The organism is Parabacteroides sp. AF14-59, assembly GCF_003479515.1.
GTDB classification, from domain to species: domain Bacteria; phylum Bacteroidota; class Bacteroidia; order Bacteroidales; family Tannerellaceae; genus Parabacteroides; species Parabacteroides faecis.
The window spans coordinates 289,376-347,046 of record NZ_QUHH01000004.1 but is presented as its reverse complement, the minus strand read 5'-3'; the positions used below and the strand labels follow the sequence as shown (position 1 = coordinate 347,046).

The 57,671-nt window shown below is 44.8% G+C and carries 42 protein-coding genes (2 of these 42 running past the window's edge); 24 read left to right on the top strand and 18 right to left on the bottom strand.

The features are described 5' to 3' along the window. Nucleotides 1-2,712 carry the 3' portion of an efflux RND transporter permease subunit gene (locus DWW23_RS07235; RefSeq protein WP_122352599.1) on the top strand. 423 nt of this gene lie to the left of the window's left edge, so the window shows 2,712 of its 3,135 coding nt (coding positions 424-3,135); its start codon lies beyond the left edge, outside the window; its stop codon occupies nt 2,710-2,712. A gap of 290 nt (nt 2,713-3,002) precedes the next feature. Continuing rightward, nucleotides 3,003-4,469 carry a catalase gene (locus tag DWW23_RS07230; protein ID WP_122352598.1) on the top strand — a complete coding sequence of 489 codons (1,467 nt, stop codon included), beginning with the start codon at nt 3,003-3,005 and terminating at the stop codon, nt 4,467-4,469. Between the two features lie 92 nt (nt 4,470-4,561). Here DWW23_RS07230 and dnaJ read toward each other — a convergent pair whose 3' ends face one another. Then, on the bottom strand, nt 4,562-5,722 hold the full coding sequence (gene dnaJ / locus DWW23_RS07225) for a molecular chaperone DnaJ (RefSeq protein WP_122352597.1): 1,161 nt from the start codon (nt 5,720-5,722) through the stop codon (nt 4,562-4,564). A 36-nt stretch (nt 5,723-5,758) separates the two neighbouring features. Next, a complete protein-coding gene (locus DWW23_RS07220; protein ID WP_122352596.1) occupies nt 5,759-6,343 on the bottom strand; it encodes a nucleotide exchange factor GrpE in 585 nt (194 codons plus the stop codon). Nucleotides 6,344-6,564: 221 nt separating this feature from the next. Between DWW23_RS07220 and DWW23_RS07215 the strand changes: the two genes are divergently transcribed. The 3 genes from DWW23_RS07215 to corA are packed head-to-tail and all read left to right on the top strand — an operon-like array spanning nt 6,565 to nt 11,571. After that, nucleotides 6,565-7,989 carry a PDZ domain-containing protein gene (locus tag DWW23_RS07215; RefSeq protein WP_122352595.1) on the top strand — a complete coding sequence of 475 codons (1,425 nt, stop codon included), beginning with the start codon at nt 6,565-6,567 and terminating at the stop codon, nt 7,987-7,989. Nucleotides 7,990-8,003: 14 nt separating this feature from the next. Further along, complete coding sequence (locus DWW23_RS07210; protein ID WP_122352594.1) at nt 8,004-10,475, top strand: endonuclease MutS2; 2,472 nt, start codon at nt 8,004-8,006, stop codon at nt 10,473-10,475. 13 nt (nt 10,476-10,488) lie between these two features. Continuing rightward, a complete protein-coding gene (gene corA / locus DWW23_RS07205; protein ID WP_122352593.1) occupies nt 10,489-11,571 on the top strand; it encodes a magnesium/cobalt transporter CorA in 1,083 nt (360 codons plus the stop codon). Here the strand turns inward: corA and DWW23_RS07200 are convergent. After that, complete coding sequence (locus DWW23_RS07200; protein ID WP_122352592.1) at nt 11,568-12,167, bottom strand: recombinase family protein; 600 nt, start codon at nt 12,165-12,167, stop codon at nt 11,568-11,570. The two genes, corA and DWW23_RS07200, sit on opposite strands and share 4 nt — an antisense overlap. Before the next feature lie 285 nt (nt 12,168-12,452). On the opposite strand from DWW23_RS07200, the gene DWW23_RS07195 reads away from it, so the two are divergent. The 4 genes from DWW23_RS07195 (at nt 12,453) to DWW23_RS07180 (ending at nt 19,977) form a co-directional block, all read left to right on the top strand. Next, entirely contained in the window at nt 12,453-12,842 is a 390-nt protein-coding gene (locus DWW23_RS07195) for a hypothetical protein (RefSeq protein ID WP_122352591.1), read from the top strand. Between the two features lie 188 nt (nt 12,843-13,030). After that, a complete protein-coding gene (locus DWW23_RS07190) occupies nt 13,031-16,882 on the top strand; it encodes an efflux RND transporter permease subunit (RefSeq protein WP_122352590.1) in 3,852 nt (1,283 codons plus the stop codon). After that, complete coding sequence (locus tag DWW23_RS07185) at nt 16,872-18,338, top strand: TolC family protein (protein ID WP_187576552.1); 1,467 nt, start codon at nt 16,872-16,874, stop codon at nt 18,336-18,338. The genes DWW23_RS07190 and DWW23_RS07185 overlap by 11 nt, the downstream gene beginning before the upstream one ends. A 4-nt stretch (nt 18,339-18,342) precedes the next feature. Next, nucleotides 18,343-19,977: an efflux RND transporter periplasmic adaptor subunit gene (locus DWW23_RS07180; protein WP_122352589.1), complete on the top strand. Its 1,635-nt coding sequence runs from the start codon at nt 18,343-18,345 to the stop codon at nt 19,975-19,977. Nucleotides 19,978-20,057: 80 nt separating this feature from the next. Here the strand turns inward: DWW23_RS07180 and DWW23_RS07175 are convergent, their stop codons facing one another. After that, entirely contained in the window at nt 20,058-20,285 is a 228-nt protein-coding gene (locus DWW23_RS07175) for a winged helix-turn-helix domain-containing protein (RefSeq protein ID WP_122352588.1), read from the bottom strand. A 394-nt stretch (nt 20,286-20,679) separates the two neighbouring features. On the opposite strand from DWW23_RS07175, the gene DWW23_RS07170 reads away from it, so the two are divergent. Together DWW23_RS07170 and DWW23_RS07165 are read left to right on the top strand one after the other, a co-directional pair. After that, nucleotides 20,680-20,979 carry a GNAT family N-acetyltransferase gene (locus DWW23_RS07170; RefSeq protein ID WP_122352587.1) on the top strand — a complete coding sequence of 100 codons (300 nt, stop codon included), beginning with the start codon at nt 20,680-20,682 and terminating at the stop codon, nt 20,977-20,979. A 14-nt stretch (nt 20,980-20,993) separates the two neighbouring features. Next, nucleotides 20,994-21,215: a (4Fe-4S)-binding protein gene (locus DWW23_RS07165; RefSeq protein WP_075557227.1), complete on the top strand. Its 222-nt coding sequence runs from the start codon at nt 20,994-20,996 to the stop codon at nt 21,213-21,215. Nucleotides 21,216-21,287: 72 nt separating this feature from the next. Here the strand turns inward: DWW23_RS07165 and DWW23_RS07160 are convergent, their stop codons facing one another. Beyond that, on the bottom strand, nt 21,288-21,776 hold the full coding sequence (locus DWW23_RS07160; protein ID WP_122352586.1) for a hypothetical protein: 489 nt from the start codon (nt 21,774-21,776) through the stop codon (nt 21,288-21,290). 156 nt (nt 21,777-21,932) lie between these two features. After that, on the bottom strand, nt 21,933-22,568 hold the full coding sequence (locus DWW23_RS07155; RefSeq protein WP_122352585.1) for a hypothetical protein: 636 nt from the start codon (nt 22,566-22,568) through the stop codon (nt 21,933-21,935). 180 nt (nt 22,569-22,748) lie between these two features. Between DWW23_RS07155 and DWW23_RS07150 the strand changes: the two genes are divergently transcribed. After that, nucleotides 22,749-23,957 (top strand): DUF4861 domain-containing protein, encoded by a 1,209-nt coding sequence (locus tag DWW23_RS07150; protein WP_122352584.1) that lies wholly within the window; start codon nt 22,749-22,751, stop codon nt 23,955-23,957. Nucleotides 23,958-24,347: 390 nt separating this feature from the next. Here the strand turns inward: DWW23_RS07150 and DWW23_RS07145 are convergent, their stop codons facing one another. From DWW23_RS07145 to DWW23_RS07135, 3 genes are read right to left on the bottom strand one after another with little or no spacing between them, the layout of a single operon-like run. Continuing rightward, nucleotides 24,348-24,692 (bottom strand): MGMT family protein, encoded by a 345-nt coding sequence (locus tag DWW23_RS07145; protein WP_122352583.1) that lies wholly within the window; start codon nt 24,690-24,692, stop codon nt 24,348-24,350. 6 nt (nt 24,693-24,698) lie between these two features. Further along, nucleotides 24,699-25,559: a DUF6599 family protein gene (locus tag DWW23_RS07140; protein ID WP_122352582.1), complete on the bottom strand. Its 861-nt coding sequence runs from the start codon at nt 25,557-25,559 to the stop codon at nt 24,699-24,701. 12 nt (nt 25,560-25,571) lie between these two features. Further along, nucleotides 25,572-26,756, bottom strand: a complete 1,185-nt coding sequence (locus DWW23_RS07135; RefSeq protein ID WP_122352581.1) for an aldo/keto reductase — start codon at nt 26,754-26,756, stop codon at nt 25,572-25,574. Nucleotides 26,757-26,907: 151 nt separating this feature from the next. Here DWW23_RS07135 and DWW23_RS07130 point away from each other — a divergent pair, with 151 nt between their 5' ends. The 6 genes from DWW23_RS07130 to DWW23_RS07105 all read left to right on the top strand — a co-directional run bounded on the left by DWW23_RS07130 (nt 26,908) and on the right by DWW23_RS07105 (nt 32,612). Next, nucleotides 26,908-28,185, top strand: a complete 1,278-nt coding sequence (locus DWW23_RS07130) for a carboxypeptidase-like regulatory domain-containing protein (RefSeq protein ID WP_122352580.1) — start codon at nt 26,908-26,910, stop codon at nt 28,183-28,185. A gap of 53 nt (nt 28,186-28,238) precedes the next feature. Beyond that, on the top strand, nt 28,239-28,790 hold the full coding sequence (locus tag DWW23_RS07125) for an RNA polymerase sigma-70 factor (RefSeq protein ID WP_122352579.1): 552 nt from the start codon (nt 28,239-28,241) through the stop codon (nt 28,788-28,790). Then, nucleotides 28,787-29,656 carry a FecR family protein gene (locus DWW23_RS07120; protein WP_122352578.1) on the top strand — a complete coding sequence of 290 codons (870 nt, stop codon included), beginning with the start codon at nt 28,787-28,789 and terminating at the stop codon, nt 29,654-29,656. Before DWW23_RS07125 ends, DWW23_RS07120 begins: the two co-directional genes overlap by 4 nt. Before the next feature lie 74 nt (nt 29,657-29,730). Next, nucleotides 29,731-31,251, top strand: coding sequence for a carboxypeptidase-like regulatory domain-containing protein (locus DWW23_RS07115; protein ID WP_187576563.1), 1,521 nt, complete (start codon nt 29,731-29,733; stop codon nt 31,249-31,251). A 496-nt stretch (nt 31,252-31,747) separates the two neighbouring features. Beyond that, on the top strand, nt 31,748-32,080 hold the full coding sequence (queD, locus tag DWW23_RS07110; protein ID WP_122352576.1) for a 6-carboxytetrahydropterin synthase QueD: 333 nt from the start codon (nt 31,748-31,750) through the stop codon (nt 32,078-32,080). Beyond that, the gene (locus tag DWW23_RS07105) at nt 32,067-32,612 is read left to right on the top strand and encodes a 7-carboxy-7-deazaguanine synthase QueE (protein ID WP_122352575.1); all 546 of its coding nucleotides are present in this window, start codon (nt 32,067-32,069) and stop codon (nt 32,610-32,612) included. The genes queD and DWW23_RS07105 overlap by 14 nt, the downstream gene beginning before the upstream one ends. A gap of 98 nt (nt 32,613-32,710) precedes the next feature. On the opposite strand, the gene DWW23_RS07100 is transcribed toward DWW23_RS07105, so the two are convergent. The 6 genes from DWW23_RS07100 to DWW23_RS07075 all read right to left on the bottom strand — a co-directional run bounded on the left by DWW23_RS07100 (nt 32,711) and on the right by DWW23_RS07075 (nt 42,563). After that, nucleotides 32,711-33,856 (bottom strand): hypothetical protein, encoded by a 1,146-nt coding sequence (locus DWW23_RS07100; RefSeq protein WP_122352574.1) that lies wholly within the window; start codon nt 33,854-33,856, stop codon nt 32,711-32,713. A 5-nt stretch (nt 33,857-33,861) separates the two neighbouring features. Further along, nucleotides 33,862-34,689 carry a caspase family protein gene (locus tag DWW23_RS07095; protein WP_122352573.1) on the bottom strand — a complete coding sequence of 276 codons (828 nt, stop codon included), beginning with the start codon at nt 34,687-34,689 and terminating at the stop codon, nt 33,862-33,864. A gap of 236 nt (nt 34,690-34,925) precedes the next feature. Next, nucleotides 34,926-36,266 carry a dihydroorotase gene (locus DWW23_RS07090; RefSeq protein WP_122352572.1) on the bottom strand — a complete coding sequence of 447 codons (1,341 nt, stop codon included), beginning with the start codon at nt 36,264-36,266 and terminating at the stop codon, nt 34,926-34,928. Between the two features lie 65 nt (nt 36,267-36,331). Continuing rightward, complete coding sequence (locus tag DWW23_RS07085) at nt 36,332-39,490, bottom strand: glycosyl hydrolase (protein WP_122352571.1); 3,159 nt, start codon at nt 39,488-39,490, stop codon at nt 36,332-36,334. Between the two features lie 123 nt (nt 39,491-39,613). After that, entirely contained in the window at nt 39,614-41,821 is a 2,208-nt protein-coding gene (locus tag DWW23_RS07080; RefSeq protein ID WP_122352570.1) for a polysaccharide lyase family 8 super-sandwich domain-containing protein, read from the bottom strand. 4 nt (nt 41,822-41,825) lie between these two features. After that, entirely contained in the window at nt 41,826-42,563 is a 738-nt protein-coding gene (locus tag DWW23_RS07075; RefSeq protein ID WP_122352569.1) for a polyprenol monophosphomannose synthase, read from the bottom strand. A 230-nt stretch (nt 42,564-42,793) separates the two neighbouring features. Between DWW23_RS07075 and mfd the strand changes: the two genes are divergently transcribed. The 5 genes from mfd (at nt 42,794) to DWW23_RS07050 (ending at nt 54,826) form a co-directional block, all read left to right on the top strand. Beyond that, on the top strand, nt 42,794-46,141 hold the full coding sequence (mfd, locus tag DWW23_RS07070) for a transcription-repair coupling factor (RefSeq protein ID WP_122352568.1): 3,348 nt from the start codon (nt 42,794-42,796) through the stop codon (nt 46,139-46,141). Between the two features lie 12 nt (nt 46,142-46,153). Next, on the top strand, nt 46,154-48,055 hold the full coding sequence (locus DWW23_RS07065) for a long-chain fatty acid--CoA ligase (RefSeq protein WP_122352567.1): 1,902 nt from the start codon (nt 46,154-46,156) through the stop codon (nt 48,053-48,055). Between the two features lie 42 nt (nt 48,056-48,097). Beyond that, nucleotides 48,098-50,701: a glycoside hydrolase family 2 protein gene (locus DWW23_RS07060; protein WP_122352566.1), complete on the top strand. Its 2,604-nt coding sequence runs from the start codon at nt 48,098-48,100 to the stop codon at nt 50,699-50,701. Nucleotides 50,702-50,854: 153 nt separating this feature from the next. Then, entirely contained in the window at nt 50,855-53,446 is a 2,592-nt protein-coding gene (locus tag DWW23_RS07055; RefSeq protein WP_122352565.1) for a DUF5686 and carboxypeptidase-like regulatory domain-containing protein, read from the top strand. Between the two features lie 54 nt (nt 53,447-53,500). Further along, the gene (locus tag DWW23_RS07050) at nt 53,501-54,826 is read left to right on the top strand and encodes a Na+/H+ antiporter NhaC family protein (protein WP_122352564.1); all 1,326 of its coding nucleotides are present in this window, start codon (nt 53,501-53,503) and stop codon (nt 54,824-54,826) included. Nucleotides 54,827-54,851: 25 nt separating this feature from the next. Here DWW23_RS07050 and DWW23_RS07045 read toward each other — a convergent pair whose 3' ends face one another. From DWW23_RS07045 to DWW23_RS07035, 3 genes are all read right to left on the bottom strand, one after another. Then, nucleotides 54,852-55,217: a type II toxin-antitoxin system HigA family antitoxin gene (locus DWW23_RS07045; protein WP_122352621.1), complete on the bottom strand. Its 366-nt coding sequence runs from the start codon at nt 55,215-55,217 to the stop codon at nt 54,852-54,854. Between the two features lie 5 nt (nt 55,218-55,222). After that, on the bottom strand, nt 55,223-55,516 hold the full coding sequence (locus DWW23_RS07040; protein ID WP_122352563.1) for a type II toxin-antitoxin system HigB family toxin: 294 nt from the start codon (nt 55,514-55,516) through the stop codon (nt 55,223-55,225). Between the two features lie 361 nt (nt 55,517-55,877). Then, complete coding sequence (locus DWW23_RS07035) at nt 55,878-56,831, bottom strand: NAD-dependent epimerase/dehydratase family protein (RefSeq protein ID WP_122352562.1); 954 nt, start codon at nt 56,829-56,831, stop codon at nt 55,878-55,880. Nucleotides 56,832-57,083: 252 nt separating this feature from the next. On the opposite strand from DWW23_RS07035, the gene kbl reads away from it, so the two are divergent. Further along, nucleotides 57,084-57,671, top strand: partial view of a glycine C-acetyltransferase gene (gene kbl, locus DWW23_RS07030; protein WP_122352561.1) — the 5' portion only. 603 nt of this gene lie beyond the right edge of the window; only the first 588 of its 1,191 coding nucleotides appear in the window; it begins with the start codon at nt 57,084-57,086; its stop codon lies beyond the right edge, outside the window.

Sequence of the window (57,671 nt, the reverse complement as noted above, 5' to 3'; positions counted from 1 at the left end):
CTAACCTCTAAAGATCCCCTCTATGACGGGCTTTATCTGAGCAATTATGCCAGCCTGAATCTGACCGACCAGCTGGCCCGCCTGCCGGGAGTCGGTTCCGTGAATGTCATGGGAGCCGGTAGTTACAGTATGCGTATCTGGCTCGATCCCGAAGTCATGCGTATCCGTAACCTGACGCCCGATATGGTCTTTCAGGCCATATCTACGCAGAACAGGCAGGTATCCGCCGGTTATGTCGGGCAACCGATCGCGCAGGCAAACAATCCTTACCAATATACCCTTACTGTAAAAGGTCGCCTGACCACTCCGGAAGAGTTCGGAAATATCATCATACGGACTGAACAAGGCGGCAAAATACTCCGCCTGAAAGATATCGCCCGTACTGAGCTGGGCAGTTCCTCTTACAATGTGACCTCCCAGCTAAAAGGGCAACAGGCGGCAGCGATTGCCATCTACCAGTTACCGGGTTCCAACTCGTTGGAAGTATCCAAAGCCGTACGGGCGAAAATGGAAGAAATAGCCGCTACCCTGCCGCAAGGTGTTGAGTATAATGTAACACTCGACACGACGGAAGTCATAAACGCCTCCATCGACGAAGTATTAGTAACCTTCCTGGAGACAACTGCATTGGTCGTCCTGGTTATCTTCCTGTTCCTCCAAAACTTCCGGGCAGTAATCATTCCTTGCCTCACCATCCCTGTTTCATTGATAGGAACACTGGCTGTAATGGGGGCGCTGGGATTCTCGGTAAACACCTTGACATTGTTCGGGTTGATACTGGCTATTGCCATTGTGGTAGATGATGCGATCGTGGTCGTCGAGAACTCGTCGCGATATATGGACACGGGGAAATATACGGCACGCGAAGCGGTGACCAAAGCGATGGGCGAGATTGTCGGACCGATCGTCGGCGTCGTGCTGGTCTTATTGGCCGTATTCATCCCGACGACCTTTATTGGCGGTATCTCCGGGCAGCTTTACAAACAATTCGCCCTGACCATCGCAGCCGCAACCGTATTGAGCGGTATCAACTCGCTGACGTTGACGCCGGCTCTCTGTGCCTTGTTCCTGCAAGTCACCAAAGATCCGACCTTTTTCGTATTCAAAGCATTCAATAAAGTATATGACAAAACACAAAAGGTTTACGATGATGTGGTTGATCGCATGCTGAAACATCAGATCGTCACACTGGTCATCTTCCTGATCGTCTCAGCCGCAGCAACCATTCTGTTCATGCGCTGGCCATCGACTTTCATTCCGGAAGAAGATGACGGCTATTTCCTGGTTTCAACCCAGTTGCCTCCGGCAGCCAGTCTGCCCCGTACTCAGGAAGTAAGCCGGAAGATCAACAAGATACTCGACAGTTATCCGGAAGTCAAAACCTATATGGGCATCAGCGGTTTCTCCGTGATGGGAGGCGGCGAATTATCGAATGCCGGAACCTATTTTGTCGTACTGAAAAACTGGAATGAACGGAAAGGGAAAGGTCATACGGCACAAGATGTAGTCACCCGCTTCAACCGGGAAGCTTACGGTATCCAGGAAGCGCAGATATTTGCCCTGGTCCCTCCTGCCATCCCTGGCCTGGGTGCTTCCGGCGGCCTGCAACTGCAACTGGAAGACCGCAAGAACCTGGGACCGACCGAAATGCAGCATGCCATCGAAACATTGCTGGAAACCTATCATACCAAGCCTCAGCTCCTGAGTTTATCCAGTATGTATCAGGCCAATGTGCCACAATACCGACTGAACATAGACCGCGATAAAGTACAGCTGCTGGGATTACAATTGAGCGATGTCTTCTCGACATTAAGTTATTACATGGGAGCTGCCTATGTAAATGACTTTGTCGAGTTCGGACGCATCTACCAGGTGAAGATCGAAGCCAGCGGACAAGCTCAGAAAGTGATCGACGACGTTATGCGGTTAAGCCTGGAGAACAGCGCAGGTAAAATGGTTCCTTTCTCCGCCTTTACAGAAGCCATACAACAATTGGGACTGGACCAGATCAACCTGTATAATATGTATTCCTCCGCCTCCATCACCTGTATCGCTAATCCGAAATACAGTTCCGGAGAAGCCATACAGGCCATGGAAGAACTGATACAGGAACAACTGGGTGATAATTTCGGTTACGAATGGACCTCCGTCGCCTATCAGGAAACAAAAGCCGGATCGACTACGATCCTAATCTTCGGTATGGCATTACTGGTTGCCTTCCTCGTACTTTCGGCACAATACGAAAGCTGGACAAGCCCGCTGGCTGCCATTCTGGGATTGCCGATCGCATTGTTGGGTGCTATTCTGGGTTGCTTCATCATGGGTGTACCTGTCAGCGTCTATACTCAGATCGGTATTATCCTGCTGATAGCCCTCTCTGCAAAGAACGGTATCCTGATCGTCGAGTTTGCCCGCGACTACCGTGCCGCAGGTAATTCCATCCGCGAATCGGCTCTCGAAGCCGGACACGTCCGCCTGCGCCCGATCCTGATGACTTCGTTCGCTTTCGTGTTGGGCGTTATGCCGTTGCTGTTCGCTACCGGAGCCGGAGCCGCCAGCCGTGTCTCATTGGGTGCAGCCGTTGTATTCGGTATGGCGATCAATACGATCTTCGCTACCGCTTTCATCCCTAGCTTCTACGAATGGATGCAAACCATCCAGGAAAAGTGGCTGGATAAATCGTCGCCCGACAGCTCCGGGGGAAAGAAGTGAACCTTTCAGATCGTATTAGGGGACGCAGATGACGCAGAAAGCGCAGACTTTTTATTTTCTTTTAAACAATAATTTATCTGCGTTTACTCTGCGTTTTCTGCGTCATCTGCGTCCCCTAATACAAACTATTAATAAATAGCTCCTATATACCTATCAAAATTACCTATTTGATTTCTGTTTAATAACATTTTACTTTTGTTCAGTAATCGAAAACAAATCGCGTATAAGGTTGGTTACATTAATATTCAAGGTAAGATGTTTTCGACTTTATACAAATAAAAAATTTATTTATGGAGAACAAAAAGCTAACAGCTGCCAACGGTCGCCCCGTTGCAGACAATCAGAATTCACAGACAGTAGGTCCGCGTGGACAAATGTTATTACAAGACCCCTGGTTTTTAGAGAAACTGGCCCATTTCGACCGCGAAGTCATTCCTGAAAGACGTATGCATGCCAAAGGATCCGGAGCATTTGGTACTTTTACTGTGACACACGACATTACTAAATACACAAAGGCTGTGATCTTTAGTGAAGTCGGTAAAAAAACAGACTGTTTCGTTCGCTTCTCTACCGTTGCCGGTGAACGCGGAGCGGCAGATGCTGAACGCGATATTCGTGGTTTTGCCATGAAGTTTTATACAGAAGAAGGCAACTGGGATTTAGTCGGAAACAATACACCGGTATTTTTCCTGCGCGATCCGTTAAAATTCCCCGACCTTAACCACGCCGTCAAAAGAGATCCGAAAACAAACCTGCGCAGCGCAAACAATAACTGGGATTTCTGGACATTGCTTCCGGAAGCATTACATCAGGTTACCATTACCATGAGTTCCCGCGGTATCCCCTATTCTTATCGCCACATGCACGGTTTCGGTAGCCATACATATAGCTTTATCAATGCTAAGAACGAACGTATCTGGGTAAAGTTCCACCTGAGGACATTACAGGGGATCAAGAACCTGACTGACCAGGAAGCAGAAGCGATCATCGCAAAAGATCGCGAATCGCATCAGCGTGACCTGTTTGAAAGCATTGAAAAAGGAGATTTCCCTAAATGGAAATTCCAGATCCAGCTAATGACGGAAGAACAGGCAGAAAACTACCGTATCAATCCGTTCGACCTGACAAAGGTATGGCCGCACGGCGATTTCCCGCTGCACGACGTGGGTATCCTCGAACTGAACCGTAACCCGGAAAATTATTTCGCAGATGTGGAACAAGCAGCCTTCAACCCGATCAACACGATAGAAGGTATCGGTTTCTCTCCGGACAAAATGCTTCAGGGACGTCTGTTCTCTTACGGAGATGCACAACGTTATCGCCTGGGTGTGAACTCTGAACAAATACCGGTAAACAAACCTCGTTGTCCTTTCCATGCTTACCATCGCGACGGAGCCATGCGCGTAGACGGTAATTACGGTTCGGCAAAAGGATATGAACCGAACAGTTACGGCGAATGGCAGGATTCTCCCGAAAAGAAAGAACCGCCTTTGAAAGCCAACGGCGATATCTACAATTATAACGAACGTGAATACGATGACGATTATTACAGCCAGCCGGGTGCTCTGTTCCGCCTGATGCCAGCCGACGAACAACAGGTTCTGTTCGAAAATACTGCCCGTCAGATCGGTGGAGCCGAATTGTTCATCCAGCAACGTCACGTACGCAACTGTTACAAAGCCGATCCTGCCTATGGCAAAGGTGTTGCCGATGCACTGGGCATCAGCCTGGAAGATGCTTTGAAGGAAACAAGATAGTATAAGTACCCCCTTGATAAATTCTGTTCAAAAAAAGGAATGCCCCTTTACCTTCAGGTATCGTGGGCATTCTTCATTTTATATTAAAAGAATTAATCAAACATATGTCTGAATTTGCTGAAGATCTTTTCTTTCATCGTACGGTTCGGCTGGAAATTCGGCGAGTTTTCCAGACCGGTCAATGTTTCTTTTTCTGAAGCAGACAATGTCTCAGGAATATATACGCTTACATTGACAAGGAGGTCACCTGTTCCGTAACTGTTCACGGAAGGAAGTCCCTTGTTTCTGAGACGTAATACCTTACCCGGCTGTGTACCCGGTTCGATCTTCACCTTCGCTTTCCCATCGATGGTCGGTACTTCGACAGTTCCTCCCAAAGCGGCCTGGGGAACGCTTAACAACAAGTTATATAACAAGTCATTCTCATCGCGGATCAGTTCCGGATGCGGTTCCTCTTCGATCAGGATCAGAAGGTCACCATTCACACCACCATGACGGGCAGCATTACCCTTGCCGCTCATGGACAACTGCATGCCTTCTGCCACACCTGCCGGGATATTGATCGTAATGACTTCTTCGTCACGCATAACACCTTCACCGGTACACTGCGTACATTTTTTAGTGATGATCTTGCCTTCACCACCGCAGGTAGGACAGGTCGACTGTGTCTGCATCTGCCCCAGGATCGTATTGGCAATGCGGGTCACCACACCGCTTCCATGACAGGTTTCACAAGTTTTGGAGCTGTGATCGTCTTCCGCACCACTACCGTGACACTTGCTGCAGGGAACGTACTTTTTGACTTTTATCTTCTTTTCTACTCCGTTAGCGATCTCTTTCAGGTTCAGCTTTACCTTCACACGTAAATCCGAACCACGGTTCACACGACGGCCGCCACGTGAGCCTCCGCCAAAACCTCCGAAACCACCAAATCCGCCAAAGTGCCCACCAAAGATGTCTCCAAACTGAGAGAAAATATCTTCCATTGACATTCCGGCCCCACCAAAGCCACCTCCCTGAGAGGCGCCTCCTACTCCGGCGTGTCCGAACTGGTCATAACGCTGACGTTTCTGAGCATCACTCAATATGTCATACGCTTCGGCAGCTTCTTTGAATTTCTCTTCTGCTTCCGCATCACCAGGGTTCTTGTCCGGGTGGAACTGGATCGCTTTTTTCCGATATGCTTTCTTAATTTCTTCCACTGTGGCGGTTCTTTCCACCTCCAGCACTTCGTAATAATCTCTTTTAGCCATCTTTGTATTGTTGTTATTTGCCCTCTAGCATATTGCTTATTCTCCTACCACTACTTTAGCGTGACGAAGCACTCTATCATTTAAAGTATAACCGGTCTGTACACAATCCAGGATTTTTCCCTTCATGCCAGGTTCCGGAGCAGGAATCGTAGCTACAGCTTCAAACATTTCGGTGTCGAATGGTTGACCTACCGCTTCAATAACTTTCACTCCCTGCTGGGCCAGATAAGCCATAAATTTGGAATAGATAAGCTCTACACCTTCTTTCACAGCTTCCACGTCGTCCGATTTGCGGATGTTCTGCAATGCACGCTCAAAATCATCTACAACCGGAAGCAAGTTTTTCAAGGCGGCTTCACCACCATTCTTGATCAGGTCTGCCTTTTCACGCAAAGTACGTTTACGGTAATTATCGAATTCTGCCATCAAACGAAGATGAGAGTCGTTCAATTCGTCATACTTCTTTTTCAACTCTTCCAATTCTTCGGTCACAATGTCAGTCTGCACACATTCTTCTGCCGCATTTTCCTGTTCCTGCTGCAAATTTGTCGCTTCCTCGTTGTTCTGACATTCATTCTTTCCAGCCGTTTCTTTCTTTCCGTTAAAATTCATCTTGCTCATAACTATCTTATTTTTTTTATTATTACCTAATTGTCAGCATAATACGACAACCTTCCTCTACTAACATTCCACATGTAGAAAAAGTTATCCCTGCGATCATTCACCGGAATAATATCAAATATGCTGCCAACTATTCATACTCAACAAAAATATCTTTACCTTTGCCTGTATATTTAGGTATAAACAGGTATTATTAATACTATAATAGAATTACTGGCATTATGAAAAGAGTTGTTTTATCCATATTACTGTTATTTGCATTCTTAACCGGCTATGCACAGAACCGGAACGCGTCGATCTGTAGATTAGGGTTCACTTACGATATCAGTCAAAGTAATAACTGGGGAAAATATAAACCCGTTGTTACAGGAGTCATTCCTTATTCTTCGGCAGAACTTGCAGGAGTGAAACAGGGCGATATCCTGGAAGCGATAGACGGAGTGCAATCGACGGAAGTTTCCCCGCAGGAGATTGCAGAACTATTGAATCCTGCCGGTAAAAATGAAGTGATACTCACCATCTCCAATCTTGCCGTACCGACTAAGCAGGTAATGGTAAAAAAAGATTGCAAAAAGGTCAACTCGATTACGGAAGACCAACTGGCATCGGCTTTTGCAATGTACAGTCTGGAAACGACCAGCGAACGGAACTTTACCTGTCCTTTCAAAACCGTGGTAACACCGGATTCTGTCAACTTCGGCAAATTCAAGACATTTGCATTCGCAACAATCGATGAAAACAACCGTAAACTGGAAACTGCCATTAACGAATGTATCGAAAAAGAAATGACTAAAAAAGGTTTGGCCGTAGATATTGTCCAGCCGGACATCCTGATACAGACATTTTACTTCTTCGATAAGAATCCGAACTTTAAAGGAGCGAACAAAGTTATGATAGATAAGGAACCGACTTACCGTTATAATTTTACAGTGAGCAAAATGGACACTTTCCCGTTCCTGGGTAATTCGGCGGCAGAGGCGGAAGCAGAATACCTGTTGCAGTTCGGTTTCCGTATGATCGACCAGGCTTTTGTTCCGGGCCGTATCCTCTGGGAATGTGAAGCGAACGAGTTGCTGGAAGATTCCTACAAACTGGAAGAATATGCCCGTATACATGTGCCGCTGATGTTGATGCAATATCCGTACGTAAAATATGGCCGGAATGTATTATATAAGGTTAATCAGAGAACCTATAATTATACGGGTATCAGCTATGACATCGACCGTCTGGAACTGATTACGGATGTCGACCGCAATTCGCCGGCTTACGCATCCGGACTTCGTCCGCGCGATGTGATCGAAAAGATCAATAATAACAAGATGAATTATTCCGCAGAAGAATTTACAGCAGGCTATAAGAACTTCATTTCCAAAACGATGAAATATCGCGATCCTAAAACACAGTTTACGGATGCCAATGGTTTCAAACGCTGTATGTACTGGGATACATTCAACTACCCTAAGGTTGCCGATGCTTTACAAAGTTCCGGCAATGTAGGAGCTTTCTCCTACTTATATTATTATGCTCCTTATGTCAATCCGGCAGGTAACAATGCCTGTACGTTCGATATCAAACGGGGCAAGAACAAAATGGAAATCATCGTCCGCCCTACTATCCGCAGGGAGATTACGGTGGAGATAAAATAAGCATATAAATAAACGTGATATACCCACAAAACTTTGAACAAAAAACGGGGTTCGATAAAGTACGCCGTTTAATTTCCGATAAATGTTTAAGCCCGCTGGGACAAGAGCGGGTAGCAGAGATGGAATTCTCTGCCGATTATACAACCGTTATTGAACGTCTGGAACAAACAGATGAGTTTGTCCGTATCCTGCATGGAGATGTAGAATTTCCTGCCAGTTTCTTTTTCGATGTACGTTATTCACTGAAAAGGATACGTCCGGAAGGAACCTGGCTGGATGAAAAGGAACTGTTTGACCTGAAACGTTCCCTACAGACAATCAACGATATCGTCCGTTTCTTCCGTCCGACTGAAGAGGAAGAGATCGCTTATCCGGCTCTTACTGCATTGGCGGGTGACATACTTGTATTTCCCCAACTGATCGGAAAGATCGACTCCATTCTCGACAAGTTCGGGAAAGTAAAAGACAATGCCTCGCCCACCCTGGCACAGATCAGAAAAGAGATTACAGCAACGATGAGCGGTATTTCCCGCAGCCTGCAATCCATTCTGCGAAGTGCCCAATCGGAAGGTGTGGTCGATAAAGATGTGACTCCGACCATGCGTGACGGACGTCTGATGATACCTGTCGCTCCGGCTTTCAAAAGGAAGATCAAAGGGATCGTACATGACGAATCGGCAAGCGGTAAAACTGTTTTCATCGAACCGGAAGTCGTCGTGGAAGCCAATAACCGGGTACGGGAACTGGAAGGTGATGAACGTCGGGAGATCATGAAAATCCTGACAGAGTTTACCAATATAGTACGCCCGATGGTTCCGGATATCCTACAGTCGTATGAGTTTATGGCAGATATAGATTTTATCCGTGCCAAGGCTCTTTTTGCAGAACAGGTGAAAGGGATCAAACCGGTTGTCGAGAATATACAACAGGTAGACTGGGCACGTGCCGTTCATCCGCTACTTTACCTCTCTTTGCAAAAACAGGACAAGCAGGTTATCCCGCTCGATATCACATTGAGTGAGGAGAAGCGCATACTGATCATTTCCGGTCCGAATGCGGGTGGTAAATCCGTTTGTCTGAAGACGGTAGGTTTGCTGCAATATATGATGCAATGCGGTCTGCTGATCCCGTTGCACGAAAGTTCGCGTACCGGGATATTCTCCCGTATCTTTATCGATATCGGCGATGAACAGAGTATCGAGAATGACCTTAGTACATATAGTTCCCACCTGACTAATATGAAGTACTTCGTCAGGAACTGCGATGAAAAGACAATCATCCTGATCGATGAGTTCGGTAGCGGTACGGAACCCCAGATCGGCGGTGCGATAGCCGAAGCGCTACTCGACCGGTTCAACCGGAACCGTAGTTTCGGTGTGATCACGACCCACTATCAGAACCTGAAGCATTTTGCAGAAGATACGGAAGGCATTGTAAACGGTGCCATGTTATATGACCGCCACCTGATGCAACCGCTGTTCAAACTGTCGATCGGAAACCCGGGTAGTTCGTTTGCCGTCGAAATCGCACGGAAGATCGGGTTGCCGGAAGATGTGATCGCGGATGCTTCTGCGAAAGTCGGTTCCGATTATATCGATATGGACAAATACCTGCAGGATATCGTCCGCGACAAGCGTTACTGGGAAAGCAAACGCCAGAATATCCGCCAGCGTGAAAAGAAACTGGAAGATATCACATCCCGCTACGAAAAGGATCTGGAGGAGGTAAATAAGCAACGTAAAGAGATCATGCGCGAAGCAAAGGCTGAAGCACAGCGAATACTGGCCGAAGCAAATGCGAAGATCGAAAATACAGTTCGCGAGATCAAAGAGGCGCAGGCAGAAAAAGAACAAACCAAACTTGCCCGTAAAGCCTTGGAAGAGTTCAAAACATCTATCGAATCAACCGGCGAGGAAGATGACAAGATAGCTCGCAAAATGGCGAAACTGCAGGAACGGAAAGAGCGTAAAAAGCAAAAACAGAATGCTCCGCCCACCAAACAAGCGTTCAACCGTGACGTGATCGAAGTCGGCGACAATGTGCGTTTAAAAGGACAAGTTTCTGCCGGGACAGTTATGGAACTTCAAGGAAAACAAGCCGTTGTAGCATTCGGTATGATAAAAAGTACTGTAAAACTCGAACAACTGGAAAAAGTAAGCAAAGGCCAGATCAAGAAAGAAATTCAGAAAAGCACCTTTGTCAGTGTGGGTACGACCGATCATATGCACGAGAAAAAACTGAACTTTAAGCAAGAGATAGATGTTAGAGGTATGAGGGGCGATGAAGCACTGCAAGCTGTCACCTATTTCATTGACGATGCCATCCAGGTCGGAGCTGGGCGAGTCCGTATTCTGCACGGAACAGGTACGGGTATCCTACGGCAACTGATACGCGACTATCTGCATTCGGTTCCGGGAGTCGAGCATTACCACGATGAGCATGTCCAGTTTGGTGGTGCAGGTATCACTGTTGTAGAACTGGATTAAAACAATTGTAGCTATGAGACGAAAAGAGGGAACACATTTGCACAGGCGCAGACATATTTCAAACCGGCATTTGTCGGATAAATATTATTATGCCGGTGAACATGAAACTGTAACCGACATTCGTCTCACACAATACAATTCAGATGGAATCCACACGGCTGAAGTAAAAAAAGGAACTACTTCGTTTAATAAACTAGTCGACCCAAACAAAGTAAACTGGTTTCAAGTAAGCGGACTTACCGATTCGGAAACGATCACACGTATCGTAAACGATTTTGGACTCCATAATCTGGATGCCAAAGATATCCTGACACCTCAACATGTGGTAAAGATTGAAGAGTATGCGAATCACATGCTTATTATCCTGAATTCCAGTTATTATGATGCCAATATGGAGATACACTCCGAACACATCAGTATCCTGGTCACCGGTAATGTCGTTATTACTTTTACGGAAAGCAACAACCCGGTCTTCGCCAACACAATGAAAGCACTGGAATCGGATATGTTAAGCCTGCGGAAAAAAGGCAGCGGGCTCTTACTTGCTTTCCTGCTGAATACGATCATCGCCAACCTGGTCGAGACGGCTTCGAAGGTGGAGGAAATGTTGGAAGATATAGAGGAAACATTGCTCGATATCAAAAGCGACCAGGGGAATATGGGTTCGATGATCCAGCAACGCCGTCACGAATATATGCTTATCCGTAAAAACAGCCAACCCCTGAAAGAACAATTTCCCAAATTACTGCGTACCGAAAACGGGATAATCAGTCCCGACATGCTTCCGGTCTACACAGATTTGTCAGACCAGTTGCAATTCGTTATACAGACAACCGAAAGTTGCCGGGAAATCATATCTTCATTGGTGGATCTTTATATCTCCAACAATGACCTGCGCATGAACGCGATCATGAAACGGCTGACAGTCGTATCGACCCTATTCATTCCATTGACATTCCTGGTAGGCGTATGGGGAATGAACTTCAAACTTATGCCCGAACTGGACTGGGAATACGGATATGGTATTGCCTGGGGAGTGATGTTCCTTACCGGTATACTGACCTGGATATATATGAGAAAGAAAGATTGGTTTTAGAGTCCGTAATTCCTTTTAAACTGATAATAGGTATTTCTGGATACGTTGAAATGCTTGCAGATCATGACAACAGTATCTCCCCTCTCAAGCATATTCATCACTTCTTCTTTGTTGGCATCCAGCAAAGACTGCTTCGCATCGGTCCCTTTCGGCCGTCCCAGTTGCAGTCCCTCCTTATCTTTCTTATGATTCAATGCCTCTTTCGTCCGGACAGACATCAGATGATGCTCGATATCCGAAACCAGGTTACAGGTATCCGAGACGACTTCCGTATTCAGGCTGTTGTCCAGCAGATACCGGTCGTTGATACTATATACATGAATACCCCGGGCCATACATTTTCCCAAAAGCGTCATCACTTCGGAAAGGGTACGACCAAACCGGGCAATATCCGTGATAATCACCTTGTCATCCTTTTTCATTCTGTCTATCAACCGATACAAGGAAGGTTCACCTTCTTTCCTCTTTCCGTCTACTATATCAGTTATCCATTTACTGATCTCCAAACCATTTGCTGACGCATAACGAGTAATTTCATCTTTTTGTGTTTCAAGATGTTGCTTGTCAATAGTTACTCTCAAATAAGCTATTATCATAAAACTTCTGCTACTTACTATTTTGAATGTACAAAATATACTTTTAGTTCACGCGGTGAAGATACAATAAAGTAACGACAGCTCATATACTATTTTTCTTTTCATAGCATAAAAAAACGCTAAAAAGCAAGCTGTAGCAAGTTAAAAAACAAGCCCTTACATTTTATGCTAAACTTTCCCTTTTATTGAAAGAAAATGTTATCGAAAACAAGATGAAACATTCTTTAATAAGCGCTCCATACATTTTATAATTATATCCGGAGAAATAAACCTATCTTTGCAAATATGAAAAAGTATCTTTTAGTCATATTAACCATTCTCTATATCGGGGTTTCCAGCGGAATCATCCTGAATATCCATCATTGCATGGGTAAGATAGTGGAAGTTGAGCTATGGCAAAACGATACCTGTCCTTCATGCAAGGAAAAGAAACAAGCAGGCCATTGCTGCTCTACGGAGACACAACTGGTTAAAATGACGGTCGATCAGGATATCCATCAGGTACCGGCTATCGACTATACACCGGTCACCCTGTCCTTGCTTTTTAATATGAATGCTTTGCAGATTCTCTCCGAAGCAAGTGAATCAGGCATACCTTATCCTTATTATAATACCCCACCTGACGAATGCAGCGGTACGGAACGATGCATTCTTAACTGTTCTTTTCTGATTTAGTTGATATTGGCTTTAGGGCCAACCATATCTTTTGTTTAGAATCCATAAACAAAAAATTATTATAATCTGTTCCTTTTGTGTAACACAAGAGAAAATAGAAGGTGTATAGCCATTCTTTGTAAAACAAAGTATGCTGTAGACTCAGATTGTATGCATCAATTAATCCATCAGAATAAAAACAGTACTCTATGCTAAATAAAATAATCCGTTATTTCCTTGAGAACAGGGTAGTAACCATGCTATTATTAATACTGGTTGTTGTGTGGGGAATATCGACCTCTCCTTTCAACTGGCACGGGGGTATTATCCCGCGTAACCCCATCCCGGTGGATGCGATCCCGGATATCGGTGACAACCAACAAATTGTCGCCACCGAATGGATGGGACGATCACCTAAAGACATACAGGACCAGATCACTTATCCGCTAACAACCTCGCTACTGGGCATTCCGGGTGTGAAAAGTATCCGGAGTTCCTCCATGTTCGGTATGTCATTCATTTATATTATTTTCGATGATGATATCGAATTTTACTGGAGCCGTTCACGTATCCTGGAAAAATTAAATTCGTTGCCACCCGGAACATTGCCGGAAGGCGTACAACCAGCTCTGGGACCTGATGCAACGGCTTTAGGGCAAATATATTGGTACACACTGGAGGGCAGGAATCCGGAAACAGGCAAGCCTACCGGAGGATGGAATGCCGAAGAACTGCGTACGATCCAGGACTTCTATGTTAAATATAGTCTTTCGGCAGCCGAAGGCGTATCGGAAGTTGCTTCTGCCGGAGGCTTCGTAAAAGAATATCAGATCGAGCTCAACCCGGATGCCATGCGGGCATTCAATATATCGGTCATGGATATTATGAATGCCGTAAAGAAGAGCAATCTTGATATCGGTGCGGAAACAATGGAGATCAATAAGGTAGAATACCTGATCCGGGGATTGGGCTATATTAAAGATGTATCCGACCTGGAGAAAGCCGTTATCACTGTTCGCGACGGTGTCCCGGTACGTATATCGGATGTTGCTTTCGTAAATATCGGCCCGGGGACACGGCGGGGAGGATTGGACAAGGAAGGAATAGAAGCAGTCGGTGGCGTCGTCATCGCCCGTTACGGAGCCAATCCGCTGGAAGTGATCGACAATGTAAAAACAAAAATCAAAGAAATAGAAGCCGGACTTCCGCAGAAAACATTGGAAGACGGGACAGTCTCAAAGGTCAGTGTCGTGCCGTTCTACGATCGCACCGGACTGATAAAAGAGACGATCGGAACGCTGGAAACTTCACTCTCTCATGAAATACTGATCTGTATCATCGTGATTATCGTACTGGTGCTGAATCTGCGTGCTTCGGTCATTATTGCAAGCATGTTGCCGATAGCTGTACTGGCAACATTCATTATTATGAAATATACCGGAATAGAGGCGAATATTGTCGCATTGTCCGGCATCGCTATTGCGATCGGTGTTATGGTGGATGTCGGCGTCGTTTTCGTAGAGAGTATTATACGATATATGGAGATGCCCGAGAACAAAGGCATCCGAAGTGGTAAAGCGTTCGTAAACCTTATTTACAAAGCGGTAAGCGAAGTATCGGGAGCCATCACTACGGCAATGATTACAACGATTGTCAGCTTCCTGCCCGTTTTTGCCATGGAGGCACAGGAAGGGAAAATGTTCTCTCCCCTCGCCTACACGAAGACGTATGCATTGGCTTCTTCCTTTATCCTGGGGTTGATCTTATTGCCTACTCTTTCTTATTTGTTATTCTCTGTCCGAATAAATTCGAAAATAGTACGCAAAATCGCCAATTATCTGTTGGTCGCGGCAGGCATTGTGCTTATGATTATTTACGAAAGTATTCCGGCACTCGGACTAACGGCCGTAGGACTAAACAACCTGTTTGCATCCTACTGGAAAAATCCGAAGATGGCTACTTACATCAATATTGGTATCACATTACTGGTTGCCGTTTACTATTTGTCGGAAGAATGGCTGCCGATGGGACCGCAAGCCGGGCTATCCGCCAATATCCTATTTGTTGCGGCGTGTATCATCATCATTCTGTCCCTTCTCTGGATACTGGTTATCTATTACGAACGGATATTGAGATGGTGCCTTAACCATCGCTGGCAGTTCATGATCGTTCCGGCTGCAACGATCGTATTCGGCTTCATGATCTGGATGGGATTCAACCGAACATTCGGGCTGGTCGCTTCCGGATTCGAGACACTGAGATGGAAAGACTTCCGGCAAACAGCTTTCTGGGAAAAGGCTTCGGCTGAATTTCCCGGTATCGGTGAAGAATTTATGCCCAGCCTGAATGAAGGATCTTTCCTGCTGATGCCTACCAGTATGCCTCATACCGGAGTTGCCCAAAACCTGGATTATATTGAAGCACTGGATAAACGCCTGGCTGCCATTCCGGAAGTAGAGACCGCGATCGGGAAATGGGGACGTGTGAACTCGGCTCTCGACCCAGCACCGGCACAGATGTTTGAGAATACGATCAATTACCGTCCGGAATATATATTGAATGAAGACGGCGGACGGGAACGGTTTAAAGTGAACAGGCAGGGAGAATATCTTTTAAAAGACAGCAGTACCTACAATCCGGCCGATGGTTTCCGGCTGATTCCAAAAGATAGCCTGATTCCCGACCGGAAAGGAGATTACTTCCGCCAGTGGCGTCCGGAGATTAAAAACACAAACGATATCTGGCAACAGATCGTGAATGTCACTCATTTGCCGGGCCTGACCTCTGCTCCCAAACTACAGCCGATAGAAGCCCGTCTCGTGATGCTTTCGACTGGAATGCGTGCACCTATGGGATTAAAGATATACGGACCGGACCTGGAAACGATCGAACAAAGCGGAAAAGCCATCGAGCAGGCATTGAAAGAGGTACCTTCCGTAATCCCTTCTTCCGTCTTTTATGACAGGGCGGTCGGTGCTCCATACCTGGAGATCAAACTGAACAGGGATAATATGGCCCGTTATGGAGTGAATGTAGAAGACCTGCAGGAAATATTGAGCGCAGCTGTCGGCGGTATGGTTCTAACGACAACAGTAGAAGGCAGGGAGCGCTTCCCCGTCCGTCTCCGCTATGCACGCGAACTTCGGGATAACCCGGAAGCTTTATCCATGTTGTTGGTTCCTACCGCAACCGGTGCACAGATTCCCTTGAAGGAACTGGCCGATATCGATTACACCCGGGGAGCACAGATGATCCAAAGCGAAAACACCTTCCTGGTCGGTTATGTGATATTCGATAAGCTATCCGGCAAGGCGGAAGTGGATGTTGTAAAAGAAGCGACACGCATACTTGATCAAAAGATAAAAGACGGAGAACTGACCCTGGCAAAAGGCGTATCCTATAAGTTTGCCGGTAACTACGAACAGCAGGAACGCGCCACTCAACGGCTGGCAATCGTTGTTCCCCTGGCACTGCTTATCGTCCTGCTCGTCCTGTATTTCCAATTCAAGACAGTAACGGCTTCCCTGATCCACTTCTCCGGTGTATTCGTTGCCTTTGCGGGTGGTTTTATCCTGCTTTGGCTGTACGGACAAGATTGGTTCATGAACTTTTCCGTCGGAGGAGAAAATATGAGGGATCTTTTCCAGATGCATACTATCAACCTGAGTGTGGCAGTCTGGGTAGGATTTATCGCCCTGTTCGGAGTGGCGACAGATGACGGAGTATTGATGGGAACTTATATCCATCAGACATTCCTGCAACAGAATCCCACCACAAAAGAAGCGATTCGTGAAGCAGTCGTTACAGCCGGTCTCAAACGCGTACGCCCCGCTGCTATGACCACCGCAACAACGCTGATCGCCTTGTTACCGGTATTGACTTCTACAGGAAAAGGAGCAGATATCATGGTTCCGATGGCAATACCAACTTTCGGTGGTATGCTGATCCAGTCCATGACCATGTTCGTCGTCCCCGTCCTGCAATGTTGGTGGCGTGAAGGCGCTATAAAGAAAGGGCAAAAGAAACAGAATCTTCAAAACAATAGAAACGATGAGAAATAAAATCAAAATACAAATATATATAACAGGAATAACCTTGCTGTTCGGCTTTTTTCCTGCTTTCCCGCAACAGGCGGACAGTCTGTCGTGGTATCTGGAAACGGCAGCACGCAACAATCCGCTGATAAACTCCAATTTTGCTTTGTACAAAGCATCATTGGAAAAGATTCCGCAAGCCGGAGCATATGCCGATCCGGAACTGGATATCGGTCTTTTCGTCAAACCGATGGAGACTTTGAGTGGCAAGCAAATTGCCGACTTTACGCTTATGCAGATGTTTCCCTGGTTCGGAACACGTAAAGCCGCCCGCAACGAAGCAACCGAGATGTCGCGCATGGCTTACGAACAATTTCGCGAAGCCAGGAACAATCTGTTCTATGAAGTGAAAAGCCAGTGGTACCAGTTATGCAACCTCAACGAGCAATACAAAAATACGCAGGCAAACCTTCTGTTACTCGAACAACTGGAAAAACTGGCACTCAACCGCTACTCGGCTCCTTCCGCCAATGCTCCGACCCCGACAGCTGCACCCGTTTCCACCGTTGTCGCAGCACCTCCCGTTGCTACAGGAAACAGTATGGACAATATGGGAGGAATGGGTAACTCTTCCCAAACAGCAACACAGGGAATACCGGCAGGAAACTCTTCCATGCAAAGTATGGGAGCCGGTTCGATGGGAGCAAGTAATTCCTCCGGTAGCATGTCGGATGTATTGCGCATACAGATAGAAAAAGCAGAACTTCAGAATAATCTGGAAATCCTCGCTTCTAACAGAATAGCAGCCGAAGCACGTTTCAATGCCTTGTTGAACCGTAAACAAGATATGCGGATAGCCGTTCCCGATTCACTGGAACAACTGCATTTCCTAATCAATGACCAGGCAATGACCGACAGTATCATTACTGCCAATCCTATGCTTTCCATGCTTGAAGCGGAAGCGAATGCTTATCGTGCCAAAGCCGTCATGGATAAAAAGATGAGTTATCCGATGTTCGGTATCGGCCTGCAATATTCGCTTGTCGGGAAATCAAACAACAAGATGGTCATGGACGACATGAACGGGATGGATATGTTTATGCCGATGTTCAAGATCAGCATCCCTATTTTCCGTAAAAAATATCAGGCACAACAGAAAGAGAGCCAGCATTACCGCCGGGCAAGCGAACTGAAATATGAAAACACGTTGAACGAACTGCAATCCGAATACCAGACAGTCAAGCAACAACTGGCCGATGCCACACGTAAAATAGCGCTTTATAAGAAACAACAGGAACTGTCGCTCTCCACCTGGCAACTGATCGTACGGGAGTTTTCTGCCGGCACGACAAGCCTGACTGACGTGATACAGGTAGAACGCCAGCTATTGGATTACAGACTCAAGAAAAGTGAAGCCATTGCCGAATACAACACGATGGTAGCTGGATTGGAAAAATTAGTAGCAACTTCAATAAACGAATAAAGACATGAAAAAGATAAAAGAATGGTTTAAGACCAAAGAAATACGATATACATTATTTGCATTGGCAGGTTTATTCCTCGGCTGGTTGTTCTTCAGTCCATCTTCCACCCCGTCACCGGCAAACGACAAACAGCATAGTCATGACAGCATCGAAGGACATACACACAGCCATGACCTGCAACAGGATGAAAACGGGGTCTGGACCTGCTCTATGCATCCACAGATCAAACAGGACAAACCCGGTAAATGTCCGATATGCGGTATGGACCTGATTCCCTTACGTAAAAGCGGCAATAACCACGAGAACGTAGATCCTTCAGCAATCCAATTGTCGGAAGAAGCGATTGCTCTGGCGAATGTACAGACCTCCCGCCTCAGTAAGGAAAACCCGGTGAAGGAAGTCCGCTTATATGGTAAAATCGCTCCGGACGAGCGAAGCCTGCAATCGCAAACAGCCCACGTAGGAGGCCGTATTGAAAGTCTTGCTGTCGACTTTACCGGAGAAACAGTCCGCGCCGGACAAACTCTTGCGACCTTATACTCACCGGAATTGTTTACGGCACAGCAGGAACTGATAGAAGCTCTGAAAATGCAACAACCTGCTTTGATCAAAGCTGCCCGTGAGAAACTACGACTCTGGAAAATGACGGATGCGCAGATTACTGCTATCGAACAATCGGGAACAATCTCTCCCACCGTAGAGATCAAATCGAACACAAGCGGTATCGTGATGTCGAAACGTGTCAGCCAGGGAGATTACGTATCGCAGGGAGCCGTTTTATTCGATGTAGCCAACTTGTCAAAAGTATGGGCAATGTTCGATGCTTACGAAACCGACCTGCCGTTCCTCAGCAAAGGCGATCCGGTCACATTCACCATGCAGGCATTTCCCGGCAAAGCATTCAAAGGACGTATCGCTTTTATCGATCCGATCGTCAACCCGACCAGCCGTACCTCCCGTATACGTGTCGAAGTTGCAAATCCAGGTATGGAATTAAAACCGGAAATGTATGCGACAGCTATTGTAGATGCCCCTCTGAAAGGATATAAGGATCAGATCGTCGTTCCGCAAACAGCAGTTCTCTGGACCGGCAAACGATCTATCGTTTATGTGAAACAACCGGATACCACTACTCCGACATTCCTGATGCGGGAAGTAGAATTAGGCCCGTCATTAGGCAATGCCTATGTGATACTGAAAGGACTTGCAGACGGAGAAGAGATCGTGACAAACGGCGTTTTCTCTATCGATGCCAGTGCACAGCTGGAAGGAAAAACTTCGATGATGAACAATGACGGGAATGCGGCCCATCCGATGACGGGACATGCAGGACATCATATGCACGGAGAAACAGCAGCTCAAAGCACAACCCCAAGCGAACATGCTATGTTTGGAGTAAAAGGAGCCTGCGATATGTGTAAACAACGGATCGAAGAAGCAGCCAAAAGTGTCAAAGGAGTCACATCCGCCTCTTGGGATAAAGAAAACCAAATGGTCCATTTACAGTTCAATCCGGCACAAACTTCCGCCGATGCCATTGCCAAAGCAATAGCCGAAGCCGGACATGACAACGATAAATACAAAGCTGACGACAGCATCTACAACAAGCTCCCGGCTTGTTGCAAATACCGTCAATAGATCACTGAAGCGCAAACAAAAAGGGCTACAATTTATTTTGTATCCCTTTATCGTTGCGCTTCAAAAATATCCTCTTCTTTTCAATAATACGTCTCTGTCAGTGGAATATTTACTTCTACGGATAGCATTCCAGTACCATCACTACAAAAACGTACCTTATTTTCCCGGGCTAACCACCCCAATGCAAGAAAAATAACAGACTCTTTACAATGAGTCATCTCACCGATCTTTCTGATAGACATGTTACCTCTCTCTGCAAGCAAACGCCAAATCTGGCCGGCATTTGAACCAACGTCATTCTTATTCATAACACTCCATTTTTTGATATTTGACTTAAAACTAATCATAATAAGTCAAATAAGACTGTCCCATTTGGCTCTTATATTAGTTATTTATACCACTTTTCAACTCTCGCACAAAACAAAATGACTTTGCTTTATGAATAAAACAATCCTTACATCGATAATGTTTCACGAAAACCATACAACTTCCATATAATTTGAAAGAAAAACAGCTTTTTAACTTACGATCATCAACTTATACTTTTTAATTTACAAGCAATAATGTTTGTCTATGAAAGAAACTGAAACCATCATCCTTTTACTTTCCGGGTCTCTGCCAAATTAATTAAAAGAAACCGTAAACAAAGCCTTCTTTTAAAATGTTTGAATAGTATAGAATCAAATAAAACAATTAGGCGATATGGACGATTATGAATTGATTGATAACGAGGAGAACCACCAATACGAATTTCATATTGGTAAATACATTCCGAGAATTGAGTATATAAAAACCAAGAACGGCGAGATATATCTCACGCATACTGAAGTGCCTGTAGCTCTTGAAGGAAAAGGCGTAGGCAGCCAGCTGGCTGAAAAGGTACTGAAAGATATAGAAAAGCAGGGATTACGTTTGGTTCCGTTGTGTCCCTTCGTTGCCGGATACATCCAAAAACATCCAGACTGGCGACGTATAGTAATGAAAGGTATTAATGTTGGATAAAGCGATTATAGAGTATGGGAAAGAAAATTGAATATTCAAACGGTGAGCTGACCATTATCTGGCAGCCCGAATTGTGCAAGCATGCCGGTATTTGTGTAAAAACATTGCCACAGGTATACAACCCGAAGGAAAGACCGTGGATTAAAATAGAAAATGCAACTACGGAAGAACTGATCGCACAGATCAATAAATGTCCGTCGGGCGCACTTAGCTACAGATTGAATAAAAAAGAATAGATTTAAAACAGGCTATAACTTAATTAATGACAGGCTTCCGTCAGGTTCGTTCACAAACCGGCGGAAGTTTTTTTATTTGAGACGTCCTTCTATGCCCAACTGATAAAGAAACAATCCCCAGTTTTCTTCACGGATCTCTTTGTTCAAGCGCACCTGTTCAGGATGGAGATGTCCCGGATAACTATCATTCAGATAGTACTTGTCTTCTGCAATATCATAATAGAAAACCAGATCATCATAAGCGGCACTTATTAAACTCGATACATTAGTGGCTGTAAATAACTCCGTTCCGGCTAAAATGACAAGAATCTTTTCATATTGCCCCAGTTTTTCTGAAAATGCCGAATGATCATAAAAACGAATCTCTCTGGTATCTTTATCGAACCACTTGATATCGTTGCCTGTGAAAAGTATCTCATTTCCCAGAGGAAGATTATATACTTTATGCCCCAGACCAACAACAATTATTTCGGATTCTCCGTTCAGAGAGCCATCATTCTCACAGCCGACAAATGTCAGCAGCAAAAATAAAAACGATAGGAAGCAACATAACTTTTTCATCAGACAATCATTTAGTACAGGTTCTTTATATAAAAATGCAAAACCTCCCGAATTACTGCGTCTGCATGAGATAAATTCCGGAGTGAAGAATATCAGTCTCAAAATTAGCATTTTAAATTGGATACACAAATCATTACGGGAGAAAATGTATCCCTGTCAAGGCATCGAATTATAATAACGCCAGGTATTATCCCGTTTACGGTTTCTCCGTTTATTCCTTTCTTTTTTTGAAAAGACCCATTCCAGCATATCATTCAGCGAGAAATAAAGTTTTACAGACCCGCCCACAGTTCCTCGTTTCTGCCCGTCTTTAACCACATCCGAAGAGTACAGATTCCTCCCTCCTGCTGCAGCCGTTACCGGCAACTTTCCTACTTGTATCTCCTTTTTGTCGATAAGACGCGTAGGAGGCGGCGTATAGGCTTCTTTGTTTATCTTTGGAGTAGTATCCAGTTCCATCGTATACAGACGGTAAACACTCGGGGGCATCGATTTATAATCCAGATCTTTATGTACGCTATCCGTATCTGCCCGCAAATATTCGGAAAAGTCTTTCAGGACAGGCAGTTCGGCAGGTGCTTCCAGTATCTGCTGCCCGGGTTCGTCTTCCAGGTGTATGAATGTACCTTCCCGGATCGCCTTTTGAAACTCCGGGTTAATACGTACCGTATCCGTTCCGGATAAAATACCGGATAACCACACCGAATCTTTTTCACTCCAATTCTGCCCGTATACATGCACAGGCAATGATCCTGTCAACATCAGAACAAGTAAACACAGCTTCAACTTCATACTATAGAAACGATGATATGAATGATATACTGCATAGGAAAAACTATTTTCTTCAGTAAAAAAACAGTTGTTTACTACCGATGAACTTTGTAAACTTCGCGAATATTCATACTTTTACTGCCGGTTTTAAAACAAATAGTAACAAGGGCGGAATATTTATGAACTAACAATATATTATTTATGAAAAAGATTATCAGCTTATTTTTAGCGGCTACAGCTTTTGCCTGTACGCAGGAACAAAGCATAGACGTAACGGTAACGAACCCGTCGGCCATTAACCGTTCAAACGAGATCACAGAAATCCCGAAGGATGCCGTTGCAAAACTGAATGGCGAGTCTTTCATCATCTCCGACAACAACGGGACACCAATCCCTTATCAGATCACTTACGACAATAAAATTATTTTCCCTGTCGATGTGAACGCAAACAGCAGCGTTACTTATCAGATCAAACCTGGTACTCCCGAAACACCTGCGACTATTGCCTGCGGTAAATTTTATCCGGAACGTGTGGACGATATCGCCTGGGAAAACGACCGCATTGCCTTCCGTACTTATGGTCCGGCTTTGCAGGCTACCGGCGAACAGGCTTTCGGTTATGATATCTGGGTAAAATGTGTATCGCAACCTGTTGTCGATATGCGTTACAAAACAGAACTCGATCCGGAATCGAGAGCTAAAATAGCAGAATTAAGAAAGACCGACAAGAAAGCGGCACAGGAACTGGCAAACTCTATTTCCTACCATATCGACCATGGGAACGGACTGGATTATTACAAAGTAGGCCCGACACTGGGTGCTGGTACTTCCGCTCTTTTATCCAACGACTCCATCGTTTATCCGTACTGCTACAAAGAGTATGAAATCCTGGATAACGGTCCGCTGCGTTTCACAGTCAAGCTCGTTTACAACCCGCTGAAAGTTAAAGATAATGAGAATATTATTGAAACCCGCCTGCTGTCGTTGGATGCCGGTTCACAGTTGAACAAAATAACACTTTCGTTCGCCAACCTGAATGAACCGACCCCCCTGGTAACCGGTATCGTACTGCACGAACCGAGTACAGATTACCAGGCAGACGCAGCCAACGGTTATATAGCTTATGCTGACCCGGAAGATCCGACAAACGGACAGATATTCGTCGGTGCCGTATTCCCGGAAAAGCTAAGCAATGCCAAAGCTGTAAACTTCTCTGAAGCAGAAAAGAAACAACGCGGAGCAGACGGTCACGTATTGGCTTACACGACTTATGCACCAGGTAGTGAATATACATACTATACAGGAGCCGGATGGAGCAAATGGGGATTCCAAAACTCTACCGAATGGTTCAACTATGTAAAAGAGTTTGCTCAGAAAGTTAAGCAGCCGTTACAGGTAACAGTAAAGTAAAAACATATTCTATGTAAATGTATCCTATAAACCGTTCACCTTTCATCTGCTATTCATATCCCATTGTTATATGAATAGTTACGTTCGATGCACGGAGTGAATAGTTGGTGAAAGGAGGTGATAGGTTTGATTCAACCTATCACCTCCTTTCAACTAAGGCTTTTCCAGTAAGGAAGAAAGATTAAAGTACTTGACTACTAAGGTCAAAGTGACTATCCTTTCACTTGTCGACCACCGCCGTTAAGGTTAACGACGGTGGTCGACAAGCTTAACGATATACGTCAGCAAGCTTAACGAGCGTCATCGCAAAGCTATCAGGTAATATCTTTCAGGTTAAAAAGAAAGGACTTCGGGGTTAATAACCCATAGGCTGATTGCTAGTTGAATACTTTAGGGCACAAATGATATCTCATCCAGAGGATTCCAGAAAACCTTCTTCCAGTCTTTAATACGGTTGTTTTCTACCCGGATACCTTCTTCTTCCAACCTTTCCTGCATCTCAGTCGGCGTACTGAAAGCATCTTTGCCGGATAACACACCCTGACTGTTCACTACCCGGTAAGCAGGAACACCTACCTCCGAACAATTCCCCATTACTTTACCAACCATTCTCGACATATTCGGATAGCCGATCGCACGGGCTATCGCACCATAGCTGGTGGCACGCCCGTATGGAACGGTCTTTACCATCTGATAGACGGCAGCCACAAAATCTTCTTTATCAAAACCAGACATATCCTATTATAGTTTTTCCGCCAGCTCTTTCAGTAAAACATCTGCACCGGCAATCGTATCCCCGTTCTCATTATAAACACCAACCAGGTAACGTCCTTTCCAAAGAACAGGTATATCCCCGTTATAACGGTCTTTTACCAATAATCCTCCTTCTTTCAACTCGTCCGACTGCTTGGTAAAAGCCATATACTGGATCAAAACGTCTTTTACCCCATCCGGTGAACCACCATCCAGAACAAACAACTGAAAAGACTGTCCGTCCTTTTCATACTTCATTGTATATACAGCCCGCAAAAACTCGTGACCGATATAATTGGAGGTAATATATGCAGCTGAATAAGGTATTTTCCCCTGTTCCGGGAATAAACGGATAACAGGAGGATGACCGGCACCGGCATCGATCTTTTCGGCCAGCGCCTTACCGATCGCCTGCAATTCTTTCGACACATCACCGGAAGCATTGCTCCACATCTTCAGATACATATTCCCGGCAAAGAAATACAAATTCGCCTTGTCTCCCTGCGCTTCTCCCCCTACAGGCAGAAATTCGAGATCGGAAGAACGTTCGGACGAATACATACCGAAAGCATCCTCCGGCGTAGCATGGCGATAGGCTTGTATCGTGATATAATCGGCCCCTTTCTTATATTCCATAGAAGTCATCTCCCTGAAATTATTCTCCAGAAAAAGCGGAGCCGCCCCATTTATACGGTCAAAGAGATTATCGGGATTGAAAACCTCCACCTCACCGGAGACAGTCCAACCGTCGACAGGCGGTAACCATGATTTCAATTCATCCGGTGTCTGCGCTATTAAAGAGCAGAAAGGCAACAGGAAAAAGAGTAACAAATAATTGATCTGCTTCATACGTTCGATTCTTTAAGTCAGAAATTCATCAGGCATCTGCATCACCGGAGTAATCGCGGCAATCTTGGCCGATATGTCAAAGCCAGAAGGACATTTCACCTTACAGGTGTCGCAGTTGGAACAGATATCCGGCGAAAGCTCCAGCCCTGCCAATGTTTCTTTCGACATTCTTGAATATTTATAACCATAGGCATACATATAAGCCCGCATAATATCAGGAATAGGAAGATGTTCGGGGCATTGTGTCCGGCACTTTCCACACTGCTGGCAATACAACATTTCCTGTCCGCAAAGGGAAGCCAGATAATCTGTGTCGGCAGTAGTCAGTTCAGGAGAACGGGCGGCAGCCAGACATTCGTCCAGTTCATCATAATTGGAAAATCCGGGGATGGCAGTCGTGATATGCTCATTCTTCCATGCCCATTTCAGACAAGCCTGCGCATTGATCTTCTTTTTCCCTTCCGCATCTTCGGTACCTCCGGTCATCGTTTTCATGGCAACCAATCCGATACCTGCTTTTGCTGCACGGGCAATAGCCTCTTCCGTTTCTTTCAGATTCGACAGTTTGAAATTATAGCTCAACAGGACAACATCATAGATACCCGCTTCAATAGCGGCATCCAGTAATTCCGGTTTCCCGGCATGAGCGGAGAAACCGAGGAAACGGGTCTTACCATCTTCTTTGAATTTCTTCAGAACAGCAATGACACGTTCGTCTTTTACCTCTTCCACCTTATCCAGCGCATGCGTATAAAACAGGTCCACATGATCCATATTCAGGCGTTTCAGGCTCTGATCCACCAGCTTTTCATACGTTTCTTCAAAATCATCTTTCAAAGGATAGTCAAACTTTCCCTTTGTCGCAATAAAGAAACTGTCACGGGGTTTTCCGGTAAAGAACTTCCCTAACATCTCCTCGTTCTTTCCGTTCTGGTAGCCATGAGCCGTATCAAAATGGAATATACCGGAATTATAGGCAGCCCTCACCACATTCGGATTGTCGGCACGCATCACTCCCATACTCAGTATCGGCAGTTTCACCCCTGTTCTGCCAAGCGTGCGGACAGGGATTTCATTTTCATTAGCAGTCACCAGAGAAGCACGGGCAGCCTTAGCTCCCGGAATTAACATGGCACTCACACCTGCAGTAGCTGAAAGCCGGAAAAAATCTCTTCGATTTACATGATTGGTTTTCATAAGATTATATATTAGTGTTTATCCCTATCCGTCTGTGCCTCACAAATATAGAAAGATTTATCAAAATAAATCACTTTTTCCGTAGGGTATTCGTTCTCTGACCGATCTTATATATACAAACAGGAATATTCACCATTAAAACAATACAAAGATGAAAACACTGTATAGACAATCTATCGGATTTTTGCTGATCTTATTATTGGTAGCAGGTATTAGTCCGTTACAGGCGCAGGATCAACCGGTGCGTGACGACGAGAATCCGGACTTCATCACTATCAGCGGAGTTGTCAAGGACAAAAATAATAAGAAACGACTGGAGTATGTAAACATTTCCATCCCCGGCAGTACTTCGGGTACGATCACCAACGAAGACGGGGAATTCTCTTTCAAGATCAAAGATGCTTCCCATGTGAAAGCTGTCGAGATCTCCCATATCGGATATTACAATAATAAAGTAGAAGTGAGCGGGATTAACCTCTCCGACCTGACCGTCTGGATGACACCTTACGAGAATATGCTCGACGAGATCATCATCCATGCCCAGGAACCACGCTATCTGGTAGAACAAGCCGTCAGTAAAATTCCCGCCAACTACAGCAAGAAGACAAATATGCTGACGGGCTTCTACCGGGAAACAGCCCAAAAAGGTAAACGGTATATCAATATATCGGAAGCTGTGATCGACATCTATAAAACCCCCTATAACGAAGCATCCGACCGCGACCGCGTACAGGTTTACAAAGGCCGTAAGTTATTGAGCCAGAAAAGAACCGACACGCTTGCCGTCAAACTGCTCGGCGGTCCGAATATGTCGATCTTCTGTGATATAGTGAAGAATCCGGATGTATTGCTCGACAAGGAATGCCTACCCTATTACCTCTTCAAAATGGAGGAATCGACCAATATCGACAACCGTCCTCAATATGTAATCAGTTTCAAGCCACAGGTCATCATGCCTTATGCCCTGTATTACGGAAAACTGTACATAGACAAGGAACGCCTCTCATTCACCCGTGCCGAATTCAATCTGAGTATGGACGACCGCAACAAAGCGACCCAGGCCATCCTCAAAAAGAAACCGTTCGGATTACGTTTCCGTCCGCTCGAAGTAGCTTATCTGGTCAATTATAAAGACCGTGACGGCGTAACTTATCTGAACTATATCCGCAACGGGGTACGTTTTAAATGTGACTGGAAACGCAAACTGTTCTCGACCAATTACACCATTATCTCCGAAACGGTGGTAACGGACGGACGGGAAGAAAACGTGACCACTATTCCGTATAAGATGGCATTCAAAGAATCACAATCGTTGTCCGATAAAGTAGAGAACTTCATGGACGAAGATTTCTGGGGAGCCTACAATATCATCGAACCGACGGAATCACTGGAAAGTGCGGTAAACAAATTAAAAAAGCAACAGAAATAAATTTCAATATCTTTTCGTACATTTGAAGGACTCTAATCATTAAGATCCACGGCATGCTGAACGATTTATTCGTACTAACTAAGATTAAAGAGGGGGACGTCAAAGCTTTCGAAGGTATCTTCCGGCTCTACTACTCCCCCCTTTGCCTCTATGCCGCCGGTATTACCGGAAACTGGGACGTAGCTGAAGAGATCGTGCAAGAGCTATTCTACGTATTCTGGAAAGAAAAAGAAAAACTGCAAGTGTTCCTCTCCCTGAAAAGTTATCTGTACGGGGCGGTACGCAACCAGTCTCTCCAATACTGCGAACATCAGGAAGTACGCAACCGTTACCGGGAAAACGTTTTATCGGGTAACCAGGAAAGCAAGCCTTCCGATCCGCAGGACCAGCTGGAATACAAAGAATTGGAGGATCTGATAAACAAGACTCTCAAAAAGCTACCCGAACGCCGCTTACGCATCTTCCGGATGCAGCGTTTCGAAGGAAAGAAATACGCGGAGATAGCCTCCGCCCTCTCTCTGTCCGTCAAAACAGTGGAAGCTGAAATGACCAAGGCACTTCAAACACTCAGAAAAGAAATTGAGAATTATACACAAACAGTATGACTCGTAAAGAAAGGGACAATAGAAGAACGGATCAGGCATGGGACAAGGTGTACCAACGCCTGGAAAAGGAGGACCTGATCACCCGGACGGGAAAAGAGGGATTGCATCCTTATTCGGAAATACCCCGTCCGTCGACCCGGAGACTTATATTCGCAGGTATAACTGCAGTGGCAGCTATACTCTGCTTCGTATTTATTTATTTCAATCCAACAGAGAAAGAAGCCGACCGTAACCTGCTTACCCGGCAGAATATGGAAACGACGACACTCGCCACCACGCTCGAAGATGGTTCGATCGTGTACCTGGCAGGCAATGCCGCTATCCATTATCCGGAACATTTCCAACCGGATAAAAGGGAAATATCCTTACAGGGAAATGCTCTTTTCGATATTGCCGGCAACCGCAAGCGTCCGTTCCTTATTGAAACAGAAGACGCACGCATCGAAGTTTTGGGTACCGCTTTTAATGTAAAAAGCGATGGTTCCCAGCCTTTTGAATTGTCCGTACAAAGAGGATTGGTAAAAGTGACGTTGAAAAAAAGCGGACAGGATGTGCATGTAAAAGCGGGTGAAACCGTCACCCTCTCTTCACGAAAACTACAAGTGAGGCAAACAAAAGACACCGGACAGTTCGAAGAATATGTCCGGCAGATACGTTTTAAGGATGAACGACTGGCCGATATCCTCCGGGTCATCAATCTCAATGCGGAAGATATCAGTCTGAAAACCACCCCGGAGCTGGAGAGCAGGACACTTACCGTCACCTTTGCCGACAACTCGCCGGAAACAATGGCTGAACTGATATGTTTTGCGCTCGACCTGAAATGCACACGTGAAAATAATGTGATTACTTTGCATGAAAACTAATCGGATAAAAGGAGTACAAGGTGAAACGAACCGTTACATATCGTCTGTTTTTCTGCCTCATCGGATTACTGCTGATGACGGCTATCCCTTTGCGGGCCGACGATAAAGACAATAAAAATGTACTCGAACGTCTTATCCATATATCTAAAAGTAAGGAAACCGTTTACGATTTACTGGGAAAAGTATCCGAACAGTCCGGCTATCTGTTCATCTACGACAGCAAGATCATCGACAATGAACAAGTAGTAAAAATACCGGGTGGCAAATACTCTGTCCGGGAAGCGATCTATCGGATTACCGGCGACCGGCACCTGACCCTTCGCGTGATCGGTAACCATATCCTGATCTCCCGTCCGGTTGAAGAAACACCGGTCAAAGAGGTACCTCCGGTTCTTCCGGATACCGTAGCCTATTTCACTCTGGAAGGTATCCTGCGGGATAAATACACGAATGAACCTATCCCGTTCGCCACCGTCAGTGTCAATGACGACGGTTCCATAGGAAATGTCACAAACCAGGGCGGCGAATTCAGGTTACGTCTGCCGGATACGCTGCGCCAATCGCAGATCAACTTCTCACATGTCGGCTACCAACCCTATCAGATAGAGAGCTCTCTGTTAGCGGAGCGTTACAGCATGCTAACCCTGGAACCGAAAGTAATCCCCATACAGGAAGTGGTTGTCCGTATTGTGAACCCCTTACGCCTGCTACGGGAGATGGAAGAAAAGAAAAGTATCAATTATTCCCAGGAGCCTGTCTATCAAACCACTTTCTACCGGGAAGGGATTGAACGGAAAAATAAATTCGTCAGTCTGACGGAGGCGATCTTTAAAATATATAAAAGCCCCTATACCAGGCATGCTGTTCCGGATCAGGTAAAACTGCTGAAGATGCGCCGGATCAGTAATAACCAGGAGCGGGATACGATCATTGCCAAGATGAAATCCGGTATCAATGCCAGCATGCAGCTGGATATCATCAAGGATGTGCCGGATTTTCTGGTTCCGGAAAGCGAGGTGAACTATCCTTATGTATATGCCCATTCCGATATCACGGTAATAGACAACCGGATGGCAAATGTGATCTCGTTTGAACAACGCGAGTTCATCACAAGCCCGCTTTTAAAAGGCAACTTGTACATCGATTCGGAAAACAGTGCACTGCTGCGGGCCGAGTTTGAAATACACCCCAAATATGTGAAGGATGCGGCCAATATGCTTGTGGAGAAGAAAAGCCGTAACCTAAAGATAATCCCTCAAAAGGTGGTCTATACAGTTTCTTACAAACCCTGGAACGGCATCTATTATGTCAGTCATGTCAGAGGAGACCTTCATTTTAAGGTTAAAAAGAAAAAACAACTGTTCGGTAGCTCTCCCCTTCATGTATGGTTTGAAATGGTCGTGTGCAAAACAGACACGGACAATGTCAGCCGTTTCGGCAGGAAAGAAACATTATCAACCCGGACAGTGTTCTCTGAAACAAAATTTAATTATGATGAAAGCTTCTGGGGTAACTTCAATGTGATTCCACCGGAAGAAAAACTAAATGAAGCAATAGGAAAAATTTCGTCAAAAATAGAAGAAACAGGCTACTAAGTGGTTAAAAATCATAAAGAGGGCCTTTTCTCAAAGGCCCTCTTTATAGGTTTTTAATAGGTATTAGTCTTTAAGGCAAAAAGATTGTTTAGGTTATCTGCATGCAAAGATGTGGCATTTTATATTACTGAACAAATAAAAAAAGATATTATAAAACACATTTTTAAGATTATCGAAACTTATTTGCAGCTTCTTCTATTTTTTAACAATTGAATCTTAGCCTCCAATTATCGGTTTATCCAGGGGATAAATCCGTTCCCCATTGATTCACAAGCAGTAAGCAGGCACATATTTTGCCTGCTATTGCCATATACCCATTTTAGCATTCCTAAACTAAAAAATTCAACTTTCTAACACATGCAAAAATATAAATGTTTTTTTAATAAATCCTATAACAGTGTATAGTTTACCTCACCGGGATTTTATGTATTTTTGTCGCCGTATCGAGGTGACATTTAGATACAATATATAAACGTCTTAAATTGCACAATTTAGCATGTATACCGTAATTAAAAGAATGGAGATATCGGCTGCACACAGTCTGAAACTCTCTTATTCCAGTAAATGTGAGAACCTGCATGGTCACAACTGGATCATCACTGTTTACTGTCGCTCGAAAGAATTGAACGCCGATGGCATGGTAATCGACTTTAGCCATATCAAAGAATCGATAAAAAACAGGCTGGACCATCAGAATCTGAATGAAGTCCTGCCTTTCAATCCGACGGCCGAGAATATGGCCCGATGGATATGCGACCAGTTACCCAATTGTTATAAAGTAGAAATTAAAGAGTCAGAATCGAACACTGCAATCTATGAGAAAGATTAATCAAATTTTTTACAGCCTGCAAGGGGAAGGCTATCATACCGGCAAAGCCGCTGTTTTCATCCGTTTTTCAGGGTGTAACCTGAAATGTTCATTTTGTGATACGGAACATGAAGAAGGGACTTTGATGTCGGATGAAGAAATATTGGAGACAATCTCCGCCTACCCTTCAGACATGGTCATACTGACCGGTGGTGAACCGGCTTTATGGATCGACGACGCATTTATCGACATGCTTCACAAAGCGGGTAAATATATATGTATAGAGACAAACGGCACACGTCCGTTACCTAAAGGCATCGACTGGGTGACTTGTTCTCCGAAAGAGGGAGCACCCATCAAGATCGATCATATGGATGAAGTCAAGGTGGTTTATCTGAGACAGGATCTGTCTTCTTACATCCAGTTGCCAGCCAAACATCATTTCCTCCAACCCTGTTCCTGCCGGAATACGATGGAAATTGTCAATTATATCCTGGAGCATCCGGAGTGGCAACTTAGTCTGCAAACACATAAGTTGATCGATATCGCATAAAAAGACATAGACGGAGCACAGAATTTTGCAGACAGTTTAATCTCTGCATTTCTCTGCGCTCCGTTTATATTATCTGTCTGCAGCAATTATCGGACAGATTATTTTTTAGTAGCTAAAAGCTGCAGACAATCCTTCACATCATCCAAAGAATGACCATTGCTTTTACCTTTAGGCAAAAGTTGCCGCAGACCGACAGCCGCACCAAAAACAGAGACAGGATCTTTTATGGTGGCATAATGGACAACACTATCCATCGCCAATTGCAAGTTTCTGTCATCCAACGGTGAGAGTGTGGAAGCCGATAAGCCGGCTGCATTGAAACCAATACCTTTCATCCGTTCATGAGCCAGCGCGATATTAGTAGCCACAGCAAACTGCGTCAGTCCTCCTCCTAACGAATGTCCCGTTACATAAAAACGTTGCTCCGGATAAGTTTCCAGAAATAAACGAACCAACCCGACTGCATACAAATACATAGTATCAGCAGCGAGCAACTGATGTACATCTGTTAATACAGCTCCGATCTTCGACAGTTCCGTTCCGGCAAAAGCAATAACGATCCGGTCTTCATATCTACCCAACCAAACCTTAAACCCGTTCATCACATACAACTGACCGGTCACTTCATCATAGTGTCCCATTTTAAGACATTCAGGCAGCTCCCTCCTTTTCAATGGAGAAACTTTCTTATTAAATGTGTATCCGGTATAAGCATATTCCGAACATTCAGCCATTAAAAGAGCCTCTTCCGGAGGACAGAACGGTTGCGAAGGAATATAGGAAGCAAACGTCTTAACGTAGGAAGACCCCTTACGCAAGTTCATTACGATAGAAGCCACATCTAATTGCACAAACTGCTTTAATATTTCCAACGCTTTCTTATACAAACTGCCATATCCGGGCAACAGTTCCAGACCTTTCTTTTCCAGAGCCAATAATACCCGGTCTGCATCCGATTCTCGGTGCATCGACACCTTGACAACAAGGAGCAGGTTCTTCATCAGGTCGACCGTACCCGTCAAAACACCCAATAGGCCTTTATCCTGTACAATGCCGTTATCCTCTGCCCCAACTTCCACATCCAGCTTCTCTTCCGACAATGTTTCGTAGAGAGCTTTCATTTCCATTTGTATTTCCTCCCGTTCTACCCGATAGGCCGGATCAGATTTACTTATAACGGCAAGTTGATTCAGTTTACCATCCAGGGAAAGGAAAATATCTTCTGTTTGTTGCAACTTTTCCATCTATATTATATTGTCAGAAATTCCTGTTCCAGGAAAGTAAGATCACATTGCTCCGTCGGGTATAAATTAGGTTTTTGCTTGCCGCGTAAGCGCTTGTCCAATTTATCCACAAGTTTTTCGTGAAGCAGCGAATAATGAATCGTAGGATCTTCCTCCAGAACCTGCAATAAAGCAGTAGTGAACACACTGTTTTCATCAAATGTGAAAGCATACGACGATTGTTCGTCCTGGCAGCCGGAAATAAGTAACACGCCGGCTTTCACCTCTTTCTCATTTGCACCTTTATCCATAAGTTCGCGAGCCAGATTATCATAAAAACTTTTATTCTTAAAATAGGTCTTTCTCACATATTCTGTCGGCATTGCCTTCTTTACACAATTTTCAAGAACAGGTTCTCCCGCAGATGCTTTTGTCATTGTTCCGCTATGGCAACTATCCGATAAAACCAGGATATGAACTCCTTCTTTAAATTCAGACCACAGCAAACGTAATTCATCATCGATAAGCTCACCGTCATACAGGCACCAGGTTTCGTCCATACCATCTTCTTCATCTCCGTCCATATCCGGCAACTGGCCGCCATGCCCCGAATAATAGAAGAAAAAGATATCGCCGCTTTCCAACTCCTGAGCAGCCTCCCTTACCGAATAAATTACATTGAGACGGGTAACATTATTTCCTAAAATGATCTTCGATTTAAAACCTCGTTTCGATGCGATCTCACAAATCGCCCTGGCATCATTTTCGGGTTGAGCCAATTCTCCGTCCCAACCATCGTAATGAACGGGATCTACATGGTTCAATCCCAATACAACTGCATATCCTTTTGACATACTCTTTTAGTTTTTTAATTAGACTATTTTTTATACGGGCATAATATTAGATATTCGGGAATAAATAACCAAATTATTCCTGTAGACAGCATAAATCCTTTGTGAACGACAATAAACGGGAGTAAATAAAAACGTCGCTCCCGATGCAACACTGCGTCTCGATGAGACGTAACGTTGCGTCGAGGGGCGACGTAGGGTGTACTGTCCGTCCGTCAGGTCGGAAGGAACTTTGTATATTAGTTATATCTTACTTCCATTCCCCGTACATCGTCATCGACGACTCCATTGTCATACACCAACTGCCCATTTACAAATGTCTGGGTGATGCTATGATGGAATGTCGTACCCTCAAACGGAGACCATCCGCATTTATACAAAATATTTTCAGGAGCCACAATCCAGCACTTTTCCGGATCCACCAGAACCAGGTCGGCATAATATCCCGGGCGGATATAACCACGGCGGTCGATATGGAACAGATCGGCAGGCATATGTGCCATCTTTTCCACCACTTTCTCATAAGTAAAACAGCCTTCCGCCACCATTTCCAACATACCAACCAGCGAATGTTGTACTAACGGACCGCCCGAAGCCGCTTTCAGGCAACTACCTTCCTTTTCAGACAACAAATGCGGAGCATGGTCGGTCGCCACAATATCGATCGTATTATCATTGACTGCATTACGCAAAGCGGTACGGTCTGCCAACGTTTTAATAGACGGATTCCATTTGATCCGGTTACCATATTTGGCATAATCACCGTCGTGGAACCAAAGGTGATGCACACACACTTCACCCGTTATCTTCTTTTCACTTAAAGGGATTTCATTACTTAATAAAGTCAGTTCCTTTGCTGTCGATAAATGCAGAATATGTAAACGAGAATTCAGGCGAGTAGCCAGTTCCACTGCTTCGGATGAAGAAGCATAGCAGGCCTCTTCACTTCTGATCTTACTATGGAAGGAGATATCGAGGTCTTCCCCGTACATATCCGTATAGTAGGCTATATTACGTTTGATAACTTCTTCTTTCTCCGCATGGATAGCGATCAGCATATCTGCTTCTCCGAAGATGCGTTCGAGACTTTCTTTCTTATCCACGAGCATGTTTCCCGTAGAAGAACCGAGGAAAAGTTTCAAACCCGGTACACGACTTCGATCCAGTTTGCGGATCTCGTCCATATTATCATTCGTTCCTCCGAAAAAGAAAGAATAATTAGCCAGAGATGTTTCCGCACCACGCTGGAGCTTCCATTCCAGATCGGCAATCGAGGTAGTCTGCGGCTTGGTGTTCGGCATATCCATAAAACTGGTTATACCACCAGCTACAGCAGCACGGCTCTCACTGGCTATATCTCCTTTGTGTGTTAAACCCGGTTCACGGAAATGCACCTGGTCGTCGATCGCTCCCGGTAACAAGAGCTTTCCTTCGGCATCGATTACCTGCACACCAGAGGCTGCCACAGGGACAGCCTCTTCATACACCTCTTCTATTTTATCTCGATCGATCAGGACGGCACCCTTAAACATGCGTCCTTCATTAACTATACGAGCGTTTTTTATCAGAATCTTATTCATATACTTTGTGTTTATTTGTTACAAATGTACAAGATTCTATTCAAAAACAAGACAAGCGGGAGCAGTTATTCATAAGAATAAGCCTGAATCTCCACCGGTCCCATCAGACCGGACGATTGCAAAGGCGAATCGGCTTTCCAGAAATTCAGATTTGCCCAGGTAGCGCGTTCCTTTTCAGGCAACGCATCGTCACCGATCAAACGGTTACGCCAGTTGTTTACAACCTCCACTTCTATCACATTCTCTCCTTTGCGTAAATAATCGCTTACAGGTAAGCGGTAAGGAGTCGTCCATACGCCACCTACATATTGCCCGTTGATCTTTACTTTTGCCATTACCATGACTTTTCCCAGATCCAGGTAAAGAGCCTTTTGCGGTAACTCATCCAGCGTGATACGGTTCGTGTAGACTGCTGTTCCGGAGAAGTAACGGATCGAAGGATCTGTATTAGTTATCCAATCTTGCAACTCTGGGAAAAGAACAGTCTTTTCCGGTCCTCTTTTCCCTTTTTCAAAATTTACCTGCCAGGGAGTAGTAACCGTTGCTACAATTTCTTTGCGCGGATAATTGCGGGCTGTCGTTTCCTGCGGAGTTCCTTTCTTACGGAAAATAATGAATGAACTTTCGTTTCCTTCCAGATGAATCGGAACAGTCGTTACTCCATCGGCACATGTAAACTCAGGTAAACGGCGTATCTCAGCAGTCAGCGGATTCCACAGTTCCGGTAACTTTCCTGCTACGCGGAAGGACGGACGGACATCAACCGGCTTCTCACTCTGATTCGAGATAAAATAAATATCGCCTTCATCCGTCGTACGGTGGATAAACAGGATCGGACTATCGGAATCCACGTGCATATCAGGTTTTACCTGCAAAGCATCCAGTACAGGTTGCAAAGAGTTGGCCGGCATAAACAAACGGCCTTTTCCTATTGTACGAACAGACTCGGTCTGGTCACCCCAAAGTTCTGCAACTAATGCCTGTATTTCCTGATCGGCTGCAGGGTAGTTACTCAGACTCGGTGAATATTTCGGTGCCGGCCCCATGATAGAAGCTCCAGCCAACAATAATTCTTTGATCTTTCTCAATACTTCAGGACGCATTGTTTCCAGTTGCGGTAAGACCAGCAGACTATATTTCATTCCGCTCGGTAAAACGATCCGACCGTCTTTCACGGATGCCCGCTCTAACAATACTTCTCCATTGATATAATCGAATGAGTAACCAGCAGGAAGTGCAGGTGTACAGACACCTGTCATCTTCGGAGCATCTTCTCCGATAAAATAAGCAACATCGGCTACATAATCGCCTTCTTGCAACATGAAATTACATCTCTTCAGATAGTTGATGAACACATCGATCTGGCTGAACCAGGTATTCTTCCGGTTAAATTCATTACCGAACCAAGCTGCCATTCCCGGCTCACGGTCTTCATACGGCTGATGAATGAACACATGTAACAACGTACTGTTTATACCTTCCGTAAAGAAACGGTCTCCACGTTGTTTCATCAGGTAAGGATAACGGCTGAATGCCGGTCCTCCGCTGGTGAACGATTCAGCCCAAATACGCCGTTTGCCATAAATATGTCCACAAGAAGAAGCTGCTCTGTTTTCGATATCACCCAAAGAGCCTTCACTCCAGAATTCACCTGCAATCTCGTCGGATTGGCCGCCATATTGCAGGAATTCGCCCGGATAACCCCAATGACCGTAATTCTCCAGCCAGGTAGTCAATCCATGCTGATGGCAAACATCACGCAAGCCACCTACATAATCGTAAGAAACACGGTCGGATACCAAACGACGTAAATCCCAGAGGAAACGGTCAGAGATATCAGGATTTCCAACCACTACTCCATTCAATACAGGCAGATACGGAATGGGATCATATCCGTAACGTTCTTTGAAAACGTCGATCATATCGTCCGTCCAGTTTTGTCCTCCGGTTTCATAGCTATCCTGAACAACTACTTTAAATGTCTTACGGTCAGCTTCAGGGATACGTTTCAATATCTCACCGATAAAGGCATCGAAATGGAACGCAACATGTTTCTTACTCATCTTGTCGATCTCAGGACCGGTTGCTTCGGGAGCAGCCGGGGAGTTCGTCACACCTGTCGGTAACATAACCATTCGGCGGATTACCCAGTTGCCTTCCGGCACTTCCCAATCCAATACGCCATTCTTCGAGTTGGCTGTCAGATTTTTGATATCATCCGGCGATACCAGTAATGAGGCATTACTAACAGCCGGTTGTTTTTCCCACAGATAATCATCCCACATAGGCAGCGGGGTCTGGAACATCTTAGCCAACGACTTTTCTGGGTAACGTTCTACCATCGGAGCAGAAGAAAGCGTTACCTGGCCACTGGCTCCACCTTCCTCAGACATTTCCAGACGGAATTGTGAAGCAGTAATTTCAGGGAGAGATATAACGACCGGAGCATAAGGATCAAAACCAACATTCAATGCCGGATTGCTGCGGTCGATCGTAAATTGTCTTACCAGTTCTTCTTTACCATCCTTCTTCACCCACAGTTTAGCAGATGTTTTGAAAGGAGTGTTCACCTGATAAACCAGTGTACGGACCGTTTCATCCTTACCCAGATTTAACTCGGAAGAAGAGGCTTGTCCGGATTTCTTCGTTATAGTCCAGCTTTTCTCGATTGCCGGTTTCTCGGATGCCGGATAAGCGATCACACAAACCTCCTGTTCGTCTTTTCCTACGGAAGGTAAAGTCAGTTGCATACGTTTCGGTCCGGAAACGATCGTATCGGAGGAAGTCAGATAACGCATGGCCTGATTGCTTTTTACCCACGGACCGCCAGACTGGCTCCATCCCGGGCTATTGAAAATACCTATTTCAATATTCAGCTCCGTCGCTTTCTTCAATGCGGCATGCGTGATCTCCCACCATTCGGGACTTAATAATTTATTTTTACCATACTCAAGTTCATTGATACCGATATTTCCGATAAATGCACGATTGATACCAGCAATTTTCATTGCCTCCAGATCTCGCTCTACTCCTTCTTTAGAGATATTGTCGGAGATCCAATACCAGTAAACACCGATCTGTACACTATCAGGAATCGATCGGAAACCTTGTTCGATACTCGCAAAAGAATTATAACTACCCGACGCTTCCGTCTTATCATCGCATGACAGGAAACTCAGACAAGAAAGAAAACATACAGGTAATAAGTGTGTTATTTTCGCCATAATACATAAATTTAGCTATTACAATGAAGTTTATGCGAGCAAAAATACACCATCTATACCTCTCGGGAACTTATAAAAATGACAATATATATTTCAATTATGATAAAGACGAGCATGAACCTGTTACCTGATATGTTTTACCAATGGAGCACTGATGACAGGAGTAACAGATATGCTCTGACCGGACACCTGACCGGCCGGTTGCATGATCTTCAAAGCATAGTCATTGATCTTCAAAGATAAAGAGGTTTGCATATGTGTCGGATCACTTGCCTCAACACGGATCGCACCGTTCTCAACAGAGAGCATATAGATACCCGGAGTTTGTATTTCCAGTAGCATATCATCCGCTAAACGGATATTTCCTGCCTGATAAGCGGTAATATAAAAACAGTTATCTATCCCGACAGCCTGCATATTCTCATCGTTAGAAAGCACCCGGATATCATCCGTACAGAAAGAGGCTGTCCGGTCAGTCGAAACAGCAGGCAAGATAAGATATTGATAAGAAGCCGGAGATTCCTTCGGATGACGGATATATAGAGAAACGGCCTCTCCTTCTACTGTTTGCGGTGTATACGATCCCATAAAATCAGACCAGCTTCCGGAACGTTTTTCAGAGATCGATACGCTATTCGACGGTTGCATCAGGATATATCCTGTACTGTCATGGTAAAAACGTAACGCTTTTCCGGTTGCTGTAAAGGTACCGTTCACCGTGTTCCAACGGTTATTCTCCAGATAGGAAAGTTCTCCCCTTTTCTTCCGTTGATCGATCGAAGTCGTTAAGTTCAATGTACTGTCTGTTTTTATTCCGGCACCCAGACACAAAACATAATCGTCCGTCATAATCCAGGCTTTGCGGGCATGAACTCCATCACGGTTTAAAACCATTGCGGTCATGCCTGTATGTCCATCCGTTACGCCACCGACAAAAGAACTTTCATTGCGGGTATGTGCACCATACGAACGGGGACTTGGTACCGGAGCATCGCTTTCGTAAGAAGTGATTCCGGGTATCTTGCGCCAGTCCCAGAAAGGAAATACATTCAGATATTCGTCTCCATGCCGGTAAATATAAGTGGCACCGTCACCCATATAGAAACCTTTCAAGTTATCTTCATTCACCAATTCGGTTCCGATCACCCGTTGGGATGCCATCTTTACTGAAGCCATCCATGCCGGTGCACGGTGGACCGTCTGATCCGAATCCCAGAAATGTTTTTGTCCGGTGAATACCGCTCCATCCGAAGACTGAGGTGGGAAATTATCGTTCAGGAAAGCATCCAGCTTTTCCACATCAGCAGGCGTACTTCCTTTCTTGAGCGAATTTGCTGCATTTCCGATCGCAAGTGCTTTATGGATAGGCGCATTATGGAATAACTGGCGGTCGAGTGCATTCACATCCATATATCCCCGCCAGATGATCCAGCGGTAACCTTCCGTCAATAGATTATTCAATATTGCTTGTTGTTCGGCATTCAAGGCAAATGAGGTCCCGGCAAACAGTTCCGAGTAAAAACTCATTTCTCCCAGATAGGCCAGTCCGTAATTACCGAACTGCTGCTGCGGTCCGTGCTGATGAAAACTCCAATCGCTTTTAATGCCTTCCTCACGTCCGGTCGTTATCTCGGACATAATTGTATCGCGGGCAGCTTTCACCAGATCGTAATCATCCAACAGCAACCCTTTCATCAATACATTTCCTGCCAACCAAACCTTATTCTGTCCGGTCATACCGAAACGCGCGTTATCCATTACTTTCACCGCTTCTTTCAGTTCATCAGGCCGCATCTGTGTACGAAGCAAAAGAAAAGCAGGCCCGAATGTCTTAGGAATACCTATCTCGTTATACCACCAGTTCTTACAAACAGGCTTCGTGCGAAACCAATAATCGAGCGCCTGATGGATCACCGTAGAGAAACGGGGCGACCAGGTACAGGAAGGCCCCTCGGCATGATATAGTTTAGCCAGCTCCAATATACGGTCTGCATGTTTTTTGGCATCCCAGCCCGAACGCTTGGTATCGTTATAATCGATATCCGGCCACGAACCGTCTTCATTGATGTTATCCATATACTCCTTGATCTTATCCAGATTAAAGGGATAACGTTGATGTAACTCCACGACTACCTGATCGGACATCTCTGTCTCCGGTGGAATACCTGCCAGTATGCGATTCAACAAATCGGAGTCATTATTGGAATCGATCAACGACCGCGTATAATTCTGCCGGATCTGCTCCAGTTCATTCTGTTGTGTCTGCGAGAACACTTTCACAGGCAAAAACAAGAATGCGGCTAACAAGAATGTGTTTGTAAGGAGTCTCATGATTTCACTTCTTCTGCGGATACTTACGGAAAAAGCTCCACCACTTCAGTTTAAGCACGCCGAACAAAGCTTCTCCGAAAATAGACGAATTCATCTTCGATGTTCCCAACACACGGTTAATAAAGATGATAGGTACTTCCACCAATTTAAAGCCGCACTTATAAGCAGTAAACTTCATCTCTATCTGAAAAGCATATCCTTTGAAATGAATATGATCGAGATCGATCGTTTCAAGCACTTCCCGGCGATAACATTTGAAACCGGCAGTCGTATCCTGAATCTTCATCCCCGTAACAAAACGGACATAGACGGAGGCATAATAAGACATCAGCACACGTCCCAACGGCCAGTTCACCACGTTTACTCCATTGCTGTAACGTGAACCGATAGCTACATCTCCCCCCTGTTCCGTACAGGCTGCATATAGTTTCGGAAGATCGTTCGGGTTATGGCTAAAGTCGGCATCCATCTCGAATACAAAATCGTATTTATGCTCGATAGCCCACTTGAAGCCACAAATGTAAGCAGTGCCCAATCCTAACTTACCCTGTCTTTCCACTATGAAAAGACGTTCGGGAAACTCTTTTTGCAAACGTTTAACAATATCTGCTGTTCCGTCAGGTGAGCCGTCATCTATAATCAAAATATGAAATTCTTTCTCCAACCCAAACACCGCACGGATAATATTCTCAACATTCTCTTTTTCGTTGTAGGTAGGAATAATAACAATACTGTCTGACATAATCTCCTTTATAATTAGTTGACAGTTGACAGCTGACAGTTGACAGTCTTTAGACAGCAAGATCCGCCGGACTATCATCAATCGATTATCAACTTAAACGCGAAGGTACATATTTTAGTTGATTTAAACTTATTAGTCTATATTATTTTGAACAAAAAGTCTACCTTTGTGAAACATTACGGTGACACTTGTATCTGTCAACTGTCACTTGTCAACTGTCAACTATTTTAATGGAGGTACAAGAATTACTTAAGATATTTGCCGCCCATCCACAAATAACCGCATTAGATACCCTTTTGAACGGTAATACGTCAAACAATATATTCCTCAAAGGGTTGAACGGTTCGGGCGCTGCAATGATAATCGCTTCTCTTTTTTTAAAAAGAAGGGGGAGCTATGTGTGCGTGCTTAACGATCAGGAAGAAGCCGGTTATTTCTATCATGACCTGATGCAACTGACCGGAAGCAATGATATTTATTTTTTCCCATCCGCTTACCGGCGTGCAATCAAATACGGGCATATCGACCCGGCAAACGAAATACTTCGTACGGAGGTGCTCAGCGTACTTCAGGACCCTGAAGCACCGTTCGTTATTGTCTCCTATCCCGATGCACTGGCTGAAAAAGTGATTTCACGTGAGGACCTGAAACAGAATACACTGAAGATCAGTGTCAGGGAAAAACTGGATAATATGTTCGTTTCCGATGTACTGGACGAATATGGTTTCGAGCAGGTTGATTATGTCTATGAACCGGGGCAGTACGCCATACGCGGTAGTATTCTGGACGTGTTCTCTTTTTCTTACGAGTTTCCTTACCGTATAGACTTCTTCGGGAGTGAGGTGGAAACAATCCGTACGTTCGATGTAGAGACGCAGTTATCCAAAGAGAAACTGGAGAGTATCTATATCGTGCCGGAAATGAACAAGAGTAACCGGACAAATACCTTATTACTGGACTCCCTGCCTCCGAAAACGATACTCGCAACGAAAGACCTGGCATGGACCAAAGAGCGTATCGATAGCCTGTGGAATGAAGAACCGGTTATCGGCGATGAAGAATCGTTCAGCGATATCAGTAAGATGCGTGCAAAACTGGTTACCGGAGATGATTTCCTGCGGGCAGCACTGAACTTCCGCCGAATGCATTTCGGAATGCGTCCGACCGGAGTAGCAGATACAACGCTTACGTTCAGTACACAGACACAGCCTATTTACCATAAAAATTTCGACATGGTGAGCGAGTCTTTCCGGAATTATCTGGAGAACGGCTATACATTATATATATTAAGCGACGTAGAAAAGCAGGCAACACGTATCCGTGCCATCTTTGAAGACCGGGGGGAAAACATCCCTTTCACTTCGGTCAACAAGACAGTACACGAAGGGTTTGCGGACGATACATTGCGCATCTGTCTTTTTACGGATCACCAGCTGTTCGACCGCTTCCATAAGTTCAATCTCAAAAGTGAAAAGGCACGGAGCGGAAAGATTACTTTGTCGTTAAAAGAGTTGAACCAATTCACTACCGGCGATTATATCGTGCATATTGACCACGGTGTCGGACAGTTCGGCGGTCTGGTACGTACCGAAGTGAACGGCAAGATACAGGAAGTGATCAAGTTGATCTATCAGAACAACGATATTATCTTCGTCAGCATACATTCACTGCACAAACTATCCAAATATAAAGGGAAAGATAGCGGCGAGCCGCCCAAGCTGAACAAACTGGGAACCGGTGCCTGGGAAAAGATGAAGGAAAAGACCAAGAAGAAAGTCAAGGACATAGCCCGCGACCTGATCCTCCTTTATTCCCAACGCAAACAGGAAAAAGGTTTCTCCTACTCTCCGGACAGTTTTATGCAACATGAACTGGAAGCGAGCTTCATCTACGAAGATACGCCCGACCAGATGAAGGCGACCGGCGAAGTAAAAGAGGATATGGAAAGTTCCCGCCCGATGGATCGTCTGATCTGCGGTGACGTAGGTTTCGGAAAGACCGAGGTAGCGATACGCGCGGCTTTCAAAGCCGTATCCGACAATAAGCAGGTGGCAGTATTGGTTCCGACGACAGTACTTGCTTTCCAGCATTTCCAGACTTTCTCGGAACGTTTGAAAGATTTCCCCTGCCGGATCGATTATATCAGCCGGGCAAGAACTGCGGCACAGATCAAGGCAACTCTGAAAGACGTGGCCGACGGACAGGTGAACATTCTGATCGGTACGCACCGTATCGTCAGTAAAGATGTCAAGTTCAAGGACCTGGGATTGCTTATTATCGATGAAGAGCAAAAATTCGGTGTATCCGTTAAAGAGAAGCTCCGTCAGATGAAGGTGAATGTAGATACGCTGACAATGACGGCAACACCTATTCCGCGGACATTACAGTTCTCATTGATGGGCGCCCGCGACCTGAGCAGCATCACGACTCCCCCACCCAACCGTTATCCGGTACAGACAGAGGTGGAACGTTTCAACCCGGATATCATCCGCGAAGCCATCAATTTCGAGATGAGCCGTAACGGACAGGTATTCTTTATCAATAACCGCATTCAGAACATTTATGAAATAGAGACGCTGGTCCGCCGGGAAGTACCCGACGCCCGCGTGGCAGTCGGACACGGACAGATGGAACCGGAGAAACTGGAAAAGATCATTCTCGACTTCGTCAATTACGAGTATGATGTGTTAATCGCCACCAGCATCGTGGAAAGCGGTATCGACGTACCGAATGCCAACACCATCATCATCAACAACGCACAACAGTTCGGCTTATCCGACTTGCATCAATTGCGCGGACGTGTAGGACGAAGCAACCGCAAGGCATTCTGTTACCTGCTCTCTCCCCCCCTGTCCTCATTGACACAGGAAGCACGCCGCCGTTTGCAGGCAATCGAGAATTTTTCCGAACTGGGAAGCGGTATCCATATAGCCATGCAGGACCTCGACATTCGTGGGGCGGGTAATATGCTGGGGGCCGAACAAAGCGGTTTCATCGCCGACCTCGGATACGAAACTTATCAGAAAATCCTGGAAGAAGCAGTCGATGAACTCAAAAGCGAAGAGTTTGCCGACCTGTATGCAGACTCGGATGAAGGTAAACGTGACTCGGGTAGTGAATATGTCCGCGAAACTTATATTGAAAGCGATCTGGAACTAATGTTCCCACCTACTTATATTCCAAACGACTCGGAACGTATTTCCTTGTATCGTGAACTGGATAATATGGAAGAGGAACGGGAGATACTAGCTTTCACGGAACGTCTGAAAGACCGTTTCGGAAAGATCCCGAAAGAAGGTAAAGAGTTGATCCGCATCGTTCGTCTTCGCCGGATGGCGAAGAGGCTGGGCATGGAAAAACTGGTTCTGAAGAAGGGGCAGATGAGCATCTTCCTGATCAATAATCCGGATAGTCCGTATTATCAGAGCGAGGCTTTCGACAAGTTGCTAGCCTTTATACAGAAACATCCACGTGAATGTAACCTCCGCGATCAGAATGGTAAGCGCAGTATCGTGATAAAGAATGTCCGTACAGTAGAAACCGCCTGCGCATTAGTAGAAGAAATAGAAAAATCATAAAATGAAGATGTCATGAGAAGAACATTGGTAGACCTTTTTGAAAACTCGGTGAAATTATATCCCGACAACCCGTTTTTATGGGAGAAGACAACAGACAAATTCGAGCCTACCACCTATATACAGGTTAAGGAACAGGTTTACACACTGGGAGCCGGACTGGTTGCCCTTGGAGTAAAAAAAGGCGATAACATGGCCCTGCTCAGTGAAGGTCGCAACGCCTGGATCATCGGTGAGTTAGCCATGTTCTATGCCGGAGCTACCAATGTTCCCCTCTCCATCAAACTGGAAGAGGCCAACGACCTGCTGTTCCGTCTGACGCATGCCGATGTGAAATATATCATGGTTTCCGGCAACCAACTGAAAAAAATCCGTTCCATCGTCGACAAACTACCGTTACTTCAACAGATCATCATCTTCGACGAACAACAAGAATATCAGGAAAAGGAAATATCCCTGTCTAAAATAATAGAGATGGGAAAAAAATATCTCGGTACACATCCGTTAGACGAGTTCCTGGCTATCGGGCAATCGCTGACCAATGACGATTACGCCACAATCACCTATACTTCGGGAACGACTGCCGACCCGAAGGGCGTCATTCTCACCCATCGCAATTACACGGCAAATGTGGAGCAATCTCTTACCTGTGTGGATATCGACGATACCTGGCGCACGCTGGTCATCCTTCCGCTCGATCATTGTTTCGCCCACGTAGTAGGCTTCTATATATTTATGTATAAAGGGGCTTCGGTTGCTACCGTACAGGTTGGAAAAACAGGTATGGAGACATTGAAAAATATACCTGTAAATATCAAAGAGTTCAAGCCATTCTTAATATTGAGTGTTCCGGCCCTTGCCAAGAACTTCAAGAAAAATATCGAGCAGGGTATCCGTGCACAGGGTAATATGGTCAACCGCCTGTTCCATATGGGACTGGACGTTGCCTATACCTATAACGGTGACGGAGGCGATGACAAAGGACGTGGCTGGAAGTTCTTGCTAAAACCGCTAGTCAATCTGTTCGACAGCATCATCTTTTCCAAGGTTCGCGAAAATTTCGGAGGTGAACTGAAATTCTTTATCGGCGGCGGTGCCCTGTTGGATAAGGACCTGCAAAAATTTTATTATGCCATCGGACTACCGATGTATCAGGGATACGGATTAAGTGAAGCGACTCCTGTTATTTCAACTAACGGTCCGCGTCATCACCGGTTCGGTAGTAGCGGTATATTGGTTCAGCCACTGGACTTGAAGATATGCGACCTGGATGGAAAAGAACTTCCTACCGGTGAAAAGGGAGAGATCGTTATCCGGGGTGAAAATGTGATGGCAGGTTATTGGAAGAATCCGGTGTCTACCTCCGAGACCATTAGGGATGGTTGGCTATATACCGGGGATATGGGCTATATGGGAAAAGATGGTTTATTATATGTATTAGGCCGTTTCAAAAGTTTGCTGATCGGTAGCGACGGAGAGAAATACAGTCCGGAAGGCATCGAAGAGGCTTTGGTCGAACACTCATCCTGTATCGACCAGCTCCTGCTTTATAACAACCAGAATCCTTATACGGTGGCGCTCCTGGTTCCGAATAAAGATCATCTGAAAAGGCATTTGGCACACCTGCAACTCGACCTGAATACTGAAAAAGGAAAAGAAGAAGCAATCCGTATCATACAGAAACAGATCAACCGGTTCCGTAAAGGCGGTGACCTGGCATCTATGTTCCCCGACCGGTGGTTGCCGACGACATTTGCCGTCCTGCCCGAACCGTTCACCGAACAGAACGGCATGGTGAACAGTACGATGAAAATCGTACGCGGCAAAGTAGAAAAGGCGTATACTGCCCGAATCGACCATCTGTACACACCGGAAGGTAAGAATCCGGTAAATGCCGAAAACTTAAAGTCATTATAAACGATATTGCTAAATCCAAATAAATCACTAAACACAATAATTATGCGTTACAAAACTGTATTATCCGCTGTCGCCCTTGCCACTTTGGCTACGACCACTCCGGCCCTGGCAGATGGCGTCGCTAAACAAAACATCGATAAAGGTTGGACCTTTAAACAGGTCCGCGGTAATAACTGGTATCCGGCAACCGTACCAGGTGTCGTTCAAACCGACCTGATGGATAACAAGATCATCGAAGACCCGTTTTTTCGTCTGAATGAGCGGAGTATTCAATGGATAGACAAAGAAGACTGGGAATATAAAACAACATTGAATGTATCCCCGGATATCTTCAATAAAGACAACATTGAACTGGATTTCAAAGGACTGGACACGTATGCGGACGTCTATCTGAACGACTCGTGTATCCTCAAAGCCGACAATATGTTCCGTGAATGGACGGTAAACGTAAAGAACCTGTTGAAAAAGGATGACAACGAACTTCGTGTCTATTTCCATTCACCCATCAAAGTAGACCTACCCAAGTTCGAAGCCTTAAAGTTCCCCGTCGAGGCTGGCAACGACCAATCGGAAAACGGTGGTATCTTCGATAAAAAGGTAAGCATCTTTGCCCGTAAAGCCGGTTATCATTATGGTTGGGACTGGGGACCCCGCATCGTCACCAGCGGTATCTGGCGCCCCGTCTATCTGGTCGGATGGAATAATGCACGCATTGACAATATCTTTTATGACCAGACAAACGTAACCGCCAAACGTGCCGATATCAAAACCCGTGTACAGGTCGTAGCGGATAAAGACGGTGAAATTACGCTGAACATCAAAGCTGACGGTATCAAAAATACCTGGACGAAAAAGACACAGGTGAAAAAAGGTATCAACGTAATAGAAACCGATCTGACCGTTAATAACCCGAAACTCTGGTGGTCGAACGGTTTGGGTGAAGCTCACTTGTATCCGTTCACTGCAACTATCAGCATGGATAATAAGATTGCCGACAGCAATACTACAAACATCGGTATCCGCAGTATCCGTGTCATTAATAAGCCGGACAAAGACGGCCATACGTTCTACTTCGAACTGAACGGTGTACCGGTATTTATGAAAGGTGCCAACTATATTCCCCAGGATAACTTCCTGCCACGTGTTACCGCCGAACAGTATGAAACGACAGTTATGGATGCGGTCAATGCCAACATGAACATGCTTCGTGTATGGGGAGGCGGTATCTATGAAGAAGACCTCTTCTACGATCTTTGTGATAAACACGGTATTCTGGTTTGGCAAGATTTCATGTTCGCTTGTAGCGTTTATCCGCTGACACCGGATTTGGAGGAGAATATCCGCCAGGAAGCAATCGATAATGTGATTCGCCTGCGCAATCATCCAAGTCTGGCAATCTGGTGCGGAAATAATGAAATCCACACAGCTTGGTTCAACTGGGGGTGGATGAAAAAGTTCGATCAATACGGTGTAACAGAACAGCTACGTAACGACACCAAAAAGTTATTCAATGGTATTCTGGCTGATGTGGTAAAAGAATATGACCCTACTATTTTCTATTGGCCGTCTTCGCCTTACGGTGGTGATCCGGATGCCAAATGCGAAAGTGGTAAACCGAACTGGAACCCGAATGGTGATGCCCATTACTGGGGGGTATGGCAAGGTGTCGATTCTGTTGCGCACTTCAACAAAGTGAAGGCCCGTTTCTTCTCAGAGTACGGCTTCCAGTCTTTCCCTGAATATCAATCTGTACTGAAATATGCACCGGAAAAACGTGACCACGATATTTATTCGGATGTGATGATGGCGCACCAGCGTGGCGGACAGATTGCAAATTCACGTATCGAAAACATCACTTTGGAAGAATATCGTAAACCGAAAGATTTCCCCAGCACACTTTATATGAGTATCCTGCTCCAGGGAGACGCCATGAAGACTGCTATGGAAGCTCACCGACGCATGATGCCTTATAATATGGGTTCTCTGTTCTGGCAGCATAATGACTGTTGGCCTGTCGCTTCCTGGTCCAGCCGTGATTATTACGGACGTTGGAAAGCGCAACATTATTTCACGAAAAAAGCTTTCCGCGACATTTTGGTATCTCCAATCGCAGAAGATGGTATATTAAATGTATGGGTAATATCCGACCGCTTGAAAGCGGTTAAAGGGAAACTGGATATTCGCGTAATGGATCTGAAAGGCTCTGTGTTATTTACAAAGAACAGCAATATCACATTACCTGCCAATACGAGCAAGATTCAGTTTTCCGCCCCGGTAGAAAGCTTGGTGGCTGGTAAGAACCTGAACGAAGTCGTAGTAAACGCCCGTTTCACCGAAAATGGTAAAGAAAGCGAAGTGATCTCCAACAACTACTTCTTTACCCGCTATAAAGATATTGATTTCCCGAAAGCAGATATACAGATGACTTCCGTTCCTGCTGGTGACGGTTTTGATGTAACAGTTCAAAGCGATGTTTTTGCCCGTGCTGTATTTTTAAGTATCGACGGCATCGACAACTTCTTCTCCGACAATTATTTCGATTTATTACCCAATGAACCGGTAACAATCCATGTCACTACCGAACTGGATAAGGATTCATTCGACAAACAGTTGAAATACCAAAGTATTGTGGATGCTTATAACTAAATAAAGGAAGGGCCCTGATTGGAAGATCAGGGTCCTCACCCTTCATTATCATCCACCTTGATTAAATATTATTAATAAGGCTTACACGGCTTCAACCGGGAAAAATAGTACCTTTGCCAACTGCATTATCCGAGAAGGAATAACGTTAGTTTCATGGTAAAAAGAATTCGATTAATATTACTGTTGGTACTGTTGCAAACAGTGACCGGTGTTTCTATTTTATGTGCACAAAGCATAACCTCTGCTTCCGGTATTGTAAAGGATTCAATCACCGGAGAACCTTTGGGATTTGTTTCCGTCTATTTCGAGGGTTCCACTATAGGTGCAATGACCGACGACAACGGAGCTTTTGCTTTACAGAACGATAAAGGATACAATAAGTTAGCTATTGCATCATTAGGATACGATACAAAAACATTAGACCTCAAAACGGGACAAAAGAACGATGGATTGATGATTGCGCTCCGTCCTACTGCTTTTGAAATATCCGAGGTCGTAGTAAAACCAAAGAAAGAAAAATATACCCGTAAAGACAATCCGGCAGTCGAACTGATCAAAAAAGTGATTGAACATAAGAACGACAACCGTATCGAGTCGAAAGACGAATACCAAACGGAAGTTTACGAAAAGCTCTCCCTCTCCCTGGACGATTTCAACCCGGACTTCGAGAAAAACAAGTTCATGAAGAAATTCAAATTCATCAAGAACTATCTGGATACATCCGAATTTAACGGTAAACCCATCCTGACCCTCTCCGTTCGTGAAACGATCGCGGACAAGTATTACCGGAAACAACCGAAGACCGAAAAGACGATCGTCAAAGGTAAACGCATGCAAGGTGTCGACCAGACTCTGGATGACGGCGGCGGCATCACCTCTAACCTGGAAGAGATATTTCAAGGCATCAACATTTTCGATAACAATATCAATATCCTGCTAAACCGTTTTGTCAGTCCCCTGTCCTCTACCCTGGCTACCAGCTACTACAAATACTACATCATGGATACGCTGGATATCGGAGGCGATAAATGTGTCGACCTGGCTTTCGTCCCGGTCAACAGCCAAAGTTATGGTTTCACCGGTAGATTATACATTACACTGGACGGCAACTACGCATTGAAGAAATTCCTGCTTAACACGCCGGTCAACATCAATCTGAACTGGGTCGAAAAGCTCCGTATCGAACAGGAATTTGAACGAATGCCGGATAGTACCTGGGTAGTAAAGAATGAAAACACTTATGTCAACTTCTATCTGGTAAAAGGAGCACAACAACTCTATGCGCACCAACTCCGTAATTACGATAAATACAATTTCAATATAGAACAGGCAAAGGCCGATTCGGTATTCAATTTATTAGGTTCGCTTCATACATTACCTATAGCAATCGAACAGACGGATACCTTCTGGATCAACAATCGTCATGTTCCGTTGAAAGAAAAAGAAAATGCCCTGGACGATTTGCTAGCACAACTCCGTAAAGTCCCGGCATTCAATGTGATTATTAAAACGGCGGAGATCCTTATATCCGGTTATATCCCGACAGCCGGAGATAAGAAATCAACCAAATTCGATTTCGGTCCGATGAATACCACCATCAGCGGTAACCGCCTGGAAGGTGTCCGGTTGCGTGTCGGCGGTATGACAACAGCAAATTTGAATCCTTACTGGTTTGCCAGTGGTTATCTTGCCTACGGAACGAACGACCGAAAATTAAAATACAATGTAAAACTAACCCATAGTTTTAATAAGAAACTCTATCACGAAGGGGAAAGTCCGGTCAATAATTTATCCTTTATCCAGGAATATGACGTTTATACTCCCGGACAGGATTTCCTATTCACCAGCAAGGATAATATCTTTGTCGCCTGGAAAGTCGGTGAACCTGTAACAAAAATGCAGTACATCCGCAAATCCATGCTTCAATACGAAAAAGAATGGCTGAACGGTCTCACCTGGAGATCATGGGTGTACAACCAGAATAACCAGGCTGCCGGTACACTTAAATATATCCAGAAAGAAGCAGACGGTACACTGATCCATAAAAAAGACATTACCACATCAGAAATTGGTACACAGCTTCGTTTTGCCCCCGGAGAACGTTCCTACGACGGACGTTCGGGAAAAGAATCCGTATTCAACCTGTCGAAAGACGCTCCTATCTTTAAGCTGTCGCATCAGTTGGGATTTAAAGGCATCTTAGGTGGAGAATACAATTATAACCATACGGAGCTCAGTGCCGAAAAGCGTATCTGGTTATCCTCATTCGGCCATATCGATACGCAGTTGAAAGCTGGTAAAGTATGGAACAAGGTTCCTTTCCCTTTGCTGATCCTACCGAATACCAACCAGTCTATCACGATCCAGCCGGAAGCATTCCACATGATGAACGCTCTGGAATTCGTAACCGACCAGTATGTATCATTCAACGCAACCTATTATATGAAAGGATGGATACTGAACCGCATTCCGGGTATCAAATGGTTACGTCTGCGTGAAGTGATATCTTTCAACGGTATCTACGGCGGACTGACAGATAAGAACAACCCGACAATGACTCCCGGCTTGTTTGTCCTGCCTGACGGTACACGTCCATTAGGCAAAACACCGTATATGGAAGCCAGTATCGGTCTGGAAAATATCTTCAAGATCCTCCGTATAGACTATTACCGCCGGTTGACTTACCTGGACGAGCCCAATATAAAGAAAGGCGGGGTACGTATCGCGTTACGCTTCTCCTTCTAGGCTGTTGGAAATGGATTCAAAACAATTGACAAAGACAATCGATAATTGACAATTATGAAAGATACGAATATAAACACTCCCCTGAATCACGCGCCAAATGCATGGGCACTGATACCCCTGCTGGTATTCCTGTTCACCTATCTGGTTGTTTCCATACTGGCCGGAGATTTCTACAAGATGCCGATAACAGTAGCCTTCGTTATCTCATCGGTTGTAGCCATAGCCATATCCAAAGGGGGAAAACTATCCAACCGTATCGAACAATTCTGTCGCGGAGCGGCCAACAGCAATATAATGCTTATGGTCCTTATTTTTATATTGGCCGGAGCCTTTGCCCAGACAGCCAAAGCAATGGGAGCTGTAGATGCGACAGTAAACCTGGCGATGTCGATCCTACCCGGCAACCTGCTGGCAGCCGGTATTTTCCTTGCCGCTTGTTTTATTTCGATCTCTGTCGGAACCTCTGTAGGCACCATCGTTGCCCTAGCACCGGTAGCCGTCGGGATTGCCGCCAAAACTGGGATGCCCGATGCTTTGATGCTGGGAGTTGTCGTGAGCGGTGCCATGTTCGGCGATAACCTGTCTTTCATATCCGATACGACAATTGTTGCAACCCGTACACAAGGATGCAATATGAACGATAAGTTTAAAGTAAATATCCGTATTGCCCTTCCTATCGCGATCATAACAGGTATTATATACGTCATAGTAGGAAGTGGCGTAGACAGCAGTTATACAGCAGGAGCTATTGAATGGGTAAAAGTGGTTCCCTATCTGGTCGTTCTTGTAGCGGCCATTTGCGGTGTAAATGTAATGCTGGTATTATTCATCGGTATCCTGCTATCGGGTACCGTTGGATTGCTGACCGGAGGTTTCGATATTTGGGGATGGACAGCTTCAATGGGCCTCGGTATCACCAATATGGGAGAACTGATCATTGTGACCCTATTGGCGGGCGGAATGCTGGAAATGATCCGTTACAACGGCGGGATCGATTGGATCATCCTCAAGCTGACTTCACGTATCCGTTCTTCGAAAGGTGCAGAGTTGAGCATTGCCGCATTGGTAAGTTTCGCCAATCTTTGTACGGCAAACAATACGATTGCCCTGATCATGGCAGGTCCGATCGCTAAAGACATAGCAGACCGTTTTAAAGTCGACCCGCGTCGCAGTGCAAGTATCCTGGATATTTTTTCTTGTTTCATACAGGGAATCATTCCCTACGGGGCACAATTACTGATGGCATCCGGCTTAGGGAACGTATCCCCTATTGAAGTGATGCAATACTTGTATTATCCTTATTTATTAGGATTTGGTGCACTATTGGCTATTCTCTTCGGATATCCACGAAAATTCAGTAAAACAGTTCCGGCTAAATAACATCATCCAGACTAACAAAAAATTATTACACTCCTAATATGATATTAGCATCAATATTCAGCTTTCGATTTATTTCTCTTGCCACTTTCAAAGTTGGTTCACATTTACCGGAGATATAATCACTGAGCCGGGAAGGGCTTACTCCTATCAATTTCGATAGAGACTTTTGGTTAAGCCCCATTTCATACATACGAAGTTTCAGCACATCTACTAAGGTAGGTTCTCCCAAAGCATAATGTTCTTCTGAGTAATCCGCTACAAGATTAGACAACAGCTCCAGTTCTATGCTATTAGGATCATTTAATGGAGTATTGTCATCCACCAACAGAAGAAGTTGTTCAACTCTGTTAACTGCCCATTCATATTGAGCCTGATTTTCTATCTTTGTCATATATTTCAAATTTTTGAGCAATCAATTTGGTCATATTCTTTATGAGTACCAATAAAACGGATATATACAAACTGAATCGTAAACTTAATAACAACAACCAACCGATAGTTATTACCTTTGATATTGAATACATAATGTTGATTACCTACATTATCCACGCTATTGAATGTTTTCTTTACATCAGCATAGTTAGCCCACTTACTTCGTTTTATTATAGTCGCCCATTCTTGAAGAGCGACCTTTGAGTCGGGATGCTTTTCTGCATATTCTTTTAAGGCCTGTTCTGTAAATATCCTCATTACTATTCATTTTTCTGCAGACAAAAATACAAACAATATTCTATATTTCAAATTTAAATTTCATATTTCAGAATTACAATTCATCTTGACTGTATAGAGTCTAGCAATTCATAGACATATCCTATGTATATACAAAAAAAGGCTATCCATCACGGACAGCCAATCTTCATTGTTAACCTTAAATCTAATACCATGAAAAACACAGTGCAAATATAGAGGTTTTATGTTATTCAGCATAATTTTAGCCAGAAAAATGTACCACCTTAACATTATTTAGTCAAAACATGCTCTACAACACATAAAAACGAAGGGGACACCCGAAACCGGACATCCCCTCTCTTCACCAAACCTCTTATAATTATTATTTACCGAAACGTTCTTTCAGTTTAGCGATCATATCGCGGGTCATTGTATCCAGATCGTAAGTCGGTTTCCAATCCCACTCTTCACGGGCACAAGTATCGTCCAGCGAGTTAGGCCATGATTCGGCAATTGCCTGGCGTAACGGATCGACTTTATATTCCATCTGTAATTCAGGAATGTATTTCTTGATATTGTTTGCAATGATTTCCGGATCAAAACTCATAGAAGCAATGTTGAATGAGTTACGGTGTACCAGACGAGTCGGATCGGCTTCCATGATCTGGATAGCAGCATGCAAAGCGTCCGGCATATACATCATATCCATAAATGTACCGGCAGCGATCGGGCATTCAAACTTTTCACCTTTTACAGCCGAATAGTAAATATCCACAGCATAGTCGGTCGTACCACCACCCGGAGGAGTTACGTAAGAGATCAATCCCGGGAAACGAACCGAACGGGTATCGACACCAAAACGGATGTTGTAATAATCGCTCAGCAACTCGCCGGAAACTTTAGTAACACCATACATTGTACGTGGATTACGGATTGTATCCTGCGGAGTCTTGTCTTTCGGAGTGTTGTTACCGAATACACCGATAGAACTCGGAGTAAATACGGCACAATGCATTTCGCGAGCTACTTCCAATACGTTGAACAAACCACCCATACCGATCTTCCATGCTAACTGAGGTTTTGCTTCAGCTACAGCAGACAATAACGCTGCCAGGTTATAGATCGTGTCAATTTTATATTTAGACACTGTTTCAGCGATCTGCTGTTCATTTGTTATATCAACAAGTGCAGAAGGTCCCGATTCTAATAATTCACCTTTAGGCTCTGCACCGGAAATATAACCTGCTACGATGTCGCCATTGTAGCGTTTTCTCAACTCCATGGTTAACTCTGAGCCGATCTGACCGGTAGAACCGATAATTAATACATTCTTCATTGCGTTTTTATTGTTCTTTTAAGTTTTTTCTGCGGCAAAGGTATAGAGAATAAAATTGTTCCTGCACGATTTTCTTGTGTTTTTTCATGCCGATATTCAAAAAAAAATATGACCTTTGCTTCGTCAGTTGACAAGTGACAGATGACAGTTGACAGTTAAAAGTCATATTGTATATTAATCTGTCAACTATCACTTGTCAACTATCAACTAAAGTTCATACTTGATTCAAAAATACTAACAAAAAACAAAGTTATGTACGGTAAACTGAAAGAATTCCTTACACAGGAACTGGCTAACATTAAAGCAGCCGGATTGTACAAAAACGAGCGTATCATTACTACGCCTCAAAGAGCCGACATTAAAGTAAATGCCGGAAGTGATGTTTTAAACTTCTGTGCCAACAATTACCTTGGTCTGTCAGACAACCAACGTCTGATCAATGCAGCTAAAGAAGCCATGGATACTCACGGATACGGTATGTCATCCGTTCGTTTTATCTGCGGAACACAGGATCTTCACAAGCAACTGGAAGCTGCCATTTCCGATTATTTCAAAACGGAAGATACTATTCTGTATGCCGCTTGTTTCGATGCAAACGGAGGTTTGTTCGAACCGTTGTTCAGCGAAGAAGACGCTATCATCTCCGATTCACTGAACCACGCTTCCATCATCGATGGTGTACGTTTGTGTAAAGCAAAACGTTATCGTTATGCCAATGCCGATATGGCTGATCTGGAACGTTGTCTGCAGGAAGCGCAGGCTCAGCGTCACCGCATCATAGCAACAGACGGTGTGTTCTCGATGGACGGTAATGTAGCTCCGATGGATAAGATCTGCGAA

Excerpts from the sequence above, each read along its gene's own strand:
- DWW23_RS07180 (WP_122352589.1), top strand. The coding sequence starts at position 18,343 with ATGAAAAAGATAAAAGAATGGTTTAAGACCAAAGAAATACGATATACA.
- DWW23_RS07135 (WP_122352581.1), bottom strand. The coding sequence starts at position 26,756 with ATGAAAACCAATCATGTAAATCGAAGAGATTTTTTCCGGCTTTCAGCT.
- queD (WP_122352576.1), top strand. The coding sequence starts at position 31,748 with ATGTATACCGTAATTAAAAGAATGGAGATATCGGCTGCACACAGTCTG.
- DWW23_RS07200 (WP_122352592.1), bottom strand. The coding sequence starts at position 12,167 with ATGATAATAGCTTATTTGAGAGTAACTATTGACAAGCAACATCTTGAA.
- DWW23_RS07115 (WP_187576563.1), top strand. The coding sequence starts at position 29,731 with ATGACGGCTATCCCTTTGCGGGCCGACGATAAAGACAATAAAAATGTA.
- DWW23_RS07150 (WP_122352584.1), top strand. The coding sequence starts at position 22,749 with ATGAAAAAGATTATCAGCTTATTTTTAGCGGCTACAGCTTTTGCCTGT.
- DWW23_RS07055 (WP_122352565.1), top strand. The coding sequence starts at position 50,855 with ATGGTAAAAAGAATTCGATTAATATTACTGTTGGTACTGTTGCAAACA.
- DWW23_RS07095 (WP_122352573.1), bottom strand. The coding sequence starts at position 34,689 with ATGTCAAAAGGATATGCAGTTGTATTGGGATTGAACCATGTAGATCCC.
- DWW23_RS07195 (WP_122352591.1), top strand. The coding sequence starts at position 12,453 with ATGAAAAAGTATCTTTTAGTCATATTAACCATTCTCTATATCGGGGTT.
- DWW23_RS07120 (WP_122352578.1), top strand. The coding sequence starts at position 28,787 with ATGACTCGTAAAGAAAGGGACAATAGAAGAACGGATCAGGCATGGGAC.
- DWW23_RS07140 (WP_122352582.1), bottom strand. The coding sequence starts at position 25,559 with ATGAAGCAGATCAATTATTTGTTACTCTTTTTCCTGTTGCCTTTCTGC.
- DWW23_RS07230 (WP_122352598.1), top strand. The coding sequence starts at position 3,003 with ATGGAGAACAAAAAGCTAACAGCTGCCAACGGTCGCCCCGTTGCAGAC.
- DWW23_RS07085 (WP_122352571.1), bottom strand. The coding sequence starts at position 39,490 with ATGGCGAAAATAACACACTTATTACCTGTATGTTTTCTTTCTTGTCTG.
- DWW23_RS07170 (WP_122352587.1), top strand. The coding sequence starts at position 20,680 with ATGGACGATTATGAATTGATTGATAACGAGGAGAACCACCAATACGAA.
- corA (WP_122352593.1), top strand. The coding sequence starts at position 10,489 with ATGAGACGAAAAGAGGGAACACATTTGCACAGGCGCAGACATATTTCA.
- DWW23_RS07050 (WP_122352564.1), top strand. The coding sequence starts at position 53,501 with ATGAAAGATACGAATATAAACACTCCCCTGAATCACGCGCCAAATGCA.
- dnaJ (WP_122352597.1), bottom strand. The coding sequence starts at position 5,722 with ATGGCTAAAAGAGATTATTACGAAGTGCTGGAGGTGGAAAGAACCGCC.
- DWW23_RS07100 (WP_122352574.1), bottom strand. The coding sequence starts at position 33,856 with ATGGAAAAGTTGCAACAAACAGAAGATATTTTCCTTTCCCTGGATGGT.
- DWW23_RS07175 (WP_122352588.1), bottom strand. The coding sequence starts at position 20,285 with ATGAATAAGAATGACGTTGGTTCAAATGCCGGCCAGATTTGGCGTTTG.
- DWW23_RS07125 (WP_122352579.1), top strand. The coding sequence starts at position 28,239 with ATGCTGAACGATTTATTCGTACTAACTAAGATTAAAGAGGGGGACGTC.
- DWW23_RS07190 (WP_122352590.1), top strand. The coding sequence starts at position 13,031 with ATGCTAAATAAAATAATCCGTTATTTCCTTGAGAACAGGGTAGTAACC.
- DWW23_RS07105 (WP_122352575.1), top strand. The coding sequence starts at position 32,067 with ATGAGAAAGATTAATCAAATTTTTTACAGCCTGCAAGGGGAAGGCTAT.
- DWW23_RS07035 (WP_122352562.1), bottom strand. The coding sequence starts at position 56,831 with ATGAAGAATGTATTAATTATCGGTTCTACCGGTCAGATCGGCTCAGAG.
- DWW23_RS07215 (WP_122352595.1), top strand. The coding sequence starts at position 6,565 with ATGAAAAGAGTTGTTTTATCCATATTACTGTTATTTGCATTCTTAACC.
- DWW23_RS07160 (WP_122352586.1), bottom strand. The coding sequence starts at position 21,776 with ATGAAAAAGTTATGTTGCTTCCTATCGTTTTTATTTTTGCTGCTGACA.
- mfd (WP_122352568.1), top strand. The coding sequence starts at position 42,794 with ATGGAGGTACAAGAATTACTTAAGATATTTGCCGCCCATCCACAAATA.
- DWW23_RS07040 (WP_122352563.1), bottom strand. The coding sequence starts at position 55,516 with ATGAGGATATTTACAGAACAGGCCTTAAAAGAATATGCAGAAAAGCAT.
- DWW23_RS07155 (WP_122352585.1), bottom strand. The coding sequence starts at position 22,568 with ATGAAGTTGAAGCTGTGTTTACTTGTTCTGATGTTGACAGGATCATTG.
- DWW23_RS07165 (WP_075557227.1), top strand. The coding sequence starts at position 20,994 with ATGGGAAAGAAAATTGAATATTCAAACGGTGAGCTGACCATTATCTGG.
- DWW23_RS07075 (WP_122352569.1), bottom strand. The coding sequence starts at position 42,563 with ATGTCAGACAGTATTGTTATTATTCCTACCTACAACGAAAAAGAGAAT.
- DWW23_RS07220 (WP_122352596.1), bottom strand. The coding sequence starts at position 6,343 with ATGAGCAAGATGAATTTTAACGGAAAGAAAGAAACGGCTGGAAAGAAT.
- DWW23_RS07090 (WP_122352572.1), bottom strand. The coding sequence starts at position 36,266 with ATGAATAAGATTCTGATAAAAAACGCTCGTATAGTTAATGAAGGACGC.
- DWW23_RS07065 (WP_122352567.1), top strand. The coding sequence starts at position 46,154 with ATGAGAAGAACATTGGTAGACCTTTTTGAAAACTCGGTGAAATTATAT.
- DWW23_RS07130 (WP_122352580.1), top strand. The coding sequence starts at position 26,908 with ATGAAAACACTGTATAGACAATCTATCGGATTTTTGCTGATCTTATTA.
- DWW23_RS07060 (WP_122352566.1), top strand. The coding sequence starts at position 48,098 with ATGCGTTACAAAACTGTATTATCCGCTGTCGCCCTTGCCACTTTGGCT.
- DWW23_RS07045 (WP_122352621.1), bottom strand. The coding sequence starts at position 55,217 with ATGACAAAGATAGAAAATCAGGCTCAATATGAATGGGCAGTTAACAGA.
- DWW23_RS07145 (WP_122352583.1), bottom strand. The coding sequence starts at position 24,692 with ATGTCTGGTTTTGATAAAGAAGATTTTGTGGCTGCCGTCTATCAGATG.
- DWW23_RS07185 (WP_187576552.1), top strand. The coding sequence starts at position 16,872 with ATGAGAAATAAAATCAAAATACAAATATATATAACAGGAATAACCTTG.
- DWW23_RS07080 (WP_122352570.1), bottom strand. The coding sequence starts at position 41,821 with ATGAGACTCCTTACAAACACATTCTTGTTAGCCGCATTCTTGTTTTTG.